This is a genomic window from Pseudoclavibacter soli DSM 23366, from assembly GCF_000423505.1.
Taxonomy (GTDB): Bacteria; Actinomycetota; Actinomycetes; order Actinomycetales; family Microbacteriaceae; genus Pseudoclavibacter_A; species Pseudoclavibacter_A soli.
Genome location: NZ_KE384027.1, coordinates 583467 through 641137 on the forward strand (window position 1 = coordinate 583467; position 57671 = coordinate 641137).

Sequence of the window (57671 nt, forward strand, 5' to 3'; positions counted from 1 at the left end):
TAGGGGGAAGGCCAGGGGCGACGAGCTGCGACTCGTCCCATTCAGTCGGCGTGGTGGAACCACGGGAGGCCGTCGACGTTGACATTTCATTCTCCTTTGAATGATGCGTGCGGCAGCGCGAATGCGCGGCGGCGGTGAACAGCATCATAGGCGAAGCACCGTCAAGATGGGAGGGTGCAACCGGGTGCAGCTCCTGTCGACAATTCGCCACCAGCCCCTGTTGGGGGACATTCCCAGCGATAATTCGCCGGCTTCTGGCGAATTCTCGCGAGCCCGCACGACACGTGGCGAGTCTTTGAAAGTGCTGCGCCCCGGAGTACCCGGCCGAGCGCACCCGTACACCTGTACGCGTGCACGGACCCAGCAGCTCAACGTTTTCCACAGCGACCACTCACCCAAGTTGCGCCAGCGCTGAGATGGGGAAGTCTGAAAGGGACGGGGAAGGGGAGGCGATGAGCGCAGGCGAGCCCAGCAGGCAACGAGTTGAGCATTTGCTCCGACGCCTGGACGGCAAAGGACATGGCGTCTGGCGAGTGTCGAACCTCCTCAACATTGGCTTCACTCGATGGCACATCTCCGTACTCATCAAAGCCGGATACTTGCGCCGAATTCGCCAAGGTTGGGTCGCCGCTGAGAACGCACCATACGACCTCGTACGAGCAGTCGCGGCTGGTACCGTGCTGAGTGGCTCCCACCGGCTGAAACTCATAGCACCAGAAACAGTCTGGGGGCCACACCGAGCAGCGCCACAACTCTGGGTGCCATCCGCTCCATCGACCGCCCAGGTAGCAGCAGCAGAACCGCATGCTCGGCTCCACTCCCGCCCACGCATCTCCAAACGACACATCGGGCACGGGGTAGCGCCTTGGCGCATCGCCCTCAATCATGCGTTGCAGCATTTGACGTTGCAAGACAGCGTCGCACTCGCTGACACCTTGCTCTCGGTGCCTAGCCATACGCTGCTCACGGGCGAATACTTCGAGCCGTCCGACATAGAGGTCGTACTCGCTGCCACGCAGCGTGGACGTGAAGTGATGCGCTGGTGGCGATTGGGGTGTGAAAACGGCTTCGAGTCGTATGTCTTCGCAGGACTGCGTCTCGAAGGCTTCCATGTTCAGACCCAAGTCGAACTCCCCAATAAAGCGCGTTTCGACGGCCTAATCGATGGCCGCATTGGCATCGAACTCAATGGCCCCCACCATTTCAACGCCGAGCAGCATTTCAGAGACATCCGTAAAGCGTCGCTCGGAACTCGCTGCGGGTACATAGTGCTTTCATTTGACTATGACATGGTGATGAACCACTGGGAGGTTGTCCTCGAGACGATTCGAGCGGCTCTTGCTCAACTCCATGTTGCATGAGCGGCACGTTTGCAACACGCCCGGGTTGCCGCGGGGCTCGCAGTCGCGTAAAGTAGCCCATTGGTATGTGTCTGTGCGTCTTGGCGTGCAAACGGCAGCCCGACTTGAGCCCTCCACCGTTTGGATTGCCATCAGGCAATGCGCATCGGAGCGGGATTCACGACCACCTCAAATCGAGAGAGAGAAACCTGTGACACGCACATTCTCGCCCAAAGCCGGCGAAATCAAGCGCAACTGGGTCGTCATCGACGCCACCGATGTGGTGCTCGGCCGACTCGCCAGCCATGCTGCAGCCATTCTGCGCGGCAAGAACAAGTCCACCTTCGTCAACCACCTTGACACTGGTGACTTCGTCATCGTGATCAACGCTGAGAAGGTTGTGCTCTCGCACGGCAAGGCAGCCAAGAAGATCGCTTGGCGCCACTCGAACTACCCTGGCGGCATTACGGGTGTCAGCTACACCGAGCTGCTGGCCGAGAATCCCGAGCGCGCCATTGAAAAGGCCGTGCGCGGCATGCTGCCGAAGAACAGCCTGGGTGCTGAGCAGCTGAAGAAGCTCAAGGTTTATAAGGGTGCCGAGCACCCACACGCCGCGCAGAAGCCGGTGCCCTACACCTTCGACCAGATCGCCCAGTAGTCGGCGCCGAGACTTTCACAGGAGAACAACGTGGCAGAGAACACTGAAACACTGACTTCGTACAGCACCGCGACGCCTGAGGGCGCCACCGAGACCGTTGAGCGCGCTCCGCGCAACCTGAGCGTTCCCGGCGCAGCCGTGGGCCGCCGCAAGCAGGCCATCGCCCGCGTGCGCTTGGTGCCGGGCACTGGCGAGTTCGAGGTCAACGGCCGGTCGCTCGAAGATTACTTCCCGAACAAACTGCATCAGCAGCTGATCAAAGATCCGCTGACCCTGCTCGGCCTCGAGGGCGCCTATGACATCGCCGTGCGCATCCAGGGTGGCGGCGCTTCGGGTCAGGCTGGCGCACTGCGTCTGGCCATTGCTCGCGCGCTCAACGAGATTGACGCAGACAACAACCGTCCCGAGCTGAAGAAGGCTGGCTTCCTCAGCCGCGACGCTCGTGTCAAAGAGCGCAAGAAGGCTGGTCTTAAGAAGGCCCGCAAGGCTCCTCAGTACTCCAAGCGCTAAACCGCAGGGGGACTATGCCTCGCCTTTTCGGCACCGATGGTGTCAGAGGACTCGCCAACCGCGACCTGACGGTCGAGCTTTCGCTCGCACTGGCTCAGGCCGCGGCGCGAGTTCTTGGCGCATCTGCCAGAGAACTCGGCCGCAAACCGACTGCTGTCTTGGGGCGCGATCCGCGAGTGTCCGGTGAGTTCATCGGAGCTGCCGTTGCTGCTGGTCTGGCCAGCGGCGGTGTAGACGTCTACGATGCCGGCGTGCTGCCGACACCGGCTACAGCGTTTCTGGTGAGCGATCTGCACGCTGATTTTGGTGTGATGATCTCTGCCTCACACAATCCGGCTCCCGACAACGGCATCAAGTTCTTTGCCGCTGGTGGGCTGAAACTCCCAGATGAGCTCGAAGACCAGATCGAGGTTGCACTCTCGCTCGAGAAACTGGCTCCGACTGGTGCAGGCGTTGGGCGCATTCGGCGTTTCGCAGACGCCGAAGATCGTTATCTCGTGCATCTGCTCGGCACTCTGCCGAACACCCTTGATGGCATCTCTATGGTGCTCGACTGCGCGAACGGTGCCGCTGCTGGGGTCTCGCCGCAGGTGTTTACCGACGCCGGTGCAACCGTTACCGTCATCGGGGCAGACCCCGATGGCTACAACATCAATGCTGGCGTTGGCTCGACGCACCTCGAGCGCCTGCAGCAAACCGTCTTGAGCTCTGGGGCTCAGGTGGGCATCGCACATGACGGTGACGCTGACCGGTGTCTTGCCGTTGACGAGAACGGCCGTGTGATCGACGGCGATCAGATCATGGCCATCCTTGCGCTGTCGCTGCACCGCCGCGGGGTGCTTCCTGGTGACACGCTGGTCTGTACTGTGATGAGCAATCTCGGGTTGCATCTCGCGATGAAGCGTGCGGGCATCGAAGTGCGACAGACATCAGTTGGCGATCGCTACGTGCTCGAAGAGCTGAATCGGTCGAATCTCGGCCTCGGCGGCGAACAGTCAGGGCATGTGATCTTCCGGAAGTTTGCGACGACTGGTGACGGTCTGTTGACGGGGCTGCAACTCTTGGCGGTGATGGCGAGCACGGGCAAGCCACTGTCGCGGCTGGCCGATGAAGCAATGACTGTGTATCCGCAGGTGCTCATCAATGTGCGCGATGTCGACAAGACCGCTCTCGCAGGCAATGCGATCGTCGCTCAGGCTGTATCGGAGGCTGAGGCCGCTCTTGGCGATCAAGGGCGTGTTCTGCTTCGCCCGAGTGGAACCGAACCGCTCGTGCGTGTGATGGTTGAAGCCGCAGACGAACAGACTGCGCAGCATTGGGCAGAACAGCTCAGTGAGGTCGTGCGTTGGCAGCTGACTTCGGCTGCCTGAAGAAGGTGGCGGCGGAGAAGCAGGGGGAGGACCTCTCCACCGCCGGTTCTGCAGCGTGGCCAGACCACAGCTGCAGAAGTCAAATACTCTATCACGTCTAGCGCTCAGCATGTGTCGGTGGGGTGTCTCAGCGCGGTCGTATGCAGTGTTGAACCGCTCGAGGTTCCCCAAGGAAGCAAATCATTTTGCGACACGCCTCCGTTATGCTTCGTGTGGAGGGCTGAGTAGACTAGGTGCACCTCTCATGTTCAAGCTGAGCCTGAGAGCTTCCTCATGACAAAGGAGTGTGGACGTGGCCTCACGAGTGCTGACCGGTCTGGTGGGCGGTGCCTTCGCGTTGGCGTCAGTGTTCGCAATGGGGCTGCCGGCAGTGGCCGACGTCGATGTCTCCGCACCCACGTGGGACGAAGTGCGAGCTGCCGAAAGCGATCAGGCGCAGCGCACAGCCATGCAGCAGCGCATTCAGCAGGTTCTCGACGCGTATGACGCTGAGTACCAAAGCGCTGCATCCAGCTATCAGAGCGCAGCGCAGGCCGCGGCTGTCGCACAACAGACTCTGGGCGACACTGTGGTGAGTTTCGTCGAGCTGCAGGAACAAATCGAACAGGCCAAGAGCAAAGCGGAGCAGTCGAAGCGACAGGCTGGCTCTATCTCTGTGCAACTGTATCGTTCCGGCGGCATTGGCACCGGAACTGAGGCGGCGGCGATCGCCAGCGTCGAAGACCCAGATGCTGCGTTGAAGAAGATGGCTGCGCTTGATCGACTGGGCGGACAGTTCACTGACACACTCGACAGCGCTGTTGCTGATGCCAACACCCTGCAATCACTGAGTGACACTCTCGAGCAGCAGAAGAATGCCCTCCAAGATCTCTCTGACCAGGCACAGACCAAAGCCGATACCGCTGCGCAGGCGCAGTCGACGGCTTACAGCCTGTACAGCGGTCAGTCGGATCAGGTGGTGCAGTTGAGTGCTCAGCTCGCCGAGCTGCAGGGCAGGGATGCCGAAGCGGCGGCGGCTCAAGTCTCGGCGCAGCGTGCGCAGACAGCCGCTTCCATCGCGCCGGTGGCTGGAGGCACCCAGGCTGATGAGGCCAGGGGTGCGGTGACGCCGGTGGCCACAACGCCGAGTACGAGCAGCTCGTCATCTAGCGGCACGACGACACCGGCTGCGACCACGCCGAGTACGCCCGGGTCGAGCTCATCATCTTCGTCATCGACAAGCGGTTCGTCGGCATCTTCAGGGAGCTCATCTGCGGGCAGCTCGTCTTCGAGCTCGTCGTCAAGTAGGGGCGCCGCGGTGGTGGCTACCGCTCGACTGTACTTGGGCGTGCCTTATGTCTGGGGTGGAACGACTCCGGCAGGTTTCGACTGCTCTGGCTTCACCAACTATGTCTATGCCAAGAACGGCATATCTTTGCCGCGAGTGTCACAGTCGCAGATGAACTCAGGGCGAGCAATATCATATGGAGAAGCTCAGCCCGGCGATCTCGTCTGGATGAACTCTGGTGGCCACGTGGGTATTTATCTCGGAGGCGGAATGGTCATTCACGCCTCGAAGCCGGGAGATTTCGTGAAGATTTCTCCGGTCAGCGTGTGGTCAGACGCTCATTTCCGTCGTCTCTGGTGATGCTGACGACGAAACGGGCGGTTCGCCCATGTCAGTGATCATCGACAACGAACCCCGCGATTACGCGTGGGGCGGGCCGAGGGCAATCCAAAATCTTCGGGGGCAGCCCTCCATCGCGTATCACACGAGTCGGCATACTTCGGCAGGATGGGCGAATACCGATCCAGCCGCGCCCGAAGCCGAGTTGTGGCTGGGTACACACCCGTCGTGGCCATCCATCGTCGTGAGCGAACCTTTCGAGGGAATCACCCTGCCTGAGGCGCTCAAGGCCTGTGAGCAGCCTGCTGAACTCGGGTACCTGCTCAAGCTGCTCACCGTAGAACGCCCGCTGAGCTTGCAAGTGCATCCCGATGACGCCCAGGCTCGTGACGGATACGCACGTGAGAACGCAATGGGCATCCCGGTGGGTGACGCCACCCGAAACTATCGTGATCCTCACCCGAAGCCGGAAATGCTGCTGGCGCTTTCGGATCAGTTCGAACTCTGTGCGGGAATCCGCGAGATCGACGACATCTTGATCGACCTGCGGCGTGCTGGGCGCAGCGCCGAACGAGACGGATCGGCAACGCGTATGCTGCGGGCGATTTGGCAGGAGTTCGCGGACACCCTGATTGATCAGCGCACGGTTGATCGTGCCGTGCACTGGCTGCTCGACGACGGCGCGAGCCGTGCTGCGGAGGTGACCGAGGCGATCGTGCAGCGCAGCCGCCGTGGAGCTTCGACGTTCGGTATCGAGCGAGACACGCTGATCCGTCGTCTCGACGAGTGTTTTCCAGGCGATGTCGGCATTGCGCTGAGTCTGCTCCTGAGGCATGAACTACTGCGCCGAGGGCAGGCGATCTACCTCGAACCCGGCACGCCCCACTTCTATATCCGCGGTGCCGGTATTGAGCTGATGGGGCCCAGTGACAATGTTGTGCGCGCTGGGCTCACGGGCAAGCATGTCGACAGGCTTGAAGCCATGCGCCTCATGAAGACGGTGCCCAGCGCTCCTCGCCACCTCTTTGAGTATCACAAGGGTGCGACCACTGTCTTCCATGCTGCGGGTGCTGGGTTACGGCTGGCTCACGCGACGGCAAGAGCAGGAGAGCACATCGCGCTGCCGTTTGAGGCGGGGGATGCCGTATACGTACTGAGTGGCTCCGCAGTCGTCGACGATCGCGATGGAAGTCGTCAGACGTTACGCCATGGGCAGGCAGCGATTCTCATAGATGCTCTGCGGCTTGAATTGCACGGCGGCGAACACGAGCGTGCACAGCTCGTGCTCGCTGGCGCCACCGTGCCGGAGGCCTGACTCATCAGCGTGACGTGAGAGGTATTAGTGCGGTGGTGCATTCGATCCCAAGTAGGAATGATTTTTGGGGTGGTTTCATCTCATGGCTCAGACGCATCGCACCAAAGCGACTATGGTAGACATCTTTTTCATACGCGATGACTGGGCTATAGTTAACCTCTGTCGCTGAGAACAGCCGTTTTGAGCGTATAGCTGCTCAGGGAATCACCTCTGAAGCCATCGAAGGGGGAATGCTTTGAGGCGACAGCGCTGATGGGTGCAGCAATGGCCGTTTCACAGTCGTCCAACGGTTCACGTAGTGCGCGACGCACGGATCTGCTCCGTCCGTACATAATCCGCCTGCTCATGACCGATGCACTAGTCATTATGTTGACTATGTCGTTTGCGCACCTTGTGCGTTTCGGCGTCGACGACCCTGACGTGGGGCCAACGATTTGGCTCGAACATCTGCAGCTGAGCTACTTGCCTATCACCGCGATTCTCGTTGCCTTGTGGCTGTTGGTGTTGGCTGCCTATCACACCTACGACGCACGCTACCTCGGCTCAGGAACTGAGGAGTATCGCAACGTCGGAGGCGCAACATTCCTGTTATTCGGCGGACTCGCAGTGTTCAGCTACCTGGCAAAACTGCAGATCTCTCGTGGGTACTTTCTGATCGCGTTCCCTCTGGGCCTCGTGCTGTTGCTGATCGGGCGGTGGCTGTGGCGCAAATGGTTGAATCGCCAGCGCGCAGCAGGTCGATACGTCACAAGAGCCATCATCGTTGGAGGTCTAAATACGGCTGCAGCCATCGCCAAAGAAGTTGCTGCGAGCCCTGACTCTGGTTTGAAAGTAGCTGGCTGTTGCGTCGCAGATCACCTTGAGGAGAAGGTCTTGCCGGGTACCGATGTTCCGGTTCTTGGCACGCTTGATGACTACATGCAAGCTGCTGACCAGACTGATGCCGACACGATCATCCTTACGTCGTCGAGGCATCTGACGCCGGCCAAGGTGCGCCGCATCAGCTGGAGCCTTGAGCCCACACAGCGGCATTTAGTGCTCGCGCCGAGTCTGGTCGATGTCGCGGGGCCGCGCATTCACGTGCGCCCGATGGCCAGCATGTCGCTCATGCACGTCGAGACCCCTCGATTTGACGGCCGCACCCAACTAATCAAGCGTGCTTTCGATCTCGTAGCCTCCAGCTTGGGGTTGATCATTTTGTCACCGCTGTTCGCGCTGGTCGCCGTAGTCGTGAAGGCTCAAGACGGTGGGCCTGTGTTCTTCAAACATCGTCGGGTCGGCCGCGGCGGTGAGCATTTTAAAATGTGGAAATTCCGTTCTATGCGGGTCAACGCAGACGCTGAGCTCCATACCCTGCTTGACAAGCAAGGTAAGACAGGAAAGCCATTATTCAAGATCGATGACGACCCACGAATCACTCGGTTCGGTCACTTCATTCGAAAGACCTCCATCGACGAGCTGCCGCAACTCATCAACGTATTGAAGGGTGACATGAGCTTGGTCGGGCCGAGACCACAGGTCGATGCGGAGGTCGCGTTGTATGACAAAAGCGCTGCCCGTCGACTGAATGTGCGCCCTGGGGTTACTGGTCTCTGGCAGGTGAGTGGTAGGTCGAACCTAACTTGGGAAGAAGCGATCAGGCTTGATCTGTACTATGTAGAGAACTGGTCGTTTGTGGGCGACTTGCAGATTCTCTTTCGCACGTTCAGAGCAGTTTCGAAAGCTGAAGGGGCAAAGTGAATCACGACGGTGAAATGGATGCGAGCGCGGTACAACCAAAACCGGATCCTCGCGCTGATACTATCGCCCCTGCTTGGGTCCTCATTCCTGCTCGAGGCGGGTCAGTAAGTGTGCCAAGAAAGAATGTTCGACTCGTGGCAGGTCAACCGCTCATCTCCTATGTGATCACGACGGCGCTGCAAGTCGTGGACTCTCGCCATGTGATTGTCATTACCGACGATCGGCAAATAGAAGATGTGAGCCGAGCAACAGGTGCGTCTGTGATTTTTGAAACCCAGTCAACTCCATCCGAGGAGACTCTCGACGAAAAGATTCTTCGAAACCTTCCAATATTGATAAGTATGGGCGCAACCGATGCTGATGTGATTGTCACGGTTCAGCCGACCTCACCTCTACTAACGCAAGAGACGTTGCTCAAAGCGATATCAATCGTCGGCACAGGTCAAGCGCATACTGCGATGACTGTGACTGATGACCGCCATCTAAGTTGGACTCAAGACGAGGATGGCCACGCGAAGGCACTGTACAAAGCCCGCGTTAATCGCCAGTACCTTCCCTTGGAATTCCGAGAAACTGGAGGCGCGATAGCGAGTCGTCTCGGAGATGCCCTTAGCTCAGGTACACGAGTCGTGCCTCCTGTGGCCCTAGTGCCAGTCTCCGCGCAAGAAGCGATCGACATCGACCATTTCGGGGACCTTTATGTGGCGGCTCACTTCTTAACGCGGCGGCGTATCGTCATTCGAGTTGATGCTGGTCCGAGCCTTGGCATGGGGCATGTGTATCGTGCATTAGCCTTGGCCACTGAGCTCGCACGCCACGAAATCCTAGTGGTCACTAGGGCAGATCATGAGCTGGGTGCAGAGTTTTTCTCACGTTTTCCGTATAACGTCCATGAGGTCGCTGATGACGAAGAGTTCTTTGACGTACTGAGCGATTTCGCACCAGATCTGACTGTTTTAGATATCCTTGACACGACTTCTGCGTTCATTGAGCGCATTCGGGCGAGTGCACCCGCTACTAAGGTGGTCAGCTTTGAAGACACCGGCGAAGGAGCTCAGCATGTTGACTTGTTGGTTGCGGAGTTCATCGACAACCATGAAGTGCCCGAGTCACGGCAACTTCGTGGAATTGAATACTCGCTACTGTCGCCACACTTTGAGACGGTGTCCGCAGATCATGCACCTGCGGACAAAGTAGGACACATCCTCGTCCTGTTTGGTGGCACTGATCCATCAGATCTCGCCAAACGCTCGTTAGAAGCGCTAGCACAGCTGCGGTTCGCTGGTGCGGTGACTGTCGTACGAGGACTCGGTGCTTCCCCCCTTGAGGCGCCTCAAGATCTGCCGTATTCGTTAGAAATCCTCAACGACGTGAGATATATGCCTAGCGTCATGCAGCGCGCCGATATAGCGCTGACCTCTGCAGGGCGAACAATTATCGAACTTGCTTCTCTCGGGATACCTTCGGTTTGCATTGCTCAGAATGAGCGAGAGATGACTCATACGCATGCCTGTGAAGAAAACGGCGTGTACATGCTGGGGCTTGGATCTGCCTTGCGTGATGATGAGATTCGCGAAGGCATTCGCTTGATGCTAAATGGCGATGTTCGCCTGCAACTGGCGAATCTTGCGCGTCTTTCAGGAAGTCGGCGAAGTAACCGTCGTACAGTTGAAACTATCTTAGACAGAGTCGGCCTAAATGTATTTCCGAATCTGTGATGATCGACACCAGATGAAAGTGAGCACCTGTGTCAACCCAAATGATGCAACGAACCTATTGTGACCCCTACATCATCGCTGAGATTGGCGTGAACCATGAGGGTTCGCTCGATCGCGCCAAACGAATGATTGACGGTGTTGCACGTGCGGGCGGTCATGCCGCCAAGTTCCAGACCTACAAGGCCGCAACTTTGGCAAGTAAGACGACCAGCCCGGCCTATTGGGACACGAGCAAAGAGTCGACACCGTCACAGTTCGAGTTGTTCAGTAAGTATGACTCTTTTGGCGAAAAAGAATATCTAGCTCTGGCCCAGCACTGTGCCGATAATGGAATCGACTTCCTCTCAACGCCATTCGACTTGACCTCAGTCAGCTTCTTGGCTCCACTCATGCCGGCAATAAAAATCGCCTCAGCCGACCTCACTAATATTCCACTTCTCAGAGAGGTCGCAGCAACGGGGAGCCCCGTTATCATGTCCGTGGGTGCATCGACTTTCGATGAAATAGACCGCTCTGTCGATGTGCTAAAGACAAGCGGAGCAGCAGAGATTTGTCTCCTGCACTGCGTGCTGAAATACCCTACTCCGTCTGAAGATGCGAATCTCCGAGTTATAAGCTCTCTGACTGCTCGATATGGTGATACCGCGACTATCGGATACTCTGATCATGTTGCACCTGAAGCAGACGGCAGCGTCCCCGCACTGCTGCTGGCAAGCGCCTTGGGTGCTCGTGTTCTGGAGAAACATTTTACAGATGACCGGACAGCACCCGGAAACGACCATTATCATGCCTTCGATGAAAAAGGGCTCCTCCATTTTACCCAAGCGCTGAAGGAGCAACGCGAACTCGCGGGGTCGGACGCCCCAGATATTGATTCTCAGCGCTCGGCTATCGCGAATGCGCGCCGACGAATATTCCTGGCACGGGACCTTCACGCAGGGGAAGTGATCGCGCCGGAGGCACTTATCCCGCTCAGAGCCGATGATGGGATCGAGATTGCTGAATGGGATTCAGTTGTTGGCAGGCGAATACGCTGTGCGCGTTTTGCTGGGGATCCGCTAAATGTAGACGATATCGAGTAATCCTTTAGAGTTCCGTCGCATAGACCTCGAATTCAAGGTGAATCACAAGGCTATATCGAGCCATATGCGACTCATGAGTGAGAGGGGTGAGTAGGGGGCAGCAGACGATAGCTGTATACAGTTGCAGAGGTCGTGCCGTTGAAGGGAAACAGGTAACGCCAACCACGGCGGAAGTCGGACTGTGGAGTTATCAGATGCAGCACCTAGTTCGTGACTCTTCGATAGGTGTCAGTAGGCGCTTTTCGTTCCTTATAGCAAGAATATGCCTCATCTGGTAGGGATGTGCAAATGCGCATCACTAGTCACACCTCAAAGTGATGACCTTCGAAATCAAAGCGATTGCCCCACAAGCATGACCCTCATATATGGATCGATGCTCGTATGGAACCAACCCCATGACGGTGTCTTTGGAAATAGAAGAATGGTGCAGAATGAACGAATGTATCGAATTGATAGTGGTGGAGATGGAGACTCGACGGGAATGTTCATGCAGAAGCAAGAAATGAGAGTTCTCGTTGCGACTCATAAACCCTATTGGATGCCGCGCGATGACCTCTATCTTCCCATTCAAGTGGGGGCCGCTGTACCGGGTCGGGCGCCAGTGCCGAATACTGTCGCGGACAATAATGGGATAAACATCAGTGCGAAGAATCCAAGCTATTGTGAGCTGACAGCGCTCTACTGGGCTTGGAAGAATTATGCGGTGCCATACATCGGGCTCGCGCACTATCGCAGGTACTTTCGCGGTCATGGCGAACGAAAAATCGCGCAAAAAAAAGACTTGGCTAGGCGCCTAGCTCCCGATACGGTACTAGTGCCCAAAAGGCGAAGATACTATATCGAAACCGTATACAATCACTATGTTCATGCTCATCACAGCGCGCCGATGGATCTCGCGCTGGATATCATTCGTAGGGACTACCCAGGACAAGTTGAAGCAAGCGAAAGGGTTATGAACCGAACTTGGCTATATCTATTCAATATGTTCGTAATGTCTAAGCAGAACTTCGATGCATATTGCGAATGGTTATTCGCAATCCTCGAGGAGATAGAATCTCGAATTGATACATCACACTGGTCTGCCTATGAGACGCGAATGCCAGGCTTTTTAAGCGAACGATTGTTCAATATATGGCTGGAAGCCAGGGATGACCTAGCAATTGTCGAATGCCCGTACGTCACCCTTGAGAAACAGCATACCGTGGCGAAAGTTGTGAACGTTATTCGAAGGAAGGTCGATCGCCGCAACATGGGAGCGGGGGAGGCCCCCTGAGTAAGAGCTGAAAGAAATAAAGGGACAGACAGGAATTGGAGTAAGCATGCCGGGCAACGAGATGGTCGTCTCAGTCATAATTCCGTTCTATAATATCGCGGATTCTGTGCAGTACTGTGTCAAGGCGATTGGCGAGCAAACTTATTCGTCACTTGAGATTATCTGCGTAGACGACGGTTCAACCGATGAAACCAGCCAAATACTTGATTCTATGGCAAGTTATGATTCAAGGATCCGAGTATTCCACAATAAAAACGGAGGTCTCTCAGCCGCGAGAAATTTCGGAATTTCCCAGGCCACAGGAGACTACATTACGTTCGTAGACGGTGACGATCTAGTCAGCCCCATCTATATCGAGTCGCTCATTCGGGGCGGGAAAATCGACGACGTTGCGCTTGTATACGGACGTGCAAAGACGATCAGTTATGAATGGGCAAAGAGGGGGCAAATCGATTGGGACAACGATGTCACGTACACCGTGCTCAATGAGCGCCAACTATACGAGATGTTCATGTATGAAGAGGTTCTTCCGAGTGCTTGGGCTAGACTGGTGCCGCGTGCATGCTATGATGACAAATGGTTTCCTGTAGGTCACATCTACGAAGAGATTTCGACGATCGGTAAGTTGGTCGCATCGGGATCTCCGCACGTACTGATCAACGAACCGATCTATGGTTACGTGATGAGACAGGATTCGATAGTGCATAAAAGAGAAGTCCGCCCATCTCAAGTGCGTGACTACATAACGGCGCTCAAGGCGTTCGAAGAGTATGCCTATCGATATGTTCCCTCAACTAGCGCTGCGGCAGTATTCTTTAGGAGCCTTCACTACTCTAGGATTGTCAGGCTCATGGGGAAGGCCAGCAATGTGAAGGTTTCTAGGTGGCGTCAACCTGCTTGTCATTTTCTTCAGGAAATACGAGACAATATCTCGTCTCTCCTTAGAGATCGCCGAGTCTCAATTGGAAATAAGATTCGTTTTATAGTCATCGCGTACTGGCCTTCACAATACGAAAGACTGATCGGGATATATGAAAAATATGTGAGCCGGACAATCTAATGGTAGCTTTGGAATTAGGGTAGATCCTGTGGTATCAATAGGAAAAGTGTTACGAGAGGCCTCAAAGTACAGTATACCTACTGTGATGTCTGCGGTTCTGTCGGTGGTTCTGATACCGTTTATCTCACGATCGTACCCCGCGGAGCAGTACGGGATCATAAACGTATTCTATACCGTCGGAAACAGCATAATGATGTTCAGTCTCTTGGGGCTTGACAATGCAGTATTGCGGTTCTATCAAGCTCCTCTACCAGGGCTCACCAACAGGCGCGCTGTCAGTATTTCCCTCGGAGTGGCTGAATGTATCATTCTGTCTATTACTGTCTTGGCTGCGGTGTTTTGGCCTACTGAGATTTCTGTTTTTCTCTTCGGTGAGTACAATAGGCTAGGGATTCTAGAACTCGGTCTCTTCGCAGCTGCGCTGGTCATGTTTCGATTGCTCAGTATAGTGACGCGTCAGGAATTCAACGCAAAAGGATATAATGTACAGCAAATCGCGCTGACATTGTCCACAAAGGTGCTGTTCGTTGTAGGTTTGTTACTCTCTACCGGGTACATGAGCTCGATTACCATGATGACCCTCTGGACTGTATCATTCGCGCTTTTGTTCTCGACTGGATTTGCGCGTAAATACGTTACTTGGTCTTTCAAACGCGTCCCGAGTTCCTCGCTGAACGCCTTTCTCCGGTTTGCGTTGCCAACTATGCCAGCGGCTTTGCTGGTCTGGCTGAATACATCGATCGCTAAGTTAATAATGGCCGGTCTGGGAGATTTTCAAGGAGCGGGAGTATTCGCACTAGCATTCACAATTGCTAACGCATTTTCTGTGATTCCTGCTGCGTTTTCAATTTACTGGTCGCCGTTCGTCTACAAGCATTACGCAGCGGAACAAGACTTGATCAAGCGGATGCAAGATCTTATCACGGGCATCACCCTGTTCCTGGTTTTGATGTTCCTTTGTTTCCAAGATCTGATCTACTTGCTGGTAGGCCAAGAGTATGAAAGCTCGCAGTCATACTTCATGCTAATCATGCTCGTCCCAATTCAGCTACTTCTCGTAGAGACGGTGGGGTATGGGATCTACTTGAGGAACAAGAGTTATCTGCGCCTAGTTGTTGTCGCCATTGCTGCACTCATCAATCTTTTCTTATGTCTTCTGTTTATCCCTATCTGGGGAAGTTTGGGAGCGGCAATTGCACTTGGTGGATCTTCTGTCGTCATGCTTTGGGGAAGCTACTATTTTGGCCAGAGGTACTATGTTAGCGTCAAGAATGTGCATCGCACACGCATCGTGTATTGGCTGGTGATTCTGCTCTGCGGCTCTAACTACTGGGGAGCTCATAACCACTGGTTGCGCACGGTACTAGTTTTCATAGGTGCAGGAGTAGGTGCTCTCCTTTACGGTAGGGCTGGATTGGCGTGGTTCTCTGCATCCCGTATTTCAAAAAGAAGGAACAATGGAGCGTAATGGAAGTTATCGCATTTTTCGAACATAAAGTTCGAGAGCTAGCGGCTCTGAGACGGCTAAGGTCCGAGTTGCAGAAACGTGGAGATACTGTCTCTATCTATTCGATCGCATTCGAATGGTCTGACGCTTATGCATCAGCCAAAAAACATGGTATTGATGTCCTACTTGTGCCGTGGTGCTATAGGGCCGATCAGTTTTGGCGCTTTTCTCCATTTTACGAGCTAAACCCAGAGTTGAAGATGATAAATCTTCATCATGAGCAGATTACCCCTCAACTCACTAAAAATGTTCTACTGCCTAGAGATCAAATTGCTTGTGAGTACCCATGGCACTTCAGCTGGACGGAGTATTTTAGGGACTTGCTCATTTCGGCCGGAGTAGACGAAAGTCGAATTCGGGTCGTCGGGAATCTACGTCTTGAGCCCACAGCTTCCGATTGTGAACGGTTCAGTACCCGCGCCTCCTTTGCTGAAAGGTATCATCTAGATACCTCGAAGAAATGGATTCTCTATGCAGAATCTCGGAGAATCGACGCGATCAGTTTGGAAAAGATTGGGAACGATCTTACCGTACTATCAGATGTTTCCGTAGCTGATTGTGAACGTTATTTTGAGCGCTGGAAGCTTTCCTTGCGTCGTACGATTGATCAGATTAAGTCGTTGCCGAGTTCTTTTTTCGATGAATTCGAGATAATCTATCGTCCGCATCCTGGGTCGACTATCGACTTTAGTCTTGGCGAATATGCTCGGATCATATCAGACGGACCAATAGCCCCTTGGATCAACAGTTCGGATGTATTTTGCACTTGGCAAAGTACGTCAGCATTCGAGGCTGACATGGCAGGACTTCCAGTATTCTTTCATGAATCTGTCCCGATCCCCGAATCTGAGCGCATGCCTGGCGTTAGTGATTACTACGCAATTCATAATATCGACGAGATCAACTCTGCATCAATCGAGAAGTGCCTGTTAAGTCGAGAGCAGGATCCGATTTTCACTCGTTACGTTGGTAGGTGGAATCCGGATGCTGATCATCATTACGCAGATGCAGTTCATGGTGTCGCTGCTCTGGCTGAATCAAAGAGCATAGTTCCATACAACAGAGTCTGGAAAATGAAAATGTGGGGATCTGAACTCGTGATTCGTTTTTTGAAACGTTACTCATTGATAAGGAAGTTGCACTGGCCTAAGACCGCATCCATGATGTATGACGATATTCCATTCGGCGATAAATCGTGCATCGATCTACATCGTTGATCTTGCTCAATATGAATATGACAATGGGGCTCTCGACACCCAGAAGCGCGAAGCGTAGAGAATCCTGGTTTCTTGGCGGGTTGAGCCTTTGGCTGCTCGCGAAGGTGCTTCGTTACTCTATGTTTGTAGTTGAAACGCCTCAGCTCGAGCTGGTGTTCGTGGGAGTTGAATTCCTCGCCTTAGTAATTCTCATTTTATTCGAGCTGATTTTCAATTTTTCGCAAGCTTCAAAGGTGCTCACGATATTCGTCATCTTGCTGTTGACCGTCGTCATAACGATGACAACCGGATACTTTTACTTGGCTGAAAGCGCCCTTATAATTGTCGTATCGCGCAACTGTAATTTGCGGTCAATTCTTCGTATCGCTTTTTGGACTTTGTGTATCGCTGTTGCGGTAGTTGTACTGACCTCTTTGGCTGGAATAATTCCGAACTATATCTTCACTTGGGGAGAACGAGTCAGGTTGGGGTTAGGATTCAAGTATGCTACATATGTTCCAGCTTTCGCGTTCGCGTTGATCGCTCTATATGGGTATCTTCAGTTCGAATATCTGAAACTGAGTTATTTGCTTTCCGCATTTTTCATCGAGGCCATTTTATTCTACTACACGGATACTCGTTTTCTAGCTGTCTTGGGCGCAGTTGGCGCGTTGTTTATGTTTATAGTTTCGAGATTCGTGATGCGTGATTCAAGAGTACTTCGGTTGTTGTGGATCACGCCTGCTTTATTTCTCGTTTTTCTTATCGGATCTTACTGGTTGGCAGTCATGTATGATCCGGGGAGCAACTCGTATAATTCGTTGAATGTCCTACTCAGCGATAGGCTCGCCTTGGGCCAAGCGGCGATATCAGACTGGGGTATTGCGTTGTGGGGACAAGAAGTTGAATACAATGCAATTACGTGGAACAGTGGTGTGCCAAGTCTACCTGACACCGTTAACGTCGTGGACTCATCATATTTGAGTGCCTTGTTGCTCTTTGGGCCAGTTGTCTCAACTGCAATTTTTTCTTGTCTAACTATGCTGGCAGTAAATGGCTGTCGGCGCAAAGATTGGGGGCTGGTCATAGGCCTGTTGCTTATGGCGATCATGGGGCTGTTTGAGCCTCGGCTCCTTCTTTTAGAGTACAATCCGTTCTTATTGTGCTTCGGGCCTTTATTCCTTCGTGCGAAGTCGAAACCAAACATTGCCGACTCCCGCGTGGTATATCGAGGCGGGTGAAGTCTGTAAGTTCACTCGGTCTGCTGAAGGTTTGGTTGGCTGTTTTCCTTATGCTGCGGTTGCAGTTGGTTGATAGGACAGTGTCAGGTGGCACCGTTTTTCTCTTTAGGCACACAGCGATTCACGTTGGCGAGTGTTCGCGGGAGCAGTGGGAACAGAGGCGCTTCATCCAGCATTTACATCTTGGGGCCGCTTCGAAGCGGTCGCAAGAAGAACGCCAATGAACCCCCCGAAACTATTCATCGCCACATCAAATATGGAGGCGAAACGCTCGGGCAGTAGCAGCCCCTGACCGAGCTCAATAGTGACTGACACGGCTACGCAGCACAGTACGGCGACCCAAGCGAGACGGCGGGGCAGAAGCAGCGCGATCAGCAGGCCAGCTGGAATGAATAGCAGTACGTTCGCCGTGCGTTCCACGAAGGAGTAGTTGAGAAAGCCTGGTGCTCCGTGGGCGTGAAGCCACGCGAGAACGTGAAATAGTGTTCCATCGAGATCTCGGTCAACAGGTGTGGGCCAGAACGCGATGAAGCCAAGCGTCACCACATAAGCGGCTAGAGCAACGCTGACCCAAGCCCTGTGGCTGGGCGTGGGACTACGAGCGTGCGATTGGCGCATCCATTCATGCTACGCGGGGTAAAGCCTATCGGCGCGGTAAGCTGAAGCGCATGCCCAAGCACCAAGAGAAATCTCGAGCAACGCAACGACATCGAGGCGAGAAACGACGTCGCCGCTGGCCGTGGGTCGTTGGGGCTATCGTGCTGCTGGGGCTCCTTCTCGGTATCGCAGGGGCGGTCATCGCGACCAGTGCACTCAGCGCCCGAGACCACTTGCAGGCTGCGAAATCCAACTTGAGCAGGGTCTCGGATCTTTACAAGGCGGGTGACCGCGATGGCGCAAAAGCCCAGTACGTCAGCGCGCGAAACGAAGCCAGTGCAGCCTCTGACGATGTCTCTGGATGGTTGTGGTCTGCCGGGCAGGTGACTCCTTGGGCAGGGAGCAACCTCACTGCAGTGCGAACTGTCGCTGATCAGACGGCTGGAGTGCTGACTGATGCGCAGCCTCTGGCCGAGGCCGCGTTCGCGCTCAACCCGGATGAGCTCGTTCACGACGGGGCCTTAGATCTCGATTCTCTGACATCGTTGATCGGGCAGCTGGATCCGCTGGATGCCCGACTGGAGGACGCCAAGCAGGCGCTTGACGCGGTGAACACGGATGGGTTGGTTTCACAGGTTGCCGACGGGGTGACCCAGTTGCGCGATCAGGTGGATTCGCTGCAGCCAGGAGTGCAGCGAGCAGCAGATCTTGGACAGTATCTTCCGACCTTGCTTGGCAGTGACGGGCCGAAGAACTACCTGTTGCTCTTCCAGAACAATGCAGAGGTGCGAGCGCTTGGTGGAAACCCTGCTTCTCTGATGCTGCTGACCGTGGACAACGGACGACTTGAGATCAGCGACCAAAAGTCGAGTGGTGATTTCTCGAATGGGCGTGCCACGCCTATCGCAGACATAAACGAAGATACGTACAGCGTGTTCATCTCGAACGTGGCTCGCTATGAAATGGACATGACCGGCTTGCCCGACCTACCGCAAGTTGCCACGTTAGCTCAGGCCTGGTGGAAGGACGCTGGAGGGACGCAGCAGATCGATGGTGTGATGACGTTTGATCCGGTTGGGCTCAGCTATCTGCTTCGCGCGACTGGGCCGGTCACATTGCAGAACGGCGATGTGCTGACCTCAGACAATGTTGTGCAGGCGGTGCTCAGCGACGTGTACGCGAAGTATTCGCTGCCCGCCGCTCAAGATGCGTACTTTGCGGCAGCGGCTGCGTCGGTGTTCGACGCGTTGACGGACCAGCCGGTGGATGCGCAAAAGCTCGTTGAAGCACTCGGGCAGTCAGTCGACGAACGCCGCCTGCTGTTCTGGAGCGCTGACGAGAACGTGCAAAATGCACTCTCTGACAACAGTGACCTGCAAGGGGTTATTCCGGAAGACGGTACAGGGGCTGACGACACGACCTCGGTCGGCGTCTATCTCTGGGACACTACCGGCTCGAAGATCGATTACCACGTGCGTAACGACAATGACCTAGTCAAGAAAGTCTGCCAGAGTAGTGGAACGACAACGTATAGCGTCGACATCTCGCTGACCTCAACCATCACACCGGAGGAAGCGCAGCAGTTGCCGGCGTATGTGCTGCCAGACGGGCCAAAAGCGGCCCAACGCTTCGGCACGGACATCTACGTCTTTGGGCCGCAAGGCAGCACCTTCGCTGGCATGGAAGTGATCAGCGGTGGGCTTGACCAAGGAGTTCGACAGGAAGGTGCGACCTTGGGGCGGCCGGCGGTGCGAATCGGTACACAGATGGCGTTCGGCACTACGACAACGGTTCGGGTGACTTTCACGGCGCCCACCGCAGCCAACGACCTCTCGACCCTCAACCTGCTGACTACGCCGATGGTGCAGCCAGTCGGCGCGAAGGCCTCAACCACTGACGAGTGTGAGTAATGCCTAAGTCAGTTGTGCAGAAAAAGTCGGCTAAACTGCCTGAGACCATAGAGGGGGTTGCCGCGTGACGGTACAGGAGTACTGGAAGATCGCCCGACGATACTGGATGCTGATCGTCGGGGCGCTGATCGCTGGCGTGGTATTGGCGACAGCGGTGACGCTCTTCATGCCCAAGAAATATCAAGCGACGGCAAGCGGGTTCATTTCGGTTCCCGCCTCGCAAGAAACAGCTTCAGGCTCCGTCTCGGCAGATACTTATGCCAAGTCGCGGGCCAAATCGTATGTGGAACTGGGGCAGAGTAAGTCCGTAGCGGAAAAAGTCATCTCTCGGCTCGGATTGACCACGACACCGGCAGCGCTGCTGGGGCAAGTCTCGGTGACTGCACCTACCAACACTGTGACCATTCAAGTCACTGCGACTGCGCGCACCGCCCAGGCATCAGCGGATTTGGCCAATGCATGGATTGATGAACTGACCGAGCAGATTAACGAAGTTGAATCTGCATGGAAGCAGACTGGCACTGAGGGCAGCGAAACCCCCGTGTCGACTCTGGTCACGTATGACGAGGCGACTGCGCCGACCTCAGCGAGCTCTCCGAAACTCATGCTGAACGTCGCCATTGGCGGGTTGGCCGGGCTCGTACTCGGTGCAGGTGCGGCAATTGCCCTCACCGTCTTCGACCGCCGCCTGCGCAGCGCCGAAGCCATCACCGAACAATTCGATGTGGCGATTATGGGCAAGCTGCCCGAGACGAACTGGTTCACGAAGCACAAGTCCCGGCTGCTCGCAGAAGAGACACAACACAGTCGCACGAAGGGCGACGCAACCACGGCGTTCCGCGAGGCACTGCGCGAACTGCGCACGAACATCCAATATGTCGACGTGGATCATCCAGTTCGGGCACTCATGGTGACTTCATCGTTGCCCGGCGAAGGCAAATCAACGGTGGCTGCAAACTTGGCTGTCGCACTCGCTGATGCAGGAGAGACAGTCGTACTGATCGATGGTGACCTGCGTCGCCCCACGGTGGCCAAGACCTTCGGCCTGTCATCAGGTGCCGGTGTGACCGATGTACTCGCCGGGCGAGCCGAGTTGGGAGCAGTGCTGCAGCGCTGGCGTTTAGGCACGGAGCTGTACTTGCTGCCGGCAGGGCATTTGCCGCCGAACCCGAGTGAGCTTCTCGGCTCTGATGCGATGACTGACCTGCTGCGTGAGCTCTCGGGGTATGCAATTATCTTGATCGATGCTCCGCCCACGTTGCCAGTAACCGACGCTGCCGTGCTGAGCACCAAAGTCGATGGCGTGATTGTCGCGGTAGTCGCAGGCAAGACCACCAGTGACCAGCTCGGCACGACGCTTGAGCATCTGCACCGAGTCAAGGCCAACATCTATGGCGTGGTACTCAACCGTGTGCCGACCAAGGGTATCGACTCTGAAGGGTATGGCTATTACTCCAGCGGGTACACCTCCAACGCTCCGGCAAAGCCCGTGACCGTAGAACGGGTGGCCCCTCTGCGCGCAGATGTGACTGCCGATGGGCGGTTACGAGTCACCCCCGATGCCACCGCAGCGCAGGCTCCGGTGAAGTCTTCCGCCCGGCCACCGCGTGCAGAGCACGCAGACAAAGACTTGAGCTTTGATGATCTTCTAGCATTCTCCAAGGATGAGAACTGAGCATGCCGACTCGACGCTCTTTGCGTGCGCAGGAGCGAGCGAAACAGCAGCAACCGACTGGGCCAAGAAGGTTTCTGACACCCGGGCACTCCCTTTCTCGAGACGATGCTTCTGAGCTGCAGGATGAACACGCACGGCGATTTCGAGTGCTCACCGTCTGTACTGGCAATATTTGTCGCTCGCCACTGGCTGAGCTACTCATAGCGAGTCTCGTCGATCCGAAGCAGATCGAAGTGTCAAGCGCAGGGACAGGTGCGCCTGCGGGGTCACCTGTCGACGAGACGGTTGCGGAGCTGGCTAGCCTTCGTGGACTCGACCCCAGCAGACACCGAGCGCGCCGAATCACTGAGGAGATCATCGCTGGTAGCGATCTCGTGTTGGCGCTGACGGAACGGCACCGAGAGCGCGTGGTGGCGCTGCATCCGGCTGCGATTGGCCAGGCATTTACGCTGCGTGAGTATGCGACGATCGTCTTGGCCATCCAACGTGGCGTGGCAGCGGGGATTACTGAGGTGCCGAGCGGCCCGGAAGGATGGCGTGCATTGGCGGGAGACCTGCGCTCGTCAGTGCGACGTGCTGCACAGCAACGTGGGGATTCAGCCGATTGGCTGGATATCACCGACCCGATCGGTGGCACTCGAGACCTGCATGAGCGAGTCGCTGCTCATATCGAAGCTGCGGTGCAGGCAGTGGTGCCCGCATTGCGCTATAGCGCTGACCGTTAGTAGCCTCTCCGGGCCTCTTGTCGGTTGTCGCCGTACAGCTTTCCCGATAAGCTGGAGAGAGACAGCAGGTGTTTCTAAGGCAAGCCTAAATTACTTGGATGCTGAACTCTGCTGCTGACAGGGGAGGGCGTTTATGGCCGGTGCAAGTGCACTTAGTCTGCAGGGTGTTGAGGTCGCGGCTGCGGGCCGTACCGTGTGCCGTGGTGTCGATCTTGACCTACCTCATGGTGAGATTCACGTGTTGTTCGGCCCTAATGGGTCGGGCAAATCATCTCTGCTGAGCGCGATCATGGGGTTGCCTGGGTATGAGCTCACTGCCGGGCGGGCGCTGCTTGACGGCACAGACCTTACCGAACTCGACTTGGCCGGGCGCGCTCGAGCTGGTCTCGGCATCGCTTATCAGCGGCCCCCTGCGATCAACGGTGTGTCGATCGCGGCGCTCGCCGAATCGCTGGGCGCAACCGGGCATCTTCGCGAAGAAGAAGCCGCTCTCGACTTGGTGAATTTCGAATCGCGCGACGTGAACTCAGGGTTTTCGGGCGGTGAGATCAAACGCTGGGAGATTCTCAAACTGTTCTTGCAACAGCCAGAGGTGTGCCTCTTTGACGAACCCGAGAGCGGTGTTGACCTCGAACACATCGCCGCTGTCGGTGCCGCGATCGAGCGGCTGCTGGCCCAGCCCGCTCCGAGCGGACGCCCCCGATCTGCGCTGATCATCACCCACACCGGGTTCATTCTCGACTACGTGAAAGCGACCACCGGGCACATGATGATCGACGGTCACATCGTCTACTCGGGCCCAGCCGCCGAACTGTTCGACCACATTCGCAACCACGGATACTCGGTGCCGGGCGCATCCGCCGCCTGAACCCGACCCAAGAGAAACGGAGCTCAAAGATGAGTACAGTCGCACTGAACACTCCACTGCCGGTCGCGGTGCAAGACAGCCTCGCCCCGATCGGGTACAGCGACGAAGCACAGCGCGCCGCTACGGTCGTGATCGTCGACCAGAACGTCGGGCATGTCTCGGTGACCGATGCCAACGTTGAAGTGCTGCCGCTTCAAGAGGCGCTGAAGACGCACGACTGGGTGCAAGATCTGCTGTGGAGCCTGATCGCGCCCGAGGAGAATGACGATGTGCGTCGCGTCGCCGAAAGCACAGAGCCGGTGAACGGGCATTTCATTCATGTGAAGGCCGGTGCTGATGTGAAACTCCCCTGCGGGCGTTCACCGTACTTGAGACTCCGCAGGGGCGACAGCACGTGCATAACCTCACCGTGATCGAAGAGGGAGCCCGCGTCGAGGTCGTTTCAGGAGACGCGGTTGCGCCCATCGTGCGCGCCGGTGAGCACGTCTCGATTTCAGAGACCTTCATTCGAAAGGGCGCGGTTTACAACGAGACCAGCTTGGAACACTGGGGCGGCGACATGCAGGTACGCTCCTATTCTCGCACCCTGATCGAAGACGACGCCACGGTCACGACGACGCCTATTGCGCTGCATGGCATCAAACACCATCAAGACGAGGCCAAGGCCGTAGTTGGTCGCAATGCGACCTACAATTCGCAGTCGGTTGTCTATGCACCAGAAGGCACCGAACGCGTCAGCATCAGCGAGCTCGAACTGCTTGATGACGGCGCCAGTGCGGAGAACCTCGCGCGCATGGTCGCCGCCGGAGGGCGCATCGAGCACCATTCCAAACTGGTGGGTACCGGTACCAACACCAAGGGCTACCTGGGCTGCGACGGGCTGAAGATCGATGACCAGGGCTACATCGAATCGGTGCCGTCGCTGCGCGCGATCAACGACCAGTCGCAGTTGTCGCATGAGGCCTCGATCGGCACGATCGACCAAGAGAAGCTCGGCTACCTGATGGTCACGGGGCTCGACGAGGAGGCCGCACGTAACCTCATCATTTCGGGCTTCCTCGACCTTGAAGAAGGCGTACTGCCAGAGTCGGCACGTGAGCAGGTGCGGGGATTTGTCGCCCAGGCGCGATCAGGTGCGCTCTAGAAGTTACTGGAGCGCTCGCTGACGGTCTACAATCGTCAGCGAGGGTGGGAGCCCCCCATCGTCGAGTCAATCTACGAGGTGTTGGGTTTCGTGCTGCCTGGCAAGTGATTTTTGACCCGCACCGGTGGGAGAAAACGCCGCATGGCCTGACTGCGGACTACGAATCTGGAGACGGATCGTGATGATTCACACACTGCGCAAATCGGTATGATTCATAGTGTGAGCTGAGTATCACCTCATGTCTCACAGCCTGATGCGCCCGGGGGAAGACGGCGCGTGAAGAGGGAATCATCATGGAGCTGTCAGCGCTGGAAGTATGGCTGGTTCGGCTGGCTGTGAGCTTCTTTCTGATCGCTGCGGTGACCGTGGTGACGTATTTCGTCTACTCGCGTCGGCGGGCTACCAGCGCGTTGGCAAGCGACGATGTGAAGCTGCGCTATTTCGTGCAACGGCAAGTCGATGCACAAGGGCAGCTCAGCGGGTATGAATGCCTGCTGCGCCAACGCACGGAAGACGGCAGCTGGGTTCTGCCCGCACAGCTCGAGAGTCTGCCGCTGCGCCGCGCCATCGAGTTGCTCGACGACACGTTTGCGGCACTGCCCAGCGAAGCGACCAGACTCTCGATCAACCTCTCCTACGAACAGATTATGAGCTCCGAGTTTCTCTACTTCGTGCGCTGGGCGGTCAGCAAGATTCGGCCGATGCAGCTGGAGATCGAGATGAACGTGCATACCCGTCAGCTCTCGCGCAGGCGTTGGAGATTCCGCCGTCACATTCGCCGCGGCAAGGCCTATGGCATGCAGTTTGCGCTCGACAACATCGGCTCAGACAACAACGACCTCGACCGCATCCAATGGATGCTGCCGCTGATCGATACGCTGAAATGCTCGATGAAGAGCTTTCGCAAGAAAGACCCGTCGGTCTGGCTCGATGTGAACCTGCAGTTCTGGAATGTGTTTGCGCGAGAACACTCCATTCGGCTGGTGCTGATCGGTGTCGAAGATGCTCAAGATCTCGCGCTCGCCGAGCAGCTTGGCATCAGCCTGCGGCAGGGGTTTCTCTTCGATCGCCCGTCTGACCCCGTCGCCGCCCGAGCTGCTCAGACGGTTTCTCCTCAGCCCTCCGCACCTGGCGCGGAGTCAGCCAGCCCGTCTGCTCGGCGGCAGATCTACACAGATCTCTATTTTGAGCCGGGGCACTGGTGGCGCAAGATATGGCAGACCGTTGTCGCACTGGTCGGCTGGTGCGCAGTCATTGTGCCGGTCATCGTGACGGTGCAGAGTTACACTGCCGCGCGAACCGGTTTTGGCACGCCTTTCTGGACGTACTCCGAAGGGCTCTTCGAAATCGAGTTTATCGGCATGATCTTGGCCTTCTGTGCGGTGATTATATTGACCTATACGCTGTCGATGACCATCATCCAAGTGCGTAAGCGGGCACGCTTGGTCGATCAGTGGCCGACTTTCGACCCGATCGAGCGTGATCAACGCAGGGATGCTGTGGCCGCGTTCATGGACCAACGCTTCGGCGATGCCGACTTTCGGCATACCGTGCGCACCTATTGGGTAGAACCCGAGCAGAATCTCGAAACCAATGCGCTGCAGCGGCTGTTCACTCGTCGGCATGCGGCGCAGCGTCGCGGGCTGGGGAAGTCGCGATGATCGACCATGTGCTAGAAGCAGGCCCTTGGGAGACCACTGGGGTTATAGCGCTGCTCATCCTGATCCTCTACCCGGTGCTCGGGTCGTTTTACTGGTCGTTCGGTGCCCTGGCCTATCGTTTTCTGGGGCCGGCGGCCGATGATGACACGTGGGAACAGCTCGCACCCGAGGAGCAGCCCAGGGTCACGATCATGATTCCGGCACACAACGAAGAGCTGATGATCGAGTCGACCATTGTGTATCTGTTCGAGCAGATCAACTACACAAACTACGACGTGCTCGTGCTTGATGACGGGTCAACTGACCGCACTGCTGAGATCGTGCGCACCCTGCAGGTGCGCTATCCACAGCTACGCATGATCTCGATCCGGCACAACAAAGGCAAGGCTCATGCCTTCAACATCGGCATGCACTTTGCCAACAGTGAGTACATTCTGAGTAACGACGCCGACACCGTGCCCGAACCAGATGCGCTGATGAAATACATGCAGTACTTCATTCACGACCGCGATCTGAATACTGCTGCGGTGACGGCGAATATGGATGTGCAGAATCGCACCAAGTTGATCGGCAAGTCGCAAACTGTCGAGTTCTCAAGCATTGTCGGAGTGATCAAGCGCAGTCAGGCGGCAGTCAACGACGCTATGTACGCATACAGCGGCGCAAACACGATGTATCGAAAATCGTTTCTGGTCGATGTGGGCGGTTTTCGGCAGGATCGGGCAACCGAAGACATCAGCATCTCATGGGACCATCAGATGCGCGGAGCAGTGCCGCGATTCGCACCCAACATCATCTTCCACATGAACGTGCCAGAGACGATCCGAGACCTCTATCGACAGCGTCGGCGGTGGGCCCTTGGCGGCACTGAAGTCTGGTTGACGAATATCAAAGAATTCGTATTTCACCCTTGGCGCCATCGGTACCAGTTGTCGATGTTCATTGATACAACCCTGTCGATCCTCTGGTCGTTCTTCTTTCTTATCACTTCGGTGGTCTTCTTCTTGACCTTGATCCTTTTTGCATCGACTGGCAACACAGAACGACTGTTACACGCTATTGAGATGTCGTTCATCTTCGTCACGTTCGAGATGTTTGCCGGCTCGGTGCAGCTGCTGACCGCGCTCATCCTCGACAGCCGAGGAGCCAAATTAAAATACTGGTTCTTCGCCCCGCTCTACATGCTCTTTTTCTGGATGATCAACCCGATCACCATCGTCACGACTTTCCTGCCAGCAGTCGAGTCAGTACTCGGTCTGGGGTCGGGAGTCTGGCGAAGTCCGAAGCGCGTGCAGCTTCTTACCGACGGCGACGAGATGAGGCAGCGGTGCACACTGAATACTGATCTGCGAGCTGAGAGTGACGTGTGGTCTAACCGCTAGAATCAAAGCGATGGCACACCTGAACTCACGCCTCCCCATCACAGTCGAAGATCAGACTGTGGTCGACAGCATGTCCAGGTATCCCTACCGAGTTCGTGCAATTGTCGCTGCAGCTGCTGCACTGCCAGTACTCATCGGCGTTGTCGCATCGGTTGCGTTGACCACGCTGCAGATGCTCGAGGGCGACACCCAGCGAAACCTGCCGTACTTGGCCGTGCTGGTTTTCTGCATGTATATGATGCGTGACGTCGGCGTGCAAATTACCCGCGGTGCACACGCACTGCGCATGACGCTGTTAGCCCCAACACTGGTGTTCTTGTATACCGGTGGGTTCTATAACTCGTCTTACGCGATCTGGACAGTGGTCACGTTCATCATCTTGCAGCTGTCCGCCTATGACCGCAGATCGGCTTGGCTGCAGGCCTTGGTGACTTCTTTTGTCGGCTTGGTGTTCAGCGCTGTCGCGGCGATTGCCACCGCGTTTGACCTGCCGAGCATGATTTCCACAATGATCGGTTGCACCGCATCAGTGTTCGCTGCCGGGCCGCTCTACAAACACATGCTGCGCACCTCGCCAGGCACGACTCTAGTGCGTATTCACTGGACGAGGCTGGCCGCGATCGCCGCGGGTGAAACGGCCCTGTGCTGGTTGGCCATTGGAGCGCACCACCTCTCTCAAATAGCTGGCGCCAGTGCATTTCTCGATGTGCGCGCGGTGACCGCCTTGATCTGCACAATGGTCATCGTCTCGTGGTATCAGAGCTATCGGCGACGTCTGCTGCGTCGCCAGCTCGATACCGTGGTGAATGCCTCGCTGGCACTACCTTGGAATCCCACGCGTCAGCCCGTGCTCGACCAGCTGGTGGGGTTCGTTCGTCGGGCTATTCCCACAGGGAGAGTGCTGCTGCGTGAGCAGCCGCCCACGGCTGCAGAGATCGGTGAACGTGTCGATGTGCCAGGCGAACACGACGAGTACCTGGTGGTCACCAGCCAGAACAATATGGCACCGTTTTCGAGAACCGAGCAGCATATCGTCGAAGGTCTTGTGCATATGGCTTCGGTGACGCTCGCGTCACAGCGCGAGATCAGCGATCTCTCGCAACGAGCCAACACCGATGAGCTCACGGGGCTGCTCAACTACCGCGGCTTCAAGCTGGTGACGAAACAAGCAACACAGAACGAGGGGCATACACCGCCAATCATCTTCTTCGACCTCGACGGCTTCAAACAGGTCAATGACAGTCTCGGCCATGGCGTGGGCAATTTGGTGCTGCAGGAGGTTGCCAAACGTCTGCGCGGCGCCCTGCGGCCGACCGACATCATTGCGCGCATCGGTGGCGATGAGTTCGTCGTCGTGCTGCCGGGCACCCCTGACGAAGACACTGCGCGTGCGGTTGCGGCCCGTGCACAAGAGAGCATTCAGCGCCCGATGCACATCGACGGTCACACCTTGGGCATCAAAGCCAGCTACGGCGTCGCCGCTGCGGCGCAGGGGCGCAGCGATCCGGCGGAGATTCTCGAAGAAGCTGACGAGCGCATGTATGAGGGCAAGAAGCGGCGCATCCTGCCTGGGTCAAAGCAGCACACTGAGCACTCGTCTGACATGGAGATGAGCGTGCGCCACGCCATCCTTGAAGAACGCTTGACCATCGCGCTGCAGCCGACCGTGCGCCTGGCCGATCAGAAGATCATCGGCGTCGAAGCCCTCGTGCGTTACCGCGACGAGAGCCTGGGCGACGTCCCGCCGCAGTTGATCGTCGATGTGGCAGACCGTTCGGGGTTGCTCCCTCAGCTCACCCGTCAAGTGGTCGACGCGGGCTTTGCCGCCATGGAGCGCATTCAGAAGATCGAGCCATCAGTCAAGAGCCTGAATGTCAATTTTGAGGCTGGGCAGGTGCTCGATGCAGAGCTGATGGCTCATGTTGCAGAGCTGGCGCAGATGCATCCGAATGTGCAATTCGTGTTCGAGCTCTCCGAGCGCTCGCTCGACCAGGCCACTGACAGCGTGCTGCAGCATCTAGTCGACTTCACCGAGCACAACGGCATTCTGTTGGCTCTGGATGACTTCGGTAAGGCGTTCTCTTCGGTGAACAGTTTGGTGCGGTTCCCGGTCAATCTGGTGAAGCTCGACAAATCGCTGACTGACTACTTGGTGACGCGACCAGAGCGGGCGCGCGAACTCATCGGCGGTGTGGCACGCCTCGCCAAGCGCATGCACTTTGCGATCAGTGCTGAAGGCGTCGAGCATGCAGACCAGTGTGTGTTGCTGCAAGAGGTGGGCATTCGATATGCCCAAGGGTTTCTTTACTCGAGGCCACTGCCGCTCGATCAGCTGCTCACGCGGCTGCGCGACTACAGCGCCGAGGCCCTGCTGATCGACTGCAAGCCGCAATCAGACCGGGGTGCCTGAGGCGAGCTCGGCAAGATCTTCGCCAGTGGCCTGTTGCATCGCGGCCAGAATGTCATCGGCGATCACCTCATTGCCCCAGTCATTGGGGTGGTCGCCATCGCCGAGCACCAGCTCCGGGCGGTTTTCGAGCGGATGGCCGATGTCGAGATACGTTGCCCCGGCTTCCAGCGCGGAGCGTCGCACATCGTCCCGGATGCCGGGCAGATCAGCCGGTTCTTCACTGGCATTCCAGAATGGACTGACCACGTAGACCGGAGTGTGCGGAAAACGCTCGCGCAAGCTGGTGAAGAAGTCGTCAATGAGCGTCGCCTGCGTGGCTGTGGAGAGGTCAGAACCGGTGTCGTTGCCGCCTCCGGTGACCATGATCGCGTCAGGCGCCAGATCGGCGGGAAGCTCATCGAGCACATTGGTGTAATCGGGGCGCACCTCGCCGTCGTCGTCGACAACTTGGGTAAAGTAGCCGGTTCCCCCCAAAGCCACATTGTCTTCCTGCCAGCCGAGCTCGTTGCTGATCAGCGTGGTGAAGCGCTGATCAGGGTCGTCGAGCACCTCGCCGGAGGTGTAGGAGTCGCCGATGAACAGCACCGACGGAGAGACTGAGTCTGCCGCCGTGACCTGCTGATCAGGGCTCTGTTCGTCTCGTGCCTGTGCCGCGTCGGACGCATCGGTCGCTGCTGGATCTTGCAGGGTGTATTGGTGTGAGGCGAGCGTCGAGGCGGTGACCAGCACAGCACCGACAGCCAAAGCCGCAGGTACACTGATGCGCAGACGAGTGAGACTGCGCCGCCGTTTCTGTGTCGCACGCCGGGTGGTCATCCCTCACACTGTACTCGCGTGTAGCGGCGGAGAGATTGTGAATCTCGCGTAGGCGAGTACACACAAAGGAGAATCTGATGATTGTTCACGATGTTGCTTTTCCGACCCTGGTCGCCTTTGACCTCGATGACACCCTCGCGCCATCGAAGTCGCGCGTGCCGCAGCAGATGGCGCAGGTGCTGCGTCGCCTGCTCGATCGGGCACAGGTCGCGGTCATCTCGGGCGGTAACCTCGAGCAGTTTCAGAAGCAGGTGTTGGCGGCACTCGGCGACGCTGGTGTGACTGATGCCGAACTCGACCGGCTGCATCTGCTGCCCACCTGCGGCACGAGGTACCACAGGCATCGCGATCACGCCTGGCACGAGGTGTATGCACAGGATCTGACGGCTGACGAAAAGCGGGCGGCAACCCACGCGCTGACCGACGAGGCGAAGCGGCTGGAGCTGTGGCCGGCATCCCCCTGGGGGGAAGTGATCGAAGATCGCGGATCACAGATCACCTTCTCAGCGCTGGGACAACAGGCTCCGGTTGAGGCGAAGCAGCAATGGGACCCAACTGGTGAGCGAAAGGATGCGCTGCGGCGCGCGGTGCAGCAGCGACTGCCCGATCTCGAGGTGCGAGCCGGAGGCACCACCTCGGTCGACATCACCCGACGCGGTATCGACAAAGCCTATGGCATCAAACAACTGCGGGATGCGACCGGCATCGGTCTCGATCAGATGCTCTTCTACGGCGACAAGCTGCACGAAGACGGCAACGACTATCCGGTGAAAACGCTCGGTGTGCGCTGCATCGAGGTCACCGGTTGGCCCGACACGGTGGCCGAGCTCGAGACGCTGCTCGATCAGGCCTGAGCGAGGCCCAGCTCATTGAGCTTGCCTTGAAGCTCGGGATTGCTGGGCTCGACCTGGTGAGTGCCGTCGGGGAAGGCGATCACGGGGATGTTGGTGCGCCCGCTGATGTCTTTGGCCTCTTGCGCACGGTCTGGCTCGGCTTCGAGGTCGATGTAGGTGAAGGCGACGCCTTCGCGGTCAAGCAGTGCTTTGGCACGGCGGCAGTCGCCGCACCACGATGCGCCATAGAACGTGATGCCGCTGTCGGGCGTCGAAGTGGAGTCTGCAGAAGTCGTGGTGTCTGTCATGGGAGCATCCTACCTGTGCGCGCGCTTCTGCGGTTTTTCGCGCACGTTGGCACATTTCGGTGTGCACCGGCAGGAGGTCGCGGTGGCTCGGTAGACTGAGGGCCGAGCGCGGTCGGCGCGCAGGCGAAGCGGCTGAAGGGATCCCAGTGACCAACATCCTCAACTCCGAGACCAGGCAACAGGCGATCGACACCATCGCCTCGACAACCCTTGACGTGCTGGTGATCGGCGGCGGAGTCACTGGCGCGGGTATTGCGCTTGACGCGGCCACCCGTGGGCTGAAGGTGGCCATCGTCGAGAGCGACGACTGGGCATCAGGCACGTCGAGCTGGTCGAGCAAGCTGCTGCACGGCGGCCTGCGCTATCTCGAAATGCTCGACTTCGCGCTGGTGCATGAGGCCATTCTCGAACGCAATCTGCTGTTGAAGACCATTGCCCCTCACCTCGCCGTGCCGGTGCCGTTCATCTACCCGCTGCACCAACCGGTGATCGAACGTGCCTACGTGGGCGCGGGCATCACTCTCTACGACGGGTTGGCCTGGCTCGGGGGAGTGCCCGCGGTGCCGGGGCACCGCCACTTGAGCTCTCGGGGCGTGCACGAGCTGTTTCCCGGGCTCGACGCCGACAAGCTGACCGGCGGCATCCGGTATTTCGACGCACGGGTCGATGATGCGCGCCTGGTCGCCACGCTCGTGCGCACGGCCGGCCACTTCGGTGCGCGGGCCATCAGCCGGGCGCAGGTTACCGACCTCACCACCGACGAATTCGACCGGGTACGCGGAGCCGAGGTGCTCGATCGAGAGAGCGGGCAGACGTTCACCGTGCGGGCGAAGAACGTGATCAACGCAACTGGGGTCTGGACAGAACAGACCGAGTCGCTGTCGGGCGCCACCGGCGGGCTCAAGGTGCTCGCTTCGAAAGGCGTGCACATCGTGGTTGCCCGTGACCGCATTCCGGGGCACGCCGGCATCATCTCGCAGACCGAGAAGAGTGTGCTGTTCGTCATTCCCTGGAAAGACCGCTGGATCATCGGCACCACCGATACACCCTACGAGGGCGATTACCGCGACCCGATCGCCACCGAGGCCGACGTCGCCTACCTGATCGACCATGTCAATGAGCTGCTGGCCGCACCGATCATCCGTGACGACGTCATCGGCGCCTATGCCGGGCTTCGCCCGCTGCTGCAGCCGGGCACCAAGGCGGGCACCGCATCCACCAAGGTGTCGCGTGAACACACGGTGGCTTCGCCCGCACCCGGGCTGACCGTGATTGCTGGCGGCAAGCTCACCACGTATCGCGTCATGGCCGAAGACGCGGTCGATTTCGCGCTGGGTGCCAGCAAGGCGCGCAAGAAGCCGTCGCGCACCAAGCACACGCCGCTGCTGGGCGCGGTCGGGCTGGATACCATCGTGGCCAAGCGGCGCGAGATCGCCCGCATCTACGGGTGGGAGGCCTGGCGGGTCACCCGCCTGATCAACCGCTATGGCACGTTGCTGTACGACCTGCTCGATCTGATTGGCAGTGAGCCTGATCTCGGCGCAGAACTGGCTGGCGCTCCCGGGTATCTGCGTGCCGAGATCGTCTACGCCGTGACCAACGAAGGCGCGCTGCACCTCGACGACGTGCTCGAACGACGCACCCGAATCAGCTTCGAATACCCGGAGCGCGGTGCGGCTGCCGTCGACGAAGTCGCAGATCTTGTGGCCGCACAGCTCGGCTGGACGCCCAAACAGCGTGCTGCCGAGGTTGCGTCGTACCTCGCGCGGCGCGCGAACACCGGCACCGTTGCGGCAGATGACGAGCCCGCTCGTGGAGCCGACGAAGGACAGACGCCTACGCCGAGCGCCGAGGCATGAGCGCCGAACGCTACGTGCTCGCGGTCGACCAGGGCACTACGAGCACCCGTGCGATCGCGTTCGATGTGCAGGGGCGCGCGCTCGCGGTGGCGCAGCGCGAGCATGAACAGGTGTTTCCGCACCCCGGTCAGGTGCAGCAAGATGCACTCGAGATTTGGGCGAACGCGCGCGCGGTGATCGCCGAGGTCGTTGAGCGCCTCGCCGCCGACCATGGGCGCTGGCAGCCCGCGGCGGTGGGCATCACGAATCAACGCGAGACCACACTGGTCTGGAACCCGCGAACGGGCGAGCCCTGGCACCATGCCCTCGTCTGGCAAGACACCCGCACCCAGCCGATCGTCGAGCGGTTGACTGAGCGCCTCGATGAGGCAGTGATCGCCCGGCTGCGTGAGCGCACTGGGCTGCGTCTGCACCCGTACTTCTCGGCGACCAAACTGGTCTGGCTGCTCGAACATGTCGAGGGGCTGCGTGAGGCGGCCGAGCGCGGCGAAGCCGTGTTCGGCACCATGGACACCTGGATGCTGTGGAACCTCACCGGTGGAGTGAAACCCAGCCCTGGGCGCACCGCGACGCATGCGACTGACGTGACCAATGCATCCCGCACGCTGCTGTTTGATCTGCATACCCTGGCTTGGAGTGACCAGCTGCTGGCCCTATTCGACGTGCCGCGGGGCATGCTGCCGAGCGTGCATCCATCGGTGCATCGCTTCGGCGAGATCGATGCGGCTGCGGCAGGGCTGCCCGCTGTGCTCGACGGCGTGCCGGTGACGGGCATCCTGGGCGATCAGCAGGCGGCGGCCTTCGGGCAGACCGCTACCCGTGCCGGTGAGGCGAAGAACACCTACGGCACCGGCAACTTTCTGCTGGTCAACACCGGCGCCGACGCCACGGTGGATGCCGACGGCGGGCTGCTCACCACTGTCGCCTATCAACTTGAGGGCGAGCCTGCGGTCTACGCTCAAGAGGGGTCGATTGCGGTCACCGGATCGCTCGTGCAGTGGCTGCGCGACAACCTGGGGCTGATCGAACGCGCTGCCGACATCGAGGCGCTCGCGGCGTCCGTCGAAGACACCGGCGGCGTCAGCATTGTGCCAGCGTTCTCGGGGCTGTTCGCCCCGCACTGGCGGGCAGATGCGCGAGGAGTCATCGTCGGTCTCACTCGCTACGTCACGAAGGCGCATATCGCGCGGGCGGCCTTAGAGGCGATCGCGCAGCAGAGTGTTGACGTGGTCGAGGCTGCGGGTCGCGAGGTGACGGAGCTGCGCGTCGACGGCGGGGCGAGCACCAACGATCTGCTGATGCAGCTGCAGGCAGATCTGCTCGGCGTGCCAGTGCAGCGGCTGTCAACCTTTGAGACGACGGCGCTCGGCGCGGCCTATGCTGCGGGGCTCGGGGCAGGGGTGTGGCGAGATCTTGACGAGCTGCGTGAGCTCACCGGGCTGGGGGTGCGGTTCGAGCCGATGATTGATGAGGCGGAGCGTGAGCGTCGGCGTGCAGCGTGGCGTGACGCGCTGCCGCGCAGTTTCGGGCTGGCCTGAGCAGGGTGCGCTGCAGAGAGGTGTCGCGGAATGCTGTTATGTGGGATCAGAGTCGCACTTTATGACACCTGAACGTGGTGCACAAGGTGTGCAGCGCCGAGGTACCCGGGCCAGTGCAGCTCATGTGAGAAAGCGCAGCGAATCTCGGCACCGAAACCTCAGTCTGCTGAGAGAGCCGGGTCAGAGCTTGCGCAGCAGCACACGATTGACGGTGTGATCGCTGGCCTTCTCGAGAATGAGATCGGCTCGCGATCTGGTGCGAGCAATGTTCTCGCGCAGATTGGGCAGATTCACCGAGCTCCAAATCTGCTGGGCGACAGCCTCGGCCTCTTCGGCATTGAGCCCGGCGTACTTGTGAAAGTACGAGTCGGGCTTGGTGAACGAGTCATGCTGCAGTTTCATAAAGCGCTCGACATACCAGCGTTCGATGTCACTGGTGCGGGCATCTACATAGATGCCGAAGTCGAGAAAGTCGCTCACGGCCGCCTGCAGGCTGTCGGCAGGAGGCTGCAGTACGTTGAGTCCCTCGAACACGAGTACCTGTGGGCGACGCACGACAATCTGCTCGTCGGGCACGATGTCGTAACGCACGTGAGAGTACTTGGGGGCCCGTACCTCTGGCACGCCGCTCTTGATCTCGCTCAGAAAGCGCAGCAGCGCGCGACGATCGTACGACTCGGGAAAGCCCTTGCGAGAGAGTAGCCCGCGGCGCTTGAGCTCGGCATTGGGCAGCAGAAAGCCGTCGGAGGTGACCAACGCGACGTCTGGCGTGTCGGGCCAGCGGGAGAGCAGCTCACGCAGCAGGCGTGCCACCGTCGACTTGCCGACGGCAACCGACCCCGCCACCCCGATGATGAACGGCGTGCCGTCACCGGGGGTGTGCAGAAACTGCTGGAGGCGCTGATCGAGCCCGCGGCGATTGGCCACGACGTTGTTGAGCAACAGGCTGACGGGCAGATAGACCTCGGCGACTTCGCGCAGGTCGAGAGGATCGCCGAGGCCGCGCAGCGCTCGCACGTCGCTGACGGTCAGCGGGTTGGGCACACTGGGGGCGAGCTCTGACCAAGCGTCTCGAGCAATCTGCCAGAACGGCGACGGGCGGTCGGGATGGTTATCGATGGGCGCGAATTGCAGGCGCGCCGGGGAGCCCTCGTCGTTGGTAGGCATGACTTCCATCATGCCGTAAAATTGCGGCCATGTGTGGAATCGTCGGCTATGTGGGCCCAGGAAATACTGTTGATGTGCTGCTGGCCGGGCTGCGCCGCCTCGAATACCGCGGCTATGACTCTGCCGGAGTCGCCGTGGTCTCCGACGATGGGTCGCTCGGTGTGCGCAAGCGGGCCGGCAAACTCGACAACCTGATCGCCTCGCTCGACGACGCCCCGCTCGCCGCGGGGGCCACGGGAATCGGTCACACGCGGTGGGCAACCCACGGCGGCCCCACCGACACCAATGCGCATCCTCACCTGGGCGATGACGGCAAACTCGCGGTCATCCATAACGGCATCATCGAGAATTTCGCTCAGCTCAAGCAGCAGCTGACCGATGAGGGGTTCACCTTCGTCTCTGAGACCGACACCGAGGTCGCAGCAGTGCTGCTCGGCCGCGAATACCGCCGCACCGGAGATCTGTTTGAGGCATTTGTCGCAACGGTCGCTCAGCTCGAGGGAGCCTTCACGCTGCTGGCTGTTCACCAAGATCAGCCCGGCACCGTCATCGGCGCACGTCGCAACTCCCCGTTGGTGATCGGCCGTGGCACCGGCGAGAACTTTCTGGCCAGCGATGTAGCGGCCTTTGTTGAGCACACGACTCATGCCTACTCGATCGGCCAAGACCAGATCGCGGTGATCACCGCCGAGTCGATCACCGTCACCGACTTCACTGGCAATCCAGTCGAGCCTGAACCTTTCGAAGTCGAATGGGACGCTTCGGCGGCCGAGAAGGGCGGCTGGAAGAGCTTCATGGCCAAAGAGATTGCCGAAGAGCCGACAGCCGTGGCCAACACCCTGTTGGGGCGCATCTCCGACGGGCAGGTGGTGCTCGACGGTCTCGACGCAATCGATGACGATGTGCTGGCCAAGATCAGTCGCATCATCGTAGTCGCCTGTGGCACCGCGTCGTATGCCGGGCAGACCGCGGCCTACGCCATCCAACGCTGGACTAACGTGCCGGTGAGTATCGAGCTCTCGCACGAGTTCAGATACCGAGACCCGGTGCTCGACGACTCGGTGCTGGTGATCGCGATCTCGCAGTCGGGCGAGACGATGGATACCTTGATGGCGATTCGCTGGGCGCGCGAGCAGGGCGCTCGAGTGCTCGCGATCTGCAACACCCAGGGCGCGACCATCGCACGCGAGTCTGACGGCGTGGTCTACACCTACGCCGGGCCCGAGGTCGCCGTGGCCTCGACCAAGGCGTTCGTCGCGCAGGTCGCCGCACTGTACCTGTTCGGGCTTCACCTTGCCCGCGTGCGCGGCACGCTCGGCGCCGATGAGATTGCGGGGGTCACCGCTGAGCTGACCGGCCTCGAGGCCGCTGTGCAAGAGGCCGTCGAAGCCAGTGCGTCGATCCCGAATCTCGCCCATTGGATGGCCGACACACGTTCTGTGCTGTTCCTCGGCCGCAACGTGGCCTACCCGATCGCGCTGGAAGGTGCGCTGAAGCTGAAAGAGCTCGCGTACATCCATGCGGAGGGGTTTGCCGCCGGCGAGCTGAAACACGGCCCGATCGCACTGATCGAGCCGGGCCTACCGGTGTTCGTGGTGGTGCCGAGCCCGCGTGAGGCGCCGCTGCTGCACGCCAAGGTGATCTCGAATATTCAAGAGATTCGCGCTCGCGGTGCGCGAGTGCTCGTCGTGGCCGAGAAGGGCGACACTGCGGTGCTGCCCTTCGCCGACGAAGTGATCTCGCTGCCTCTGGTGTCACCGCTGATGCAGCCGTTTGTTGCTGTGGTGCCGCTGCAGGTGTTTGCGATGGAGCTCGCCGAGGCCAAGGGGCTCGACGTCGATCAGCCGCGCAACCTCGCCAAGTCGGTCACCGTCGAGTGATGCGGTCGTGATTGTCGGCATCGGCGTTGATAACGTCAACATCGAGCGGTTTCAGGCCAAGCTCGCCGGAGCGCCCCTGCTGCGTGAGCGGCTGTTCTCACCGGCTGAGCGGGCTCAAGCACTGCGGCCCGTGCAGTTGGCGGCGCGTTTCGCGGCCAAAGAGGCGCTGATCAAGGCGTTGGGTGGCGGCGGTGAAGGGTTCGCCTTCGCTGACATCACGGTGACCAAGGATGCGCTGGGCGCGCCGCGCTTGGAGCTCGCGGGGCCCATCGGGGTCACCGCGCAGGGGCTCACCCTGCACTTGAGCATGACGCATGAGCACCCGCTGGCCACCGCGTTCGTGGTGGCTGAGCGTGGGTGAGACGGCGGCTGGGCGCCGCTCTCATCGGCTGAGGTTGTCACTGAGCTGAGGCGTACTGCATTCGGCAGACAGATTCTCGGCTTGGTCGACCTGCGAGCCGAGTCAGGGCTTGAGAGCATCGTGCGCGTGCTGCTGACGTTGGGCGGGCACAGAGTCGAGAGCCGAGTCGAGCTGCCTGACGGCACGTGGATCGATATTTTGGTCGACGGGGTGCTGGCAATAGAGCTCGACGGCTCGACCCATTTGGGGCGCGAGCAACGCGACCGTGACCGCTGCAAAGACCAGATGATCACGAGAGTGGGTCACGTTCTGGCGCAGTACAGCTCTCGGCAGCTCATTGAGCAGTGGGATGCGACGTACCACGACATCCTGCTCCGGCTGTCGGTCGCGCGGTGACGCATGGGGTGAGAGAGTTCTGCCGTGGTGAGCAGGGGGGGGGCGGACATTGCGCTGGGCGCGAGCGGGGCAGTGGGTGTGGGCGCAGCTCCAAGGGCATCGTCTCGAGAAGATCCTCAGCCATTGCGGCACCGCGCGTGACCATGAGTGCCACAATAGAGGCCATGACTTCACTGCAAGAGGTGCGCATCGATCTCGACGCGTACCGTCGCAATCTCGAGAGCATCATCGAACGCGTGGCTCCGGCCAAGGTGCTGGCCGTGCTGAAAGCGAACGCCTATGGGCACGGGGCGGCACAGCTCGCCCCGGTCGCCCAGGCCGCCGGGGTCGACCGCGCGGGAGTGGTCTCGCTCGACGAAGCTCTCGAGGTGCGCGCCGCGGGCTTCACCAAACCGATCATCGCCTGGCAGCACCTGCCTGGTGCCGACTTTGCCGCCGCGGCTGCGCACAACATCACCCTCGGTCTCTCGACGGCCGATCAGTTGCAGGCCGCGGCCGACGCAGGTGCCAGCACCGTGCACCTGGCCATCGACACCGGCCTGGGGCGCAACGGCTCGAGCCCCGAGCAGTGGGAGCGCTTCTTCAGCACCGCGGCCCGTCTCGAACACGCAGGGCTGATCGACGTCGAGGGCATTTTCTCGCACCTGTCGAACACCTCCACAGCCGACGACACCGCACAGCTGCATGTGTTCGACGCCGCGATCGAAGCCGCAGCCGAGCACGGGCTGCACCCGCGCATCCGCCATATCGCCGCCACGCAGGTCGCGCTCGACCGCCCCGACGCACGCTACGACATGGTGCGCATCGGCATCGGCGGCTACGGCCTCTCGCCAGACGACCGCACCAGCGCCGAGCTGGGGCTTGAACCGGTCATGCGGGTCTCGACTCGCATCGCGCAGGTCAAGCGCGTGCCCGCGGGCACTCCGGTGTCATACGGCTACCTGTATCGCACGGCACGCGAGACGACCCTCGCGCTCGTGCCCTTCGGATATGGCGACGGGCTGCCGCGACAGGCCTCCGAGGCCGGGGGAGTGCTCGTTGACGGACACATCTACCCAGTCGCCGGTCGCATCGCCATGGACCAGTTCATCATCGACGTGGGTGATGCCGACGTGCAGATCGGCGATGAGGCGGTGATCTTCGGCGATCCCAAGCGAGGCGAGCCCGCGGCCACGCTGTGGGCCGAATCGGCCGACACCATCAACTATGAGATCGTCACGCGCATCGGCACGAGGCCGGGTCGCGTCTACGTGGGCGGCGCTACCTCGCGCAGCAGTGCCTCGCAGGATGCCCGAGATGCCTGATCGGCCCGGCTCGCGTTCGTTGGCTCGGCTGAGTGGTGTGACACAGGAACGTCTCGCCGAGTTGGGTCGTGGTATCGGCCAGGTGATGCGCGCTGGCGACGTGCTGGTGCTCAACGGGCCGCTCGGCGCGGGCAAGACCACGCTGACTCGATCGCTCGGAGAGGGCCTCGAGGTACGCGGCCCCGTGACGAGCCCCACGTTTGTGCTCGCCCGCACGCATCCGTCTCTGGTGGGTGGTGCTCCTCTGGTGCACGTCGATGCGTATCGGCTGACTGAGGGCATCGAACTTGACGATCTCGATCTCGACATCGAGGGCTCGGCCACCGTCATCGAATGGGGAAGAGACTGGGCGCAGTTGCTGACCGACCAATGGGTGCAGATCGACCTGCAGCCAGAACCGACCCTCGCAGATGTCGACGCCGCCCCAGACGCCGACCCAGACGCAGCCCCGGCCGAGACGCGCAGGGTCACCATCACAGCCCATCGCCTCGACGCGGCACCAGATCATGCACTGCCGACCGACGACTTCGCCGCCCGCGTAGAATCGCTGCTGTCATGAACATCCTCGCACTCGACACCTCCGCCGGCACCAGCGTCGCGATCGCCCGTGACGGCGTGACGCTCGCCCGCCGCGACGAATCAGACACTCGCGGCCACGCTGAAGCGGTCGGTCGCTTGGTGAGCGAGGTGCTCGCCGAGGCTCAGCTTGTCGCCGCTGATCTCGATCTCGTGGTCGTGGGGGTCGGCCCGGGGCCGTTCACCGGGCTGCGGGTCGGCATCGCCGCGGGCATCGGGCTGGCTGCGGGCATCGAGCGCCCTGTAGTGGGCGTGCCAAGCCATGACGCCGTGGCGCTCGCTCGGCTCGAGATCGAGCCCACTGCCACAACGGTCATCACCGATGCGCGACGGCGAGAGGTGTTCGTCACCGACTACTCCGGTCTTGACGCGCATGGGCTGCCTGTCGCTGCAGCCGATGCCCGCACCGAGCCTCGCGCGTGGGCCGACGACCGGCCCGAGCCAGTGGTCGCCGAAGTTCCCGCCGCACAGCTTGCGCATATCGCCTGGCTGCGTCAGCAGGCAGGTGTGCCACAGCGCGGCACCGACCCCATCTACGTGCGGCAGCCCGACGTGAGCCGCGCGAAACCGAAGCGTGTGCTCTGATGGTGACTGAAGCATCCACCCGACCGCACGTGCGGCTGGCGCGTGAAGCCGATCTCGCAACGGTTCACCGCATCGAAACCGAGTCGTTCGCCGATGACCCGTGGAGTCTCGGCATGCTCACCGAGACGCTGCACTCGGCAGACAGCGTGATGATCGTGGCCGCCGACTCGCACGAGGTGCTCGGCTACGCGGCAGTGCTGGCGGCCAAGGGCGCCGGCGAGGCCGATGTGCTCACCATCGCGGTGGATGCCCGAGCCCGTGGTCGCGGCGTCGGACGCACCCTGCTGGTCGCCTTGGCCACCGAGGCACAGGCCCGAGGCGCGAAACTGCTGTTTCTCGAGGTGCGGGAGAGCAATGCCACGGCGCGCAGTCTGTACCGCAGCGAGGGCTTCGAACACGTCGGGGTGCGCCCCAAGTACTATCCGGCCGGAGACGACGGCCAGCGCGAAGACGCTGTGATGATGCGTCTCGACCTGCACCACTGGTGCGAGACCAAGAAGGAGTCGGCATGAACGACACCGTGCACCACGAGCCCATTGTGCTCGGCATCGAGAGCTCCTGCGACGAGACCGGCATCGGCATCGTGCAGGGCACCCGGCTGCTGGCGAACGCTGTTGCCTCGTCGATGGATGAGCACGCGCGTTTCGGTGGAGTGGTGCCCGAGGTCGCGGCGCGTGCGCATGTGCAGGCTTTCGGGCCCACACTGCGGCAGGCACTCGACACTGCCGGGCTCGGCATCGACGACGTCGATGCGATCGCGGTGACCGCCGGGCCAGGGCTCGCCGGAGCGCTCATGGTCGGCGTGGCAGCAGCCAAGGGGCTGTCGTTGGGCAGCGGCAAGCCGCTGTACGCGGTCAACCACCTGGCTGGGCACGTCGGGGCCGAGATCCTCGACTCGGGCAGTCTTGCAACGCCAACGGTTGCTCTGCTGGTCTCGGGTGGGCACACCTCGCTGCTGCTGGTGCGCGACTTGGTCGATGACATCGAGCTGCTCGGCGAGACCATCGATGACGCGGCCGGCGAAGCGTTCGACAAAGTGGCGCGTCTACTGGGCCTCGGGTACCCGGGCGGGCCACGCATCCAGCGCGCCGCAGCCGAAGGTGACCCCAAGGCGATCCGATTCCCGCGCGGGCTCAGCACAGCTAAAGACCTGCGGGCGCACCCGTACGACTTTTCGTTCTCCGGGCTGAAAACTGCAGTGGCGAGGTGGGTGTCGCTGGCCGAGACCCGGGCTGCGGCTGATGCCGGGCATCCCATCGACGTCGGCGGCGAACTCGACGAGGCTGCTGCCGCCGCTGCGCGAGCCGATCTGCCCATCGCCGATATCGCTGCGAGCTTTCAAGAGGCGGTCGTCGATGTGCTGGTGACCAAGGCGCTCGCAGCCTGCGAGAACCTCGGGGTGCCGCGTCTGCTGCTGGGCGGTGGCGTGGTGGCCAACGCCCGCTTGCGCGAGGTGGCTGCTGAACGGTGTGCGGCGGCGGGCGTCGAGCTGCGGATACCCGATCTGTCGCTGTGCACCGACAACGGGGCGATGATCGCGTCACTCGGGGCACAGCTGGTTGCTGCTGGCAAACCGCCGACCGGTCTGGCCTTCGGAGCTGACTCCACTCTGCCGGTGACCGAGTCGTATCTGGCGCCAAACGCCTGAGTACGGGCTGTGTGTGACCAGACACGCGAATGCGCCTCTGCCGACACGGCCCACGGTCGTTAGACTTGCCGTGACCTCGGGTCGCGGTGCCCTGAGGCGGCAGAACGATTGCACCGTGTGGCAGCAGAGGAGCACATCGGCATGACCGATCAGACCAACCCGTCGAACAACGGTGAACCCGCGGCAGATGACGTGAACAAGGCGCGGCCAGCCCCCGAGTACGGGTGGTACGCGCCCGGCTTCGATCCGAATGCGCCCGCGCAGGCCGCTCAGCCGACGCAGCAGGCACAGTACGTGCAGACGCCGCAGTACGGGCAGAGCCAAGCGCAGAACTCGCCATACGGCCCACCAGTGCCAGCTCCGCAGTTTTCGGGGCACAAGGGTCTATGCTGCCGCAGGCGCCGGCGAAGACCAATACGCTGGCAACGGTTTCTCTGGTCGCGGGCATCGTCGGGCTGGTCGGCTTCGCCTGGTTCTACGGGCTGGTCTCGGTGGTTGCGGTGATCACCGGTCATATGGCGCTGTACCGTATCAAGCGGAGCCACGAAAAAGGCCGCGGCATGGCGATTGCCGGGCTTGTGCTCGGCTATATCGGTATCGCGATCATCCTGCTGATTGTGGCGGCGGTCGTCTATGTGATGGCGAACCCTGACATTCTGCGCGAAATGCTCAACGATCCGACGATCACCAGCCAGCTCACCCCTGAGCAGCTCGATCAGCTGCGAGATTTCATCGGCGAGTCGGGCAGCGCTACGGGCACCTCGTTTGGCACCAACGGCGGGCAGAACGTCTGAGCCTGTGGGCTTACGCCGTTTTCGTCAGGATGGCGCAGTGGCGGTCACCGACTCGGGTCACGAACACGGTGAGGTCGTCGGCGCCCTGGGCTGATGCCTCAGCGTCGCGGCTCTTTGCCAACTGCTTCTGCAACTGCTTGGCCAGTGCGGCCGGGTCGATGTCGGCTCCGCGCTTCTTGACGGTCACCCGTCGTGCACCATGGGCTCGCAACGACTTGAGCAACGCACGCCGGTCGAAAGGCAGTTGCTCGAGCACTTGGTAGCGCCGCAGAAATGGGCTGTCGACGCGGTCGTCGCCGGTGAGATAGGCGATGTGAGGGTCGATGGTGTGCAGACTGTGTTGCGCTGCCAACGTGCCCAGCGTTCGCGCGCGAATGGCAGCACCGTCGGGCTCGTAGAGCCAGGCGCCCACCGGGCCGGGCTGTGGGTCGTCTTGCTCAGCGACCACACGATGCCAACCGTCGGCGTCGTGTCGCAGCGCACTGGTCTGGCCCGGGCGCTCGGCGGCGTCACCGAACCACAGCCCGACTTCAACCACCTCACCGCCGTCAGAGACCCACTCTGCTTCAGCAGCAGCCGGGATGAGCTCATGCGGCAGCCCGGGGCCGAGCTTCACTCCGGCAGTGCGCCGGGCGGTCAGGTCGAACACCCAGTCAAGGCTGGGAGCGAACTCTTCTGGCCGCCAAGTGCGCCGCCCGGCCACGCGTCGGGCCGGGTCGAGAAAGACGCCCCAGTCAGCAGGCAACGTCACATCTTCGGCGCGCTGGTAACGCACTTCGACGGGCCAGTCGGCGAGGTTAAAGGCGGCGAGCGCTGCGGTGAGCTCGTCGGCGTCGACAGCGAGGCCGCTCATTCCCGCGGCGGCAAAGGCGAGCGAATCGGCGCCAAGGCCACAGCCGAGGTCGGCGAAGTGCGTGATGCCGGCGCGCTGCAGGCGAGAGGCGTGAGCTGCTGCCACAGTCAGCCGCGTGGCCTGTTGCAGGCCGTCGGCGGTGTACAGCAGATGCTCGGCGAACGGGCCGAACTTGGCGCTGGCCTCAGCGCGCAGCCGCGACTGGGTGAGTGCTGCAGCGATCAGCTCAGGCGAGTGACCTTCGCGACGCAGTCGAGTCGAGAGGGCCAACGTGTCGTCGGCCGAGCGGTACGGCGGCAGACTGCGCAACAGCGCCATGCCCTCGGGGGTCAGCAGTGCACGGGCGGGTTCGAGTGTCATCGGCTCAAGACTAACTGGCGAACAGTGGATGCTCGGGTCGGCACTGCGGCAATGTGACGGCTGGTTAGCACTCGGCTTGCATGAGTGCTAATGGGTGGCTACAGTTCTAATTGCACCTCATACAGGGGTGCCTCAGAAGTGTATTCCGTCCATCACATGGATGCAGTAGGAAGAGGTCAAAGTGTCGGTTTCCATCAAGCCACTCGAAGATCGTGTCGTCGTCCGCCTTGTCGAGCAGGAGCAGACCACCGCTTCAGGTCTGGTCATCCCTGACACCGCCAAAGAGAAGCCCAGCACGGCCGAGGTCGTCGCAGTGGGCCCGGGGCGTGTCGACGATAACGGCAACCGCATCCCGGTCGACGTCAAAGAGGGCGACAAGGTGCTGTTCAGCAAGTACGGCGGCACCGAGGTGAAGCTCGGTGGCGAGCAGTTCCTCGTGCTCTCGGCACGTGACCTGCTGGCAGTGGTCGACTGATCCTTCACCGATCTGTCTCATCGAGGCGGAGGCGCATTATGCGCCTCCGCCTCGAGTCGTATATGACCTGTTTCTGCAGAATTGGCCGTGGTGACGCCGCGAGATGTCTGCAGCAGTGACGCATTGTCTGCACAGGAAAACAGCGGGCTGCGGACATTGCTGCTGAGGTGCCGACATTCGGCCACACAAGTTTTGCAGAAGAAGTTGAGCCAGAGCTGTCAGCGGGCTTCGAAACAGATTCGAAACACTTCGTTATACTGCTGAAACCCGCTGTCCATACGCTGAAGTGTGCACGGGACAACTCGATGCAAAGGAGCAGGAGTACATGATGAAGAAGAACACTGAGTCGGCCATGATGCGCCGCGGTGCCCAGATCGTTGCGGTCGGGGCCATCGCAGCTCTCGCACTGACCGGCTGTGCCAAATCAGGCGGCACGGGCAGCGGTGACGCTGGCACGCTGAACATCGGCGCGATCGTGCCGCAGACCGGCACCCTGTCGTTCATGGGGCCGACCCTGACTGCGGCCATCGAACTCGCAGCTGAAGACATCAACGCAGCCGATGCGGGTATCAAAGTCAACACCGACATCAAAGACGAAGGCGACTCCAGCACCGACGTTGCGCTGACCTCGGCCAAGTCGCTGCTCGACAGCAGCTCAGTGATCCTCGGTGCGGCTTCGTCTGCCGCCTCCAAGAACATCCTGCCGACCATCAGCGAGCGCCAGGTCGTTGAGATCTCAGCCTCGAACACGTCACCTGATTTCACCAGCATCGACGATAACGGCGGCTACTACTGGCGCACCGCACCGAGCGACCTGCTGCAGGGCAAGAGCCTGGGCAAGCAGATTGTCGATGACGGCAAGAAGAACGTGGTCATCCTCTTCCAGAACGATCCGTACGGCCAAGGCCTGCGCGACGCAGTCAAGGCAGAGCTCGAGGCCGGTGGCGTCACCGTCACAGAGAAGGGCTTCGACCCCGCAGCCAAAGACATCTCGGCTGAGGTTCGCGATGCGCTGAGCACCAACCCCGACGGCTTCGTGGCAATCTCGTTCGACCAGTTCAAGGGTGTGGTCAACACGCTGAACCAGCAGGGCTTCGACTTCACTGGTCTCTACGGCACTGACGGCAACAACGGCATCCAGGGCAAGGGCGACACCTCGATCAAGGGTGCCACCTTCTCGCAGCCCGGCCCGTACACCGGCCTCGACGAGTTCCTTGACCGAGTCAAGGAGCAGGCCGGCGGCTCACTGACCTCAACGGTGTACGCGCCCGAGATGTATGACGCAACTGTGCTCTCGGCTCTCGCAGCTCTGCAGGGCGGCGCCACGGACGGCACCACCATCAAAGACAACCTGCAGTCGGTTTCTGAAGGTGGCGAGAAGTGCACCGACTTCGCTGCCTGCGCCGCGCTCATCAAAGACGGCAAAGATATCGACTACGACGGCAAGTCTGGCCCGATCGACTTCGATGACAACGGCGACGTGACCAAGGCGACCATCTCGTTCTACAAGGTGGTCGACGACGACAACACGACCGAGTTCCTGCGTCAGGAAGAGGTCGAGGCGCAGTAAGCGCGCTCAACCGAGAAACGAACGGCGGGAGTCACCCTCAGGTGGCTCCCGCCGTTCGTCGTCTGTGCACTGCTCAGGCGAGCATCAAGAAGAGTTTCTCGAGCTCTTCAGCACTCAGCTTGGGCTCGTCGTCTGTCGTTGCCTCGGCATCTGGATTGAGGCATTCGCGCATGGCCGTCGAGATGATGGCGAAGCCGGCTTTGTCGAGTGCACTGGAGACGGCGGAGAGCTGAGTGACGACATCGCGGCAGGGTGCCTCTGATTCGACGGCACCGATCACGGCGTCGAGCTGGCCGCGCGCACGGCGCAGGCGGTTGAGAATGCGGCGTACGGCCTGGGGGTCATCGCTGATCATGGGGGTCCTCTCGTCGCGATCTGAAAAGCCTGTGCTCACAATATACCCGCGGGGCATCCAGCCGTGCGCTCACGCGAGATCGACGAACTCCTTGAGCGCAGGCAGCCACTGCGAGAACTGGGCCTCGCCCTCGGCGTATGAGCGAGCCAACCGGTCGACCCGGCGCTCCTGGTTGCTCACGGTGTAGCCAGTGGGGGCGAAGACGAAGGCACGCCCGTCGTGTTCGAGATCGAAGACCTCTTCGCGAGTGGCGTTGTAGCGCTCTGGCCGAGCGGCGAGGGCTTCAGGCACTGCAGGCAAGCCACGGAACGCCAGCCGAGCCGCTGCGCCCGCTTTGAAACGCGTCTTCACGTAGTCGCGCGGCCGACTGAGCACCACCACGAAACGTTCGAAGCCGGCGGCCTTGGCAGCATCCAGCGCAATGCCCCCAGTTGGGCCGAGGGCGCCGTCGACGTAGACGTGCCCGTCGAGATGCACCGGAGGCATGAAGATCGGCATGGTCGACGAGGCCTGCACCCGAGTCAGCAGCGCGTCGAAGTCGGTGATGTCATCGCGCCCCCAGTACACCTCGCGCCCCTCGTCGGCGCAGAACGCACCGATGCGAAAGTCGGCCGGATTGTGCTGAAACATCGCCCAGTCGAGGGGCAACACCTCGCCGGGCCTGGAGGTGTGGTGGTAGATGTACTCAGAGTTGAAGGCGCCCTGCCCGCGCAGCCAGGTGCCCAGGCCGCCGATGTTGGGATCAGCGCCGAACTCAACGAACGAGCGCCGTGCGCGCAACGGGTCACGCGACAGATAGTTGATGGTGTGTGATGACCCAGCTGAGATGCCAGCTACGAAGCCAAAGTTGACGTCGGCTTCGACAAGGCCAGCGACCACCGGTGCGGTGCACGCCGCACGCATGCCGCCGCCTTCGAAGATCAGCGCGGTGTCGTGCACATTTATCTGCGGAACGGTGGATGCAGTGGTCTGGTCTGCGGGCTGGCTTGTGTCGTTCACCCCTCTATTGTGGCCCCTCGAGCTGAGACTGCGGTGCAGCGTGTGCTCAGCCCGCGGTGTGATCCTCGGCGAGGGTGCCGAGATACAGCTCGACCACCTTGGGGTCGTTCAGCAGCTCATGGCCGGCGCCGACGTAGGCGTCACGCCCCTGATCGAGCACATAGCCGCGGTCGCAGATCTGCAGGGCGCGGCGGGCGTTCTGCTCGACGATCATCACCGAGACACCCGCAGCGTTGATTCGTGCCACGTTGAGGAAGGTCTCGTCTTGGCGCACGGGGGAGAGGCCGGCAGACGGCTCGTCGAGCAGCAGCACCTGGGGATCCATCATGAGCGCCCGAGACATGGCTACCATCTGACGCTCACCGCCCGAGAGGCCGCCGGCGCGCTGCCCCAGGCGTTTGCGCAGCTCGGGAAACAGCTCGGTGACGAACTCGAGGCGCTCGGTGAACAGCGAGGGCTTTTGATAGCAGCCCATCTCGAGGTTCTCGCGAATCGTCAGGCTCGGAAAGACGTTCTCAGTCTGCGGCACAAACCCCACGCCGGCGCGCACGAGACGATCAGCTTTCAGCCCGGTGATCTCCTCGCCGCCGAGCACAACTGTGCCGGATCGTACGGTGACCATGCCGAAGATCGTTTTCAGCAGCGTCGACTTGCCAGCACCGTTCGGGCCGATGATGCCCACCAGCTCACCTTTGTCGACATAGGTGTTGCACCCGTTGAGAATGTTGACACCGGGCAGATAGCCGGCCACGAGATCGTGAGTCTCAAGTACGCGTTCGGTCATCACTGCTCCTTCGCTGCAGCTGCAGTGTCGACGGCGGGGGAGGCACTGCGTTCGGCCCGAATCTCGGCCACCACCTCGCCCAGATCGCGATCTTTGTTCGAGCCCAAGTAGGCGTCGATCACGGCCTGATCGCGCATTACCACGCTGGGTTCGCCCTCGGCCACGATGCTGCCCTCGGCCATGACGATCACCCAGTCTGCGATGGCCTGCACCATATGCATATCGTGCTCAACGAACAGCACGGTGACACCATCGTTCTTGAGATTGACGATGTGGCCGAGCAGTGACTGCGTCAGGGCCGGGTTCACGCCGGCCATCGGCTCGTCGAGCATGATGAACTGCGGATCGCTCATGAGGGCGCGTGCCATCTCGAGCAGCTTGCGCTGGCCTCCTGACAGCGCTGCGGCGTAGTCGTCTTTTTTGGCGTCGAGCTTGAAGCGCTGCAGCAGGTCAAGGGCGCGCTGCTCGATCTCTCGCTCTTGGGAGCGCCAAAGGAGGGGGAACAGCGATGCCCAGAAACGCTCACCACGCTGATTTTTCGCGCCGAGCTTCATGTTCTCGAGCACGCTGAGCATTGCCAGCGACTTGGTGAGCTGGAAGGTGCGCACCTGCCCCATGCGCGACACCTTGAACGACGGGATGCCGCTGAGCGTGCGCCCGTCGAACGACCACGTGCCGGTGTTGGGGCGGTCGAAGCCGCTGAGCAGATTGAACAGCGTGGTTTTGCCGGCTCCGTTGGGGCCGATCAGCGCGGTGATCTTGCCTCGCGGAATCTCAACATGCTGCACGTCGACAGCGGTGTTGCCGCCGAAGCTGCGGGTGATCTCGTCGGCGATCATGATCGGGTCGGTCTTGGCGCAGCCGGGGCCGATCTCGCCCTTGGCAATTGACGCGGAGGTCGTGGGGGTGGTGTCAGGCATTGAAGTAGACCTCCGATTTCTTGCCGAAGATGCCCTGTGGGCGGAAGATCACCAAAAGCATCAGCGCCAGGCCCACCAAGATAAAGCGGATCTGGCCACCCTGCACGCCGGTGATCGGCAGCAGATCGTTCGAGATGAGCTCGGAGACGATGCCGTCTGTAGCGACGATGACCACCCAGAAGATCATCGAGCCCACGATGGGGCCGAGCACCGTGGCCGCGCCGCCGAGCAGCATGATGGTCCAGAGGAAGAAGGTGGTCTGCGTGCCGAAGTTATCGGGCTGCACCGATCGAGGCAGCACGAAGATCATGCCACCGAGACCGCCCAGCACACCGCCGACGATGAGTACCTGCATTTTGTAGGCGAACACGTTTTTGCCGAGCGAACGCACTGCGTCTTCATCTTCGCGAATGGCCTTCACCACTCGGCCCCATGGGCTGCGGATCAGGCGCCAGACGAACAGAACGGCCAATGCCACGATGCTCCAAGCCACGATCATTACCCAGACGTCTTTATCGGTGAGCGTCAGCGAGCCGATGCCATAGAGGCCTTTGGGCACCGGGCTGAGCGCTTGCAGGCTGTCTGCGCCGCTGTCGAGGCCGGCAGAGCCGCCGGTTAGCCACGAGAGTTCGGGGGTTTTGGCCACGAGCCTGATGATCTCGGCGGCGCCGATGGTCACGATGCTCAGATAGTCGGCACGCAGCCGCAGCGTGGGGATGCCGAGTAAGAGCGCGAACACCACAGCACCGATGAGGCTGAACAACAAGGCGAGGAAGAACGGCGCGCCGAGTGCGTTTGAAGTGATCGCGAATCCGTAGGCCCCCACGGCCATGAACCCGGCCTGGCCGAAGTTCAACAGCCCGGTGTAGCCGAAGTGCACAGTGAGGCCAAGCGCAGCGAGCGCGTAGGCGGCTGTGGTCGGCGAGATGGCCTCGCCGAGCGCCTGAGTCAGAAAGCTGAAATCCATGCGGAGGCCCCCTTATCCGATGCGCTCTTTGCGGCCCAGGATGCCCTGGGGACGGATGAGCAGCACGATGATCATGATCACCAGTGCGGTCACGTATTTGAGACTGCCGGGCAGCCACAGGCTGGAGAGGTTCACGGCGATGCCGATGATCAGCGCGCCGACGAGTGCGCCGTATGCGGTGCCGAGCCCGCCGAGCACGACCGAGGCGAAGATCAGCAGCAGAATCGAAGCACCTGAATCCCACTGCTGGGTTTGGTAGAACGCCAGCAGCACGCCGGCGACACCGGCCAGTGCGCCGCCGCCGGTCCAGACGATGCGGATGATGCGGTTGACGTCGATGCCCGAGGCGGAAGCCAGTGCCGGGTTGTCGGCCACCGCGCGAGTGGCCTTGCCGATGCGCGAGCGGGTCAGCGCCAACGCGGTGATGACGATCAGCACGATGGCGATGACCGAGCCCCAGACATCCCAGAAAGTCAGGCGAACCTGGCCGATCACGAGCCAGGCGTCGCTGGCGACCGGCAGCACGAGACGGTCGGGGCCGAACAGGAACGCGTAGAGATAACGGAGCACGAGAGACAGGCCGATGCTGACGATCATCAGTGGGATGATGCCGACTCGGCGGCGGCGCAGCGGCTTCCAGAGCACGAAGTCTTGGAACCATCCGAAGGCGCCGCCGATGGCGAACGCCGCGAGGATGGCGATCCATGCGGGCAGCCCCTGGGATGTCATCACCACGACGGCAACGAAACCGCCGAAGGTGACCAGCTCGCCATGAGAGAAGTTATTGAGCCCGGTGGTGCCGTAGATGAGTGACACGCCAATAGAGGAGAGCGCGAGGATGAGGCCGAAGACGAGACCTCCGGCCAATGCTGGCAGCAGACGATCGGTGAGGAATCCACCGCTGTCTGCCACGGTGATGGTCGCGAGCTCTGCTTGAGCTGCGATCAGCGGTGAGATCACGGTGCCTCCTGGTGGCGATCGACGTACGGGTACGAGGGCCCGGGGTCGGCCGCGCCTCGTTGCGCCTCGACCTGGCGTCAAGCTACCAAGCCAATGTGTCGCCCATGTTACACAATCACAGGAGGTTCACATCGAGGGCAATCACGCAGTGTGCCGATGTCGGAGCGGGGCGGTAGACTGGGCGCACCGCGTTCGGAAGGAAGAAATGGCCCACGACCCCTTTGGCTACATCGGTCTCACCTACGATGACGTGCTCCTGCTCCCGGGGCATACGAACGTCATCCCGAGCGAGGTCGACACCAGCTCGCAGCTCACTCGCGAGCTGCGCGTCAACATCCCCCTGATCTCAGCAGCCATGGACACCGTGACCGAAGCTCGCTTGGCCATCGCCATGGCCCGCCAGGGCGGTATCGGCGTGCTGCACCGCAACCTCTCGATTGCAGACCAGGCCACCCAGGTCGATCTGGTTAAGCGCTCTGAGTCGGGCATGATCACCGACCCGGTCTCGACCACTCCCGACGCAACGGTGCAAGAGGTCGACGACATCTGCGCCAAGTTCAAGGTCTCGGGGCTGCCTGTGGTCGACGAGCACAACGTGCTGGTCGGCATCATCACGAACCGCGATATTCGTTGGGTGCCCATTGAAGACCGCACCACGGCCAAGGTCAGTGAGGTCATGACCCGCGACAAGCTGGTCACCGGGCGTGTCGGCATCAGCCGCGAAGAGGCGTACAACACCTTTGCTCAGTACAAGATCGAGAAGCTGCCGCTGGTCGACGAAGAGGGCCACCTTAAAGGGCTCATCACAGTCAAAGACTTCGACAAAGCTGAGCGGTACCCCAACGCCAATAAAGATGCCTCGGGCCGCCTTGTGGTGGCTGCGGCCATCGGTGTGTTCGGCGATGCCTGGGAGCGTGCAAAGGCTTTGGTTGAAGCCGGTGCCGACGTTATTGTCACCGACACGGCCAACGGAGACTCCCTCGCCGAGCACGAGATCATCAAGAAGCTCAAGACCGACCCGGCAACTAAGCACGTGCAGGTGATCGGCGGGCAGGTCGCCACGCGTGAGGGTGCGCAGGCGCTGGTCGATGCTGGCGTCGATGCAGTCAAGGTCGGCGTTGGCCCCGGGTCTATCTGCACCACGCGCATCGTCGCTGGTGTGGGCGTGCCGCAGATCTCAGCTATCTACGAGGCGGCCAAGGCGACCAAGCCCGCGGGCGTGCCGCTGATCGCCGACGGCGGTCTGCAGTACTCCGGCGACATTGCGAAGGCTATCGTCGCGGGTGCCGACACGGTGATGCTCGGTTCGCTGCTGGCCGGCACTGACGAGAGCCCGGGCGAGCTGGTGTTCGAGGCTGGCAAGCAGTTCAAGCGCTACCGCGGCATGGGGTCGCTGGGCGCACTGCGCACTCGTGGCGAACGCACGAGTTACGCCAAAGACCGCTACTTCCAGGCTGATGTGCCCAGCGATGACAAACTCATCCCTGAGGGCATTGAGGGATCGGTGCCCTATCGCGGGCCCGTCGAGGCCGTCGCCTACCAGCTCGTCGGTGGCCTGCGTCAGTCGATGTTCTACGTCGGCGCCCACGATATCGACGAGCTCAAAGAGAAGGGCAAGTTCGTGCGCATCACGGCTGCCGGTCTCAAAGAGAGCCATCCGCACGATGTTCAGATGGTGATCGAGGCGCCGAACTACCACGGGCGCTGAGCCCCACCGACACCAGTGTCGACGTGACCCCCACGTCGGCCGACAACAGACATGCGACGAATGCTCGCGTGTGAGAGGGAGAGTGCAGCGTTTATGAGTGAGACAGTGCAGATCGGTGTCGCGAAAGCCGGCCGCATCGGCTATGGGTTCAGCGATATCGCAGTGGTGCCAGACCGGCGCACACGCGACGCCGAAGACGTCTCGGTCAGCTGGAGCATCGATGCCTTCCATTTCGACCTGCCGGTGATCGGCGCACCGATGGATTCCGCGTCGTCTCCGGAGACGGTGATCGCGCTGGGTCGAGCGGGCGGTTTGGGCGTGCTCGACCTCGAGGGCCTCTGGACTCGCTACGAAGACCCGACCGATGCCTACCGTCGCATCCATGAGGCCAGCGACGAAGATGCCGGTTCGGTGCTGCAGCAGGTGTACGCCGAGCCGGTCAAGGCTGAGCTGATCACCGCGCGTCTGGCCGAGATTCGTGCAGCCGGGGTCACCGTGGCCGGTGCGCTCTCGCCCCAGCGCACGCAGCAGTTCTACCAGACAGTGCTCGACGCTGGCGTTGATCTGTTCGTCATCCGCGGCACCACCGTCTCGGCTGAACATGTGTCGAACACCACTGAGCCGCTGAACCTCAAGAAGTTTATTTATGAGCTCGACGTGCCGGTCATCGTTGGCGGTGCCGGCACCTACACCACCGCACTGCATCTGATGCGCACCGGTGCTGCGGGCGTGCTTGCCGGGTTCGGCGGTGGCGCCACCTCGTCATCGATCAAGACTCTCGGCCTGCGCACCCCGATGGCCACCGCCGTCGCCGACGTCGCCGGTGCGCGCCGCGACTACCTCGACGAGTCGGGCGGTCGGTACGTGCACGTTATCGCCGACGGCAGCCTCGGGCTGGCTGGCGACATTCCGAAGGCCATCGCTGTCGGTGCAGACGCCGTCATGCTCGGCACCGCACTCGCGCGTGCCAGCGAGGCGCCGGGCGCCGGCTACCACTGGGGTGCTGAGGCGCGCCATGCCAAGCTGCCGCGCGGCTCGCGCGTCAACGTGGGCACCGCCGGCTCACTCGACGAGGTGCTCTTCGGCCCGGCGCACAACGCCGATGGCAAGCTCAACCTCATCGGTGCGCTGCGCAAGTCAATGGCGACCACCGGTTATACCGATCTCAAAGAGTTCCAGAAGGCTCCCGTCGCGATCTCGCATTACGAGGTCTGAGAAGTCACGAGCGCTCACTGATGCAACCAGCCGAGGCCAATGCGCTGATCGATGTGCTCGAGGCCGAACTCGCCGATCCACCGCGCTCGACCGCGCAGGTGCTGCTCACCCCAAAGTGGCTGGGCGCGCTCGCCTTCGTTCTGGTCATCGTCAGCGCATTCTTGGGGCTCGGTTGGTGGCAGATGAGCCGCGCCGTCACTCCCGGTGACGACGGGTCGCGCAACACCGAGACCCCGGTGGCCATCGACACGCTGCTGCAGGCCGGCGCAGAGATCGACGCGCAGGCTATTGAACACCGCACGCTCGTCGACGGCACGCTGCTGCCACAGACCGCCACAGTCATCGCCAACCGCGATCAGTCGGGCACCGTCGGGTATTGGGTGGTCGCCGGGCTGGCCACGGTGACGACATCGGGCGCTCCTGACGGTCTGGTGCCGGTCGGCATCGGCTGGACCGCCACGCGCGAAGAGGCCGACACGCTTGCAGAAGAGGTTGAGGCGGTTGCCACGCAGGCAGAGCAGCTGCAGCTCGTCGGGCGCATCATGCCCAACGACGGTCTCGAGGTCATCGTTTCGAGTTCGGCCGACTATGTGCCGCAGTACGTTGCCGCCGCAGAGCTGGTCAACGAGTGGCCAGACACCGATCTGCCCTGGTACGACGCCTACGTGGTGGTCGCCTCTGGGCTGCCTGACAGCCTGACCGCTCAGGCCGAGACGATCGTGTCGCCGCCGCCGTCGACCGAGTCGACCGTCAACTGGCTGAACATCTTCTACGCGGCCGAATGGGTGGTGTTCGCAGCCTTCGCGATCTTCCTGTGGTGGCGCCTCGGGCGAGACGAGTACCAGCACGCGCTCGAACGGGCCGCAGCCGACCGCGAAGAGCTCGAACTGCTGCGTGCGGTGGCCGTGCGCGGGGCCTCCGACGGCGATGGGGCACGGTAGACTGTCACCCATGACCCGCCAGTCCATTCTGCCAGCGCGCGACCGCGCCAAAGTTCCCGGGGCCATCCGCTTCTACAGTATCTTCGCCTACGTCACCGGCGTCTTTTTGCTGCTGCTGGTGGCCGAGATGATCATCAAATATGTGCCCTGGAACAGTGAGTTCGGCGTCGGCTACGAGGTGTTTGCCGGCGGCGGTCATCTGCTGCACTTTGTGCCCTCCACAGCAGAGTTCATCGACAGCACCTCGGGGCTGAACCTCTCTATCGGCGTGCTCATCGTGCACGGCTGGCTCTATGTCATCTACCTGATCGCCGACTTCCGCCTGTGGAGCCTGCTGCGTTGGCCACTAAAAAACTTCATTCTCATCGCGCTCGGCGGTGTCATTCCATTCCTCTCTTTCTTTGTCGAGCATCGTATGTCGCGTCAGGCGCGGGCCGATCTCGCCGATCACAACACTCGCGCAGCTGAGCACGATGCCGCGATCGCCAAGCTGCGCGCGCAGGTGGCGACGTCTGGCAGCGACGCAACTGGCGCATCCCCCGATGAATCACACCCGGCCGAAGGAGCCAAGTGACACAGACCGTTCTCGTCATCGATTTCGGCGCGCAGTATGCGCAGCTGATCGCCCGCCGAGTGCGTGAGGCGCACATCTACTCTGAGGTGGTGCCTCACACGTGGAGCGTCGAGCAGATTCTCGCCAAGCAGCCTGCTGCGATCATTCTTTCAGGTGGCCCGGCCAGCGTGTTCGAAGAAGGTGCGCCGCGCGTTGACCCTGCGCTGTTCGATGCCGGGGTGCCCGTCTTTGGTATCTGCTACGGGTTTCAGGCCATGTCGTATGCGCTCGGTGCCGTGGTCGATCAGGCTGCGGTTGGCGAATACGGTCACACCGAGACGCAGGTGGCCTCGACCGGCACGCTGCTTGAGGGCTCGCCTGCCGAGCAGTCGGTATGGATGAGCCATGGCGTCGCCGTGCAGACCCCACCGCCCGGTTTCGATGTGCTTGCTTCGACTGCTGGGGCGCCAGTGGCTGCGTTCGAAAACCCGGACCGGCGTCTCTACGGTGTGCAGTGGCACCCCGAGGTGCGGCACACGCCGCTGGGGCAGCAGGCCCTGGAGAACTTCCTGTATCACGGCGCCGGGCTCACCCCCGACTGGACCAGTGAGAACGTCATCGACCAAGAGGTCGAGAAGATTCGCGCTCAGGTGGGCACGGGCAAAGTCATCTGTGGGCTGTCGGGCGGTGTTGACTCGGCGGTGGCCGCGGCCCTCGTGCAGCGTGCGGTCGGCGATCAGCTGACCTGCATCTTCGTCGACCACGGCCTGCTGCGCAAAGACGAGGTCAAGCAGGTGCAAGAAGACTTCGTTGCGGCCACGGGCATCCGCCTCGTGACTGTCGACGCGTCGGAGCAGTTCTTGAGCGCGCTGGCCGGGGTCAGCGAGCCCGAGGCGAAGCGCAAGATCATCGGCCGCGAGTTCATTCGCACGTTCGAGCGAGCCGCGCGCGACCTGCA

The 57671-nt window shown here is 60.5% G+C and carries 54 protein-coding genes (2 of these 54 cut by a window edge); 42 read left to right on the top strand and 12 right to left on the bottom strand.

All coding sequences use genetic code 11. From position 1 onward, the window contains the following. Positions 1-85: the 5' end (the start) of a carbon starvation CstA family protein gene (locus G557_RS13070; protein ID WP_036962106.1), read on the bottom strand. The gene continues 2228 nt to the left of window position 1, outside the view; the window shows 85 of its 2313 coding nt (coding positions 1-85); its start codon is at positions 83-85; its stop codon lies beyond the left edge, outside the window. Positions 86-905: 820 nt separating this feature from the next. Between G557_RS13070 and G557_RS14175 the strand changes: the two genes are divergently transcribed. The 14 genes from G557_RS14175 (at position 906) to G557_RS0110340 (ending at position 17616) form a co-directional block, all read left to right on the top strand. Next, a complete protein-coding gene (locus G557_RS14175) occupies positions 906-1361 on the top strand; it encodes an endonuclease domain-containing protein (RefSeq protein ID WP_028245957.1) in 456 nt (151 codons plus the stop codon). Positions 1362-1551: 190 nt separating this feature from the next. Further along, complete coding sequence (gene rplM, locus G557_RS0110285) at positions 1552-1998, top strand: 50S ribosomal protein L13 (RefSeq protein ID WP_028245958.1); 447 nt, start codon at positions 1552-1554, stop codon at positions 1996-1998. A 30-nt stretch (positions 1999-2028) separates the two neighbouring features. Further along, complete coding sequence (rpsI, locus tag G557_RS0110290; protein WP_028245959.1) at positions 2029-2508, top strand: 30S ribosomal protein S9; 480 nt, start codon at positions 2029-2031, stop codon at positions 2506-2508. Positions 2509-2522: 14 nt separating this feature from the next. Continuing rightward, positions 2523-3878 (top strand): phosphoglucosamine mutase, encoded by a 1356-nt coding sequence (glmM, locus tag G557_RS0110295; protein ID WP_028245960.1) that lies wholly within the window; start codon positions 2523-2525, stop codon positions 3876-3878. Positions 3879-4170: 292 nt separating this feature from the next. Continuing rightward, positions 4171-5505 (top strand): C40 family peptidase, encoded by a 1335-nt coding sequence (locus G557_RS13560; protein WP_156877154.1) that lies wholly within the window; start codon positions 4171-4173, stop codon positions 5503-5505. Positions 5506-5533: 28 nt separating this feature from the next. Further along, positions 5534-6799: a mannose-6-phosphate isomerase, class I gene (gene manA, locus G557_RS13080; protein WP_084627139.1), complete on the top strand. Its 1266-nt coding sequence runs from the start codon at positions 5534-5536 to the stop codon at positions 6797-6799. A 264-nt stretch (positions 6800-7063) separates the two neighbouring features. Next, positions 7064-8539: a sugar transferase gene (locus tag G557_RS0110310; RefSeq protein ID WP_028245961.1), complete on the top strand. Its 1476-nt coding sequence runs from the start codon at positions 7064-7066 to the stop codon at positions 8537-8539. A 14-nt stretch (positions 8540-8553) separates the two neighbouring features. Then, positions 8554-10257 (top strand): cytidylyltransferase domain-containing protein, encoded by a 1704-nt coding sequence (locus G557_RS0110315; protein WP_084627140.1) that lies wholly within the window; start codon positions 8554-8556, stop codon positions 10255-10257. Between the two features lie 29 nt (positions 10258-10286). Further along, positions 10287-11339, top strand: coding sequence for an N-acetylneuraminate synthase family protein (locus G557_RS13085; protein WP_211220548.1), 1053 nt, complete (start codon positions 10287-10289; stop codon positions 11337-11339). A gap of 439 nt (positions 11340-11778) precedes the next feature. Continuing rightward, positions 11779-12612 carry a DUF4422 domain-containing protein gene (locus G557_RS0110325; protein WP_169337774.1) on the top strand — a complete coding sequence of 278 codons (834 nt, stop codon included), beginning with the start codon at positions 11779-11781 and terminating at the stop codon, positions 12610-12612. A gap of 46 nt (positions 12613-12658) precedes the next feature. Next, complete coding sequence (locus G557_RS0110330; protein ID WP_028245964.1) at positions 12659-13672, top strand: glycosyltransferase family 2 protein; 1014 nt, start codon at positions 12659-12661, stop codon at positions 13670-13672. Positions 13673-13862: 190 nt separating this feature from the next. Further along, entirely contained in the window at positions 13863-15140 is a 1278-nt protein-coding gene (locus G557_RS0110335) for a polysaccharide biosynthesis C-terminal domain-containing protein (RefSeq protein WP_169337775.1), read from the top strand. Further along, positions 15140-16396: a hypothetical protein gene (locus G557_RS14050; protein WP_156877157.1), complete on the top strand. Its 1257-nt coding sequence runs from the start codon at positions 15140-15142 to the stop codon at positions 16394-16396. Before G557_RS0110335 ends, G557_RS14050 begins: the two co-directional genes overlap by 1 nt. A gap of 119 nt (positions 16397-16515) precedes the next feature. Beyond that, on the top strand, positions 16516-17616 hold the full coding sequence (locus tag G557_RS0110340) for a hypothetical protein (RefSeq protein WP_169337776.1): 1101 nt from the start codon (positions 16516-16518) through the stop codon (positions 17614-17616). 165 nt (positions 17617-17781) lie between these two features. On the opposite strand, the gene G557_RS0110345 is transcribed toward G557_RS0110340, so the two are convergent. Then, entirely contained in the window at positions 17782-18234 is a 453-nt protein-coding gene (locus G557_RS0110345; protein WP_028245967.1) for a VanZ family protein, read from the bottom strand. Positions 18235-18467: 233 nt separating this feature from the next. Here G557_RS0110345 and G557_RS0110350 point away from each other — a divergent pair, with 233 nt between their 5' ends. From G557_RS0110350 to G557_RS0110390, 9 genes are all read left to right on the top strand, one after another. Then, entirely contained in the window at positions 18468-20123 is a 1656-nt protein-coding gene (locus G557_RS0110350; protein ID WP_169337777.1) for a DUF4012 domain-containing protein, read from the top strand. Between the two features lie 64 nt (positions 20124-20187). Then, positions 20188-21798 (top strand): tyrosine-protein kinase domain-containing protein, encoded by a 1611-nt coding sequence (locus G557_RS13090; protein WP_156877158.1) that lies wholly within the window; start codon positions 20188-20190, stop codon positions 21796-21798. Positions 21799-21800: 2 nt separating this feature from the next. Further along, a complete protein-coding gene (locus tag G557_RS13855; RefSeq protein ID WP_084627141.1) occupies positions 21801-22523 on the top strand; it encodes an arsenate reductase/protein-tyrosine-phosphatase family protein in 723 nt (240 codons plus the stop codon). A 133-nt stretch (positions 22524-22656) separates the two neighbouring features. Next, entirely contained in the window at positions 22657-23391 is a 735-nt protein-coding gene (locus tag G557_RS0110365; RefSeq protein ID WP_036962116.1) for an ATP-binding cassette domain-containing protein, read from the top strand. A 29-nt stretch (positions 23392-23420) separates the two neighbouring features. Beyond that, positions 23421-23804, top strand: a complete 384-nt coding sequence (locus G557_RS13565; protein WP_051225000.1) for a hypothetical protein — start codon at positions 23421-23423, stop codon at positions 23802-23804. Continuing rightward, a complete protein-coding gene (locus G557_RS13095; RefSeq protein ID WP_169337779.1) occupies positions 23786-24535 on the top strand; it encodes a SufB/SufD family protein in 750 nt (249 codons plus the stop codon). Before G557_RS13565 ends, G557_RS13095 begins: the two co-directional genes overlap by 19 nt. A 293-nt stretch (positions 24536-24828) precedes the next feature. Further along, on the top strand, positions 24829-26196 hold the full coding sequence (locus tag G557_RS14255; protein ID WP_211220549.1) for an EAL domain-containing protein: 1368 nt from the start codon (positions 24829-24831) through the stop codon (positions 26194-26196). Next, on the top strand, positions 26193-27578 hold the full coding sequence (locus G557_RS13105; protein ID WP_084627143.1) for a glycosyltransferase: 1386 nt from the start codon (positions 26193-26195) through the stop codon (positions 27576-27578). Before G557_RS14255 ends, G557_RS13105 begins: the two co-directional genes overlap by 4 nt. 10 nt (positions 27579-27588) lie before the next feature. Beyond that, a complete protein-coding gene (locus G557_RS0110390; protein WP_028245971.1) occupies positions 27589-29988 on the top strand; it encodes a putative bifunctional diguanylate cyclase/phosphodiesterase in 2400 nt (799 codons plus the stop codon). Here the strand turns inward: G557_RS0110390 and G557_RS0110395 are convergent. After that, positions 29971-30804 carry an SGNH/GDSL hydrolase family protein gene (locus G557_RS0110395; RefSeq protein ID WP_028245972.1) on the bottom strand — a complete coding sequence of 278 codons (834 nt, stop codon included), beginning with the start codon at positions 30802-30804 and terminating at the stop codon, positions 29971-29973. The two genes, G557_RS0110390 and G557_RS0110395, sit on opposite strands and share 18 nt — an antisense overlap. A gap of 77 nt (positions 30805-30881) precedes the next feature. On the opposite strand from G557_RS0110395, the gene G557_RS0110400 reads away from it, so the two are divergent. Then, positions 30882-31658: an HAD-IIB family hydrolase gene (locus tag G557_RS0110400; protein WP_036962119.1), complete on the top strand. Its 777-nt coding sequence runs from the start codon at positions 30882-30884 to the stop codon at positions 31656-31658. On the opposite strand, the gene G557_RS0110405 is transcribed toward G557_RS0110400, so the two are convergent. After that, a complete protein-coding gene (locus tag G557_RS0110405) occupies positions 31649-31945 on the bottom strand; it encodes a glutaredoxin family protein (RefSeq protein ID WP_051225002.1) in 297 nt (98 codons plus the stop codon). The genes G557_RS0110400 and G557_RS0110405 overlap by 10 nt on opposite strands. Before the next feature lie 146 nt (positions 31946-32091). Here G557_RS0110405 and G557_RS13110 point away from each other — a divergent pair, with 146 nt between their 5' ends. After that, positions 32092-33804 (top strand): glycerol-3-phosphate dehydrogenase/oxidase, encoded by a 1713-nt coding sequence (locus tag G557_RS13110; RefSeq protein WP_342662189.1) that lies wholly within the window; start codon positions 32092-32094, stop codon positions 33802-33804. Then, positions 33801-35342 (top strand): glycerol kinase GlpK, encoded by a 1542-nt coding sequence (gene glpK, locus G557_RS0110415; RefSeq protein WP_028245975.1) that lies wholly within the window; start codon positions 33801-33803, stop codon positions 35340-35342. Before G557_RS13110 ends, glpK begins: the two co-directional genes overlap by 4 nt. 180 nt (positions 35343-35522) lie before the next feature. Here glpK and coaA read toward each other — a convergent pair whose 3' ends face one another. Next, positions 35523-36509, bottom strand: coding sequence for a type I pantothenate kinase (gene coaA, locus G557_RS0110420; RefSeq protein ID WP_051225003.1), 987 nt, complete (start codon positions 36507-36509; stop codon positions 35523-35525). Between the two features lie 29 nt (positions 36510-36538). On the opposite strand from coaA, the gene glmS reads away from it, so the two are divergent. The 9 genes from glmS to G557_RS13570 all read left to right on the top strand — a co-directional run bounded on the left by glmS (position 36539) and on the right by G557_RS13570 (position 44053). Further along, a complete protein-coding gene (glmS, locus tag G557_RS0110425) occupies positions 36539-38389 on the top strand; it encodes a glutamine--fructose-6-phosphate transaminase (isomerizing) (protein ID WP_028245977.1) in 1851 nt (616 codons plus the stop codon). 7 nt (positions 38390-38396) lie between these two features. Further along, positions 38397-38750, top strand: coding sequence for a holo-ACP synthase (locus G557_RS0110430; protein WP_028245978.1), 354 nt, complete (start codon positions 38397-38399; stop codon positions 38748-38750). Positions 38751-38831: 81 nt separating this feature from the next. Next, entirely contained in the window at positions 38832-39146 is a 315-nt protein-coding gene (locus G557_RS0110435; protein ID WP_028245979.1) for a DUF559 domain-containing protein, read from the top strand. Positions 39147-39310: 164 nt separating this feature from the next. Next, positions 39311-40450, top strand: a complete 1140-nt coding sequence (gene alr, locus G557_RS13115; protein WP_051225004.1) for an alanine racemase — start codon at positions 39311-39313, stop codon at positions 40448-40450. After that, positions 40443-41009 (top strand): tRNA (adenosine(37)-N6)-threonylcarbamoyltransferase complex ATPase subunit type 1 TsaE, encoded by a 567-nt coding sequence (gene tsaE / locus G557_RS13120; protein WP_156877160.1) that lies wholly within the window; start codon positions 40443-40445, stop codon positions 41007-41009. The genes alr and tsaE overlap by 8 nt, the downstream gene beginning before the upstream one ends. Continuing rightward, on the top strand, positions 41006-41611 hold the full coding sequence (gene tsaB / locus G557_RS0110450) for a tRNA (adenosine(37)-N6)-threonylcarbamoyltransferase complex dimerization subunit type 1 TsaB (protein WP_036962122.1): 606 nt from the start codon (positions 41006-41008) through the stop codon (positions 41609-41611). The genes tsaE and tsaB overlap by 4 nt, the downstream gene beginning before the upstream one ends. Then, on the top strand, positions 41611-42123 hold the full coding sequence (gene rimI / locus G557_RS0110455) for a ribosomal protein S18-alanine N-acetyltransferase (protein WP_036962125.1): 513 nt from the start codon (positions 41611-41613) through the stop codon (positions 42121-42123). Before tsaB ends, rimI begins: the two co-directional genes overlap by 1 nt. Next, positions 42120-43259: a tRNA (adenosine(37)-N6)-threonylcarbamoyltransferase complex transferase subunit TsaD gene (tsaD, locus tag G557_RS0110460; protein ID WP_028245982.1), complete on the top strand. Its 1140-nt coding sequence runs from the start codon at positions 42120-42122 to the stop codon at positions 43257-43259. The genes rimI and tsaD overlap by 4 nt, the downstream gene beginning before the upstream one ends. Before the next feature lie 386 nt (positions 43260-43645). Beyond that, positions 43646-44053: a DUF4190 domain-containing protein gene (locus G557_RS13570; RefSeq protein WP_051225005.1), complete on the top strand. Its 408-nt coding sequence runs from the start codon at positions 43646-43648 to the stop codon at positions 44051-44053. Between the two features lie 10 nt (positions 44054-44063). Here the strand turns inward: G557_RS13570 and G557_RS0110470 are convergent, their stop codons facing one another. Next, positions 44064-45266, bottom strand: coding sequence for a class I SAM-dependent methyltransferase (locus G557_RS0110470; RefSeq protein ID WP_028245983.1), 1203 nt, complete (start codon positions 45264-45266; stop codon positions 44064-44066). Positions 45267-45447: 181 nt separating this feature from the next. On the opposite strand from G557_RS0110470, the gene groES reads away from it, so the two are divergent. After that, complete coding sequence (groES, locus tag G557_RS0110475) at positions 45448-45741, top strand: co-chaperone GroES (RefSeq protein WP_028245984.1); 294 nt, start codon at positions 45448-45450, stop codon at positions 45739-45741. A 325-nt stretch (positions 45742-46066) separates the two neighbouring features. After that, positions 46067-47311, top strand: coding sequence for an ABC transporter substrate-binding protein (locus G557_RS0110480; protein ID WP_051225006.1), 1245 nt, complete (start codon positions 46067-46069; stop codon positions 47309-47311). Positions 47312-47384: 73 nt separating this feature from the next. Here the strand turns inward: G557_RS0110480 and G557_RS0110485 are convergent, their stop codons facing one another. From G557_RS0110485 to G557_RS13135, 6 genes are all read right to left on the bottom strand, one after another. Next, the gene (locus tag G557_RS0110485) at positions 47385-47666 is read right to left on the bottom strand and encodes a metal-sensitive transcriptional regulator (RefSeq protein ID WP_028245986.1); all 282 of its coding nucleotides are present in this window, start codon (positions 47664-47666) and stop codon (positions 47385-47387) included. 69 nt (positions 47667-47735) lie between these two features. Further along, positions 47736-48665 carry a patatin-like phospholipase family protein gene (locus G557_RS0110490; RefSeq protein ID WP_245542803.1) on the bottom strand — a complete coding sequence of 310 codons (930 nt, stop codon included), beginning with the start codon at positions 48663-48665 and terminating at the stop codon, positions 47736-47738. 46 nt (positions 48666-48711) lie between these two features. Beyond that, positions 48712-49449 carry an ABC transporter ATP-binding protein gene (locus G557_RS0110495; RefSeq protein WP_036962126.1) on the bottom strand — a complete coding sequence of 246 codons (738 nt, stop codon included), beginning with the start codon at positions 49447-49449 and terminating at the stop codon, positions 48712-48714. Further along, complete coding sequence (locus G557_RS13130) at positions 49449-50369, bottom strand: ABC transporter ATP-binding protein (protein WP_051225007.1); 921 nt, start codon at positions 50367-50369, stop codon at positions 49449-49451. Before G557_RS13130 ends, G557_RS0110495 begins: the two co-directional genes overlap by 1 nt. Next, a complete protein-coding gene (locus G557_RS0110505) occupies positions 50362-51336 on the bottom strand; it encodes a branched-chain amino acid ABC transporter permease (RefSeq protein ID WP_028245989.1) in 975 nt (324 codons plus the stop codon). Before G557_RS0110505 ends, G557_RS13130 begins: the two co-directional genes overlap by 8 nt. 12 nt (positions 51337-51348) lie before the next feature. After that, positions 51349-52296: a branched-chain amino acid ABC transporter permease gene (locus G557_RS13135; protein WP_051225008.1), complete on the bottom strand. Its 948-nt coding sequence runs from the start codon at positions 52294-52296 to the stop codon at positions 51349-51351. Between the two features lie 205 nt (positions 52297-52501). Here G557_RS13135 and guaB point away from each other — a divergent pair, with 205 nt between their 5' ends. The 5 genes from guaB to guaA all read left to right on the top strand — a co-directional run. Beyond that, positions 52502-54004 carry an IMP dehydrogenase gene (gene guaB, locus G557_RS0110515; RefSeq protein WP_028245990.1) on the top strand — a complete coding sequence of 501 codons (1503 nt, stop codon included), beginning with the start codon at positions 52502-52504 and terminating at the stop codon, positions 54002-54004. A gap of 93 nt (positions 54005-54097) precedes the next feature. Then, positions 54098-55219 carry a GuaB3 family IMP dehydrogenase-related protein gene (locus G557_RS0110520; protein ID WP_028245991.1) on the top strand — a complete coding sequence of 374 codons (1122 nt, stop codon included), beginning with the start codon at positions 54098-54100 and terminating at the stop codon, positions 55217-55219. 20 nt (positions 55220-55239) lie between these two features. Beyond that, a complete protein-coding gene (locus G557_RS0110525) occupies positions 55240-56160 on the top strand; it encodes an SURF1 family protein (protein ID WP_028245992.1) in 921 nt (306 codons plus the stop codon). A gap of 10 nt (positions 56161-56170) precedes the next feature. Beyond that, positions 56171-56734 carry a DUF3817 domain-containing protein gene (locus G557_RS13140; protein ID WP_084627147.1) on the top strand — a complete coding sequence of 188 codons (564 nt, stop codon included), beginning with the start codon at positions 56171-56173 and terminating at the stop codon, positions 56732-56734. Then, positions 56731-57671 carry the 5' portion of a glutamine-hydrolyzing GMP synthase gene (guaA, locus tag G557_RS0110535; RefSeq protein WP_028245993.1) on the top strand. Its footprint extends 619 nt past the window's final position, so only the first 941 of its 1560 coding nucleotides appear in the window; the start codon lies at positions 56731-56733; the stop codon falls past the right edge of the window. Before G557_RS13140 ends, guaA begins: the two co-directional genes overlap by 4 nt.

What these genes read in the sequence shown, in the direction of transcription:
- glmM (WP_028245960.1), top strand. Translation starts at nt 2,523, where the DNA reads ATGCCTCGCCTTTTCGGCACCGATGGTGTCAGAGGACTCGCCAACCGC.
- manA (WP_084627139.1), top strand. Translation starts at nt 5,534, where the DNA reads ATGTCAGTGATCATCGACAACGAACCCCGCGATTACGCGTGGGGCGGG.
- G557_RS0110310 (WP_028245961.1), top strand. Translation starts at nt 7,064, where the DNA reads ATGGCCGTTTCACAGTCGTCCAACGGTTCACGTAGTGCGCGACGCACG.
- G557_RS0110315 (WP_084627140.1), top strand. Translation starts at nt 8,554, where the DNA reads ATGGATGCGAGCGCGGTACAACCAAAACCGGATCCTCGCGCTGATACT.
- G557_RS0110325 (WP_169337774.1), top strand. Translation starts at nt 11,779, where the DNA reads ATGTATCGAATTGATAGTGGTGGAGATGGAGACTCGACGGGAATGTTC.
- G557_RS0110330 (WP_028245964.1), top strand. Translation starts at nt 12,659, where the DNA reads ATGCCGGGCAACGAGATGGTCGTCTCAGTCATAATTCCGTTCTATAAT.
- G557_RS0110335 (WP_169337775.1), top strand. Translation starts at nt 13,863, where the DNA reads ATGATGTTCAGTCTCTTGGGGCTTGACAATGCAGTATTGCGGTTCTAT.
- G557_RS14050 (WP_156877157.1), top strand. Translation starts at nt 15,140, where the DNA reads ATGGAAGTTATCGCATTTTTCGAACATAAAGTTCGAGAGCTAGCGGCT.
- G557_RS0110340 (WP_169337776.1), top strand. Translation starts at nt 16,516, where the DNA reads ATGTTTGTAGTTGAAACGCCTCAGCTCGAGCTGGTGTTCGTGGGAGTT.
- G557_RS0110345 (WP_028245967.1), bottom strand. Translation starts at nt 18,234, where the DNA reads ATGCGCCAATCGCACGCTCGTAGTCCCACGCCCAGCCACAGGGCTTGG.
- G557_RS13855 (WP_084627141.1), top strand. Translation starts at nt 21,801, where the DNA reads ATGCCGACTCGACGCTCTTTGCGTGCGCAGGAGCGAGCGAAACAGCAG.
- G557_RS0110365 (WP_036962116.1), top strand. Translation starts at nt 22,657, where the DNA reads ATGGCCGGTGCAAGTGCACTTAGTCTGCAGGGTGTTGAGGTCGCGGCT.
- G557_RS13565 (WP_051225000.1), top strand. Translation starts at nt 23,421, where the DNA reads ATGAGTACAGTCGCACTGAACACTCCACTGCCGGTCGCGGTGCAAGAC.
- G557_RS14255 (WP_211220549.1), top strand. Translation starts at nt 24,829, where the DNA reads ATGGAGCTGTCAGCGCTGGAAGTATGGCTGGTTCGGCTGGCTGTGAGC.
- G557_RS13105 (WP_084627143.1), top strand. Translation starts at nt 26,193, where the DNA reads ATGATCGACCATGTGCTAGAAGCAGGCCCTTGGGAGACCACTGGGGTT.
- G557_RS0110390 (WP_028245971.1), top strand. Translation starts at nt 27,589, where the DNA reads ATGGCACACCTGAACTCACGCCTCCCCATCACAGTCGAAGATCAGACT.
- G557_RS0110395 (WP_028245972.1), bottom strand. Translation starts at nt 30,804, where the DNA reads ATGACCACCCGGCGTGCGACACAGAAACGGCGGCGCAGTCTCACTCGT.
- G557_RS0110400 (WP_036962119.1), top strand. Translation starts at nt 30,882, where the DNA reads ATGATTGTTCACGATGTTGCTTTTCCGACCCTGGTCGCCTTTGACCTC.
- G557_RS0110405 (WP_051225002.1), bottom strand. Translation starts at nt 31,945, where the DNA reads ATGACAGACACCACGACTTCTGCAGACTCCACTTCGACGCCCGACAGC.
- glpK (WP_028245975.1), top strand. Translation starts at nt 33,801, where the DNA reads ATGAGCGCCGAACGCTACGTGCTCGCGGTCGACCAGGGCACTACGAGC.
- coaA (WP_051225003.1), bottom strand. Translation starts at nt 36,509, where the DNA reads ATGCCTACCAACGACGAGGGCTCCCCGGCGCGCCTGCAATTCGCGCCC.
- glmS (WP_028245977.1), top strand. Translation starts at nt 36,539, where the DNA reads ATGTGTGGAATCGTCGGCTATGTGGGCCCAGGAAATACTGTTGATGTG.
- alr (WP_051225004.1), top strand. Translation starts at nt 39,311, where the DNA reads ATGACTTCACTGCAAGAGGTGCGCATCGATCTCGACGCGTACCGTCGC.
- tsaE (WP_156877160.1), top strand. Translation starts at nt 40,443, where the DNA reads ATGCCTGATCGGCCCGGCTCGCGTTCGTTGGCTCGGCTGAGTGGTGTG.
- tsaB (WP_036962122.1), top strand. Translation starts at nt 41,006, where the DNA reads ATGAACATCCTCGCACTCGACACCTCCGCCGGCACCAGCGTCGCGATC.
- rimI (WP_036962125.1), top strand. Translation starts at nt 41,611, where the DNA reads ATGGTGACTGAAGCATCCACCCGACCGCACGTGCGGCTGGCGCGTGAA.
- tsaD (WP_028245982.1), top strand. Translation starts at nt 42,120, where the DNA reads ATGAACGACACCGTGCACCACGAGCCCATTGTGCTCGGCATCGAGAGC.
- G557_RS13570 (WP_051225005.1), top strand. Translation starts at nt 43,646, where the DNA reads ATGCTGCCGCAGGCGCCGGCGAAGACCAATACGCTGGCAACGGTTTCT.
- G557_RS0110470 (WP_028245983.1), bottom strand. Translation starts at nt 45,266, where the DNA reads ATGACACTCGAACCCGCCCGTGCACTGCTGACCCCCGAGGGCATGGCG.
- G557_RS0110480 (WP_051225006.1), top strand. Translation starts at nt 46,067, where the DNA reads ATGATGAAGAAGAACACTGAGTCGGCCATGATGCGCCGCGGTGCCCAG.
- G557_RS0110485 (WP_028245986.1), bottom strand. Translation starts at nt 47,666, where the DNA reads ATGATCAGCGATGACCCCCAGGCCGTACGCCGCATTCTCAACCGCCTG.
- G557_RS0110495 (WP_036962126.1), bottom strand. Translation starts at nt 49,449, where the DNA reads ATGACCGAACGCGTACTTGAGACTCACGATCTCGTGGCCGGCTATCTG.
- G557_RS13130 (WP_051225007.1), bottom strand. Translation starts at nt 50,369, where the DNA reads ATGCCTGACACCACCCCCACGACCTCCGCGTCAATTGCCAAGGGCGAG.
- G557_RS0110505 (WP_028245989.1), bottom strand. Translation starts at nt 51,336, where the DNA reads ATGGATTTCAGCTTTCTGACTCAGGCGCTCGGCGAGGCCATCTCGCCG.
- guaB (WP_028245990.1), top strand. Translation starts at nt 52,502, where the DNA reads ATGGCCCACGACCCCTTTGGCTACATCGGTCTCACCTACGATGACGTG.
- G557_RS0110520 (WP_028245991.1), top strand. Translation starts at nt 54,098, where the DNA reads ATGAGTGAGACAGTGCAGATCGGTGTCGCGAAAGCCGGCCGCATCGGC.
- G557_RS0110525 (WP_028245992.1), top strand. Translation starts at nt 55,240, where the DNA reads ATGCAACCAGCCGAGGCCAATGCGCTGATCGATGTGCTCGAGGCCGAA.
- G557_RS13140 (WP_084627147.1), top strand. Translation starts at nt 56,171, where the DNA reads ATGACCCGCCAGTCCATTCTGCCAGCGCGCGACCGCGCCAAAGTTCCC.